We start from the raw sequence: 45,692 nt of genomic DNA, 5'->3' as shown, positions 1-45,692 counted from the left end.
AAGCACGGCCAAGGGCACCGGCGCGGCTGGGCCGGGTCGGGCTGGGCGTGCCGGCAAGGCCACGGGAGCGGGCTCGCGAGCGAGGGCCAGCGCGACCGGCGACACAGGGGGACGGAGGGGCCCGGTCATCACCGCCGGGCGGCCTACGTGGTCGAGCGCGCCGGCCGCCGTCCGGCTAGCCGCGGCGGCCACGCCGGCGCCGTCGGGCCCCCGGGGGGCAAGCTCGCAGCCGGCCAGCACCGCGGCCTCGTCTACCCGCAAGATCGGGACCGATGGTACGAAGTTGGCCTCTACCGTCCGTTCTGGTTTCAGCCGGCCCACCCCGCCGGCCCGCCGTCCTTCTCCCGCGTCCTCGGGGGCGACGCCCACGTCTGGCCCGCGCCGGCCGCCGCCATCCACGGGTGGGCCCGGGGTGCAGGCCCCCGGGCGCCGGGCACCGGGCCAGAGCGGGCCCCGGCCGCCGGTCGCACCCCGTGGTGCTCCCGCCCGTCCGGCCCCCCCGGCCTCCCGTCCAGCGCCCCCTCGCCCCGCACCCTCGCCAGCGCGGTCCGGGGCCGACCGTCCTGAGCCTTCCCCCGAAAGGCCCCCGATCGCCCTCGGTCCTGACCACGGGCCATCCCGAACCTCGTCGGCGTCCGGCGTGCCCCGGCGCCAGACTCCCCGGCCCGTCAGCCGGCCCGCCCGCCCGCAACCGCCGGCGGTGGAAGAGCTGTCGGCGGCCGACCGGGTATTCGGTGTAGAGCCGGATATCGAGCCTCCCCAGGCCAGGTCAGCCCGGCCGCCCGAGCCCGAGCCCGAGCCCGAGTTCGAGCCCGAGCGCGCGCCGCGGGCGGCGGCCGAGCCCGACGCCGCGCCCAAGGTGGGCGGGGGGCGCCGCTTCGGGCTGATCGCCGACCGGTTGGCGGGCGGGCGCGGGGCCCGTTCGCAGGCCGCGGACGTCGAGGCACCGGGCGGCCCGCCCCCCCGGTGGGACGAGCCCCCTGACGACGACTGGGACGACCGTCCGCCGGTACACGTAGAGCCGCCCTTTGGCCCGGTGGACGTGTCCGATGACCGACCGGCGACCGAAGGGGACGCCTTCGTCATCCGGCCCCGCATATCGGCCCGTCAGGCGTCAGAACTGGCCGATGGTGCCGACCGTCCCGCCCGGTTCCGGCCGCTGTTCGGGTCGGGCCCGTCATTGCCGCCCGTGTCCCCGGCCGGTCCGTAGTTGGCCGGTACCCTCGGCCCCCGACGTCGCCCGACCGGACAGGTGGCGCGGACCTCCGGAGAGCGGCTCCGGCGGGCGCGGCTGGCGTCGGGGGGCACCGCGCCACTGGTGCCGGGCCCCACTGCCTAGCGGGCGGGGGACGGCCCTGGCCCACCTTCTCGTCACCAACGACTTCCCCCCCAAGGTGGGCGGGATCCAGTCCTATCTGTGGGAGCTGTGGCGCCGGCTCCCCGCGGGCCGGGCCGCGGTCCTCACCACGCCTTACGCCGGGGACGCCGAGTTCGACCGGGGCCAGCCCTTCGCAGTGGAACGGTCCCGCACGCCCGTACTGCTCCCGGTGCCCGAGTTGCTGCGAACGGTCCGGCGGGCGGCCCGAGAGGCCGGGGCCGACTTCGTCGTCCTCGACCCCGCCCTGCCCCTGGGCTTGATCGGCCCCCGGCTCGGGCTGCCGTACGCGGTCGTGGTCCACGGGGCCGAGATCTCGGTCCCGGGGCGCCTGCCGGGGGGGCGGGCCGCATTGGCACACGTCCTGCGGGGGGCGAGCCTGGTGATCGCCGCCGGTGAGTTCGTCCTGGCCGAGGCGGTGAGGGCGGCCGGCCGTGACCTCCCGGCGGTGGTCGTGCCGCCCGGGGTCGACGTCGAGCGGTTCCGGCCCCTAGGCACTGCCGAGCGGGCCGAGGCCCGGCACGCCTTCGGACTGCCGCCGTCAGGCCCGCTGGTCGTGGCCGTCACCCGCCTGGTGCCCCGCAAGGGCATCGACGTCCTGGTGGCGGCCGCCTCCCTGCTGGCCCCCTCGTTACCCGACCTTACGGTGGCCGTGGGCGGGGGCGGGCGGGACCGCGACCGCCTCCACCGGTTGGTGGCCTCAACGAACGCCCCCGTGCGCCTCCTGGGCCGGGTGAGCGACGCCGACCTGCCTCGCCTGGTCGGTTGTGGCGACGTGTTCGCCATGCCCTGCCGGAACCGCTGGGCGGGACTGGAGCAGGAGGGCTTCGGCATCGTGTTCGTCGAGGCGGCCGCCTGCGGCGTCCCTCAGGTGGCGGGGGCCAGCGGAGGAGCGGGCGAGGCCGTGGCCCACGGCGTGACGGGGTACGTGGTGCGCCAGCCGAGCGACCCCGTGGGGGTGGCCGGCGCCCTGGACGCGCTGGTGGCGTCGGAGAGCCTACGGGCGACGATGGCGCAGGCCTCACGTCGCCGGGCCGTCGAGCAGTTCTCCTATGACCGGCTGGCCACCCGCCTCGACGACGCCCTGCAGGCCGTCCGGTGACGGCCGCGGCCACGAAGGGGTGGGGCCTCATCAGGGCGTCGTGGACGGGAACGGCCGTCTTCTCGGCCACCTCGGCGACCGCCGCCCTGGCCCCGGCGGACGGGGTCGATGCCGTTGCGTTCGGGGTGGCGGTGGTGATGTTCGGCGCCGGTTGCGTAGCCTTCGCCCTGGCCTACAGCCGGGTGTTGAGCCGCAGCCGCACCGAGCTGATCGGCGTGGCCCAGGTATACCTCCTCACCGCCGGCGTGGCTCCCGGGCCGGTCCGTCGTCATCTCCTGGGTGCCCTGACCGTCCAGGTGGTGGTGGCCATCGCAGCCGCCGCCATGCGTCCTTACAGCAGCTTGGCCGCAGGCACGTTGGCGCCCATGTTCGGGCTGGGCCTGTGCGGGATGTGGGCCGCTCGCTACGGGACGTTCCCGCCCCGGGCTGGCCCGCCCCGCAGACCGGGGCCGCGCCAAAGCGGTCCATAGGCGGCCGCCCGGCCGGTGACGGGGTGAGCGGGCTGGCTTAGCGGGCCCAGTCGGGCGGGGGCGGGAACGCCACCGACCCCACGAGACCCTTGAGCTCGTCGGGGAGGGCATCGAGGGGCAACTCGTAGCCGCCCGCCGAGTTCGTGACCGAACGGATGAGGCTGTTGTCGTCGATGAGGATCTTCTCGCCGAAGAACTCCTCGAAGACCGACTTCTTGGCCCCGATCGAGAACTGGCCGGTGAACGGGGCGTGGACCTCGAAGCCGGCCGTGGTCAGGCGGGACTTGGCCAGGCCGATGGCCCTCAGGTCCTCGGACAGGGGTATCCCGCTCTCGGGGGTGTCGGTCGTGCGCTGGTCCTTGGGCAGGATCGTCACCACGGCCGAGAGCGTCGGGTCTTCAGGGTCTTCCTCGGGCACGGCCTCAGACTAGTTCCTGCACCAGCGTTAGCTGGTCGGCCGCCGGCCGTGGTCCCCGATCACCCACGCGGTACCGAGGAGGTGGGGGTGCTGGCTACCATCGACTACCAATGGTCGACGGCTACGCGGTCCGCAGCCCGTTCCCGCCGATCGCCGACTACGCGTTCCTGTCCGACTGCGAGGTCTTCGCCTTGGTGTCGCCCGCGGGCAACGTCGAGTGGCTGTGCCTGCCCCGGCCTGACAGCCCCAGTGTCTTCGGGGCGGTGCTCGACCGAGGGGCGGGATCGTTCCGGCTGGGGCCCACGGAGGTCACGGTGCCGGTGGCCCGGCGCTACGTGCCCGGCACCCTGGTGCTGGAGACGACCTGGCAGACGAGCACGGGGTGGCTGATCGTGCGCGACGCGCTGTGCATCGGCGAGTGGTACCACGTCGACCGGCGGTCGGAGACCCACCGGCGGTCGCCGGACGACACCGAGCCCCGCCGTTGCCTGCTGCGCACCGTCCGGTGTGTGAGCGGCTCGGTCGAGGTGCAATTGCGGTGCGGGCCGGTGTTCGACTACGGCCGGAGCGAAGGACGGTGGGAGTACACGGGGCCGGGATACGGCCAGGCCCGGGTGGCACCTGAGGGCGGCGACCCTTCGATGCGCCTCGACACGAACCTGCGCATCGGTTTCGAGGGCAGGGAGGCCCAGGCCCGGAGCCGGCTGGTCGAGGGGGACGAAGTGTTCGTCGCCCTGTCGTGGTCGGACATCGACCCGCCGTCCACGTGGGAGGAGGCCAACCAGTGGATGTGGGGGACGGGGGAGCGCTGGCGCCAATGGCTCAGCCATGGCGCCTTCCCCGACCACCCGTGGCGCGCCCACCTCCAGCGCAGCGCCCTGACCCTTAAGGGCCTCAGCTACCAGCCCACCGGCGCCCTGACGGCGGCGGCCACCACGTCGTTGCCCGAGACGCCCGGAGGCGAGCGCAACTGGGACTACCGCTACTCCTGGGTCCGCGACTCGGCCTTCGCCCTGTGGGGCCTGTACACCCTGGGGTTCGAGTCCGAGGCCGACGACTTCTTCGCTTTCGTGGCCGACGTGTGCGAGGGCGCCGAGCTCCAGGTGCTCTACGGCGTCGGCGGCGAGCGCGACCTCACCGAAGCAGAGCTTGACCACCTCACCGGCTACGAGGGGGCCCGGCCGGTGCGCACCGGCAACGGGGCGTACGACCAGGACCAGCACGACATCTGGGGCGCCTTCTTGGACTCGGTGTACCTGCACACCCGGTCGCGCGACCACCTGCCCGAGCGGGTGTGGCCCCTGGTCGAACGATATGTGGCCAAGGCCATCGCCCACTGGCCCGAGCGGGACCGGGGTATCTGGGAGGTACGGGGCGAGCCCAAGCACTTCACCTCGTCGAAGCTGATGTGCTGGGTGGCCTGTGACCGGGGGGCCCGGCTGGCCCGCCTCCACAGCGACCCCGAACTGGCGGCGGAGTGGGCCAAGGCAGCCGACGAGATCCACGCCGACATCTGTGCCCGGGGCCTGGACGAGCGTGGGGTCTTCACCCAGCACTACGAGACCACGGCCCTCGACGCCTCGTTGTTGCTGATGCCGCTGGTGAGGTTCCTGCCTCCCGACGACGCCCGCCTACGGGCCACGGTCCTGGCCATCGCCGACGAGCTGACCGACGACGGCCTCGTGCTTCGTTACCGTGTCGACCAGACCGACGACGGCCTGCGGGGCGAGGAGTACACGTTCACGATCTGCTCGTTCTGGCTCGTCTCGGCCCTCTCCGAGATCGGCGAGCACGCCCGGGCACGAGCGTTGTGCGAGCGCCTGCTGGGCTACGCCAGCGACCTGCAGCTCTACGCCGAGGAGCTCGACCCCCGCACGGGGCGCCACTGGGGCAACTTTCCGCAGGCCTTCACCCACCTGGCCCTCATCAATGCCGTGATGCACGTGATCTCCACCGACGAGCAGCGCGAGGCCCGCTTCACCCCGGCCCGCGTGGCGACCCACTGAGCTATGTACGATCGGGACGAGTGACCACGATCAGCGAAGGCTCGGTCCGCGAGCTGGCGGGGTTCACCGCCGGCGCGGCTCCCGTAACGTCCCTGTACCTCGATGTCGACGGCCGGCGGTTCGTCCGGTCCCAGGACCTCTTGCCCCACCTCGACGCCCTCGTCCGGGCGGCCAAGGCCAAGGCGGGCGACAACGGCCTGTCGCGTGCCGCCCAGCAGTCGGTCGAGGCCGACCTGGCCCGCATGGCCGAGCACGTCAGGGGTGGGCTGCGCCGGTCCCACACCCGGGGGCTGGCCCTGTTCTCGTGCACGGCCGAGGGCCTCTGGAAGGTGTTCGAGCTGCCCAACCCGGTCCGCAACCGGGTGGTGGTCAACCACACGCCCTACGTGCGGGAGCTGGAAGGGGCGTTGGCCCGGGGCCAGCGGTTCGCCGTGCTCCTGGCCGACCGCCAGCGGGCCCGCCTCTTCCTGTTCGAGCTGGGCGCCTTGGTCGAGAAGACGGAGATGGAAGACCCGCTGCCCCGCCACGACGACGACGGCGGCGAGCTGACCCGCGACCAGCTGGCCGGGCAGGCAGCGGCCGCCGCCCACCGCCATCTGCGCCGGGCCGCGGGAGTGGCCTTCTCCGTCTTCCGCAGCCAGGGGTTCGACCACATGGTGATCGGCGCGCCCGACGAGATCGCCAACGCCCTCGAGCGCGAGCTGCACCCCTACCTGCAAGAGCGGATCGCGGCCCGGCTGTCGATCGCCGTGGGCGCGTCCGACGAGGAGATCTGCGACGCTGCGTTGGCGGTGGAAGCCGATGTCGAGCGGGGCCGCGAAGCCGCCCTCGTGGCCCGCTTGCGCGACGCCGTGGGCCGCGGCCGGAGCGGGGCCGCGGGCATCGAGGGCGTGCTGGAGGCCGTCGTGGCCCGCCGGGTCGACACCCTGCTCGTATCGGACACCTTCGAGGCCCCGGGCTGGAGGTGCCGTTCGTGCTCGTTCCTGGCCGGCCGGGGCCCGAAGTGCCCGGTGTGCGAGTCCACCATGGACAAGGTCGAGGACGTGGTCGAGGAGGCAGTCGAGGACGCGCTGGCCCAGTCCTGCCGGGTCGTCGTCTGCACGGCCAATGCCGACCTCGACGTGCTGGGCGGCATCGGCGCCCTTCTCCGCTACTAGGCGGTTCGGGAGTGGCCGCCTATGCCGCCGAGGAGGCTGGCACCGGTACGCGGTCGGTCACCGTCGGGCTCGACGTGGGGGGCACCAAGGTGCTGGGCGTGGCCATGGCCGGGGGCGAGGTGGTGGCCGAGGAGCGGGTGGCGACGCCGGCGCGGGGCGACGACCTGCTCGACGCGCTGGTTTCCCTCGTGGGCTCGCTGGGCCGAGCGGCCGCCGGGCGGGGCCCGGTGGGGGCCGTGGGGGTAGGAGTGCCCGGCCTCGTCGACCGTCGCGGGGTGCTGCGCTTCGCCCCCAACCTGCGAGGGGCGAGCGGGCTGGCTGTGGCCGAAGGGCTGGCGGCGCGGACCGCGGTGGCCGTCGAGGTCGACAACGACGCCACCTGCGCGGCGTGGGGGGAGCACGAGCTGGGGGCGGCCCGGGGGCTCGACGAGGTGGTGGTCGTGACGCTGGGCACCGGGATCGGCGGGGGGATCGTGACCGGCGGGCGGCTGTGGCGGGGGGCCAACGGGTTCGCGGGCGAGGTCGGCCACATGGTCGTCGACCCGGCCGGGCCGGCGTGCCCGTGCGGCCGCCGGGGCTGCTGGGAGCGGCTGGCCTCGGGCTCGGGCCTGGGCCGGCTGGCCCGGGAGGCGGCCGAGGCCGGGGTGGCCACCCGCATCGTCGAGCTGGCCGGGGGCAGCCCCGACGACGTGCGGGGCGAGCACGTGTCGGCCGCCCTGGCCGAGGACGACGCCGAAGCCGCCGAGGTCATGGGTGCCTTCGCCCGGTGGGTGGCCGTCGGGCTGGGCAACCTGGCCAACCTGCTCGACCCCCAGGCGTTCGTGATCGGCGGCGGGCTGGTCGGTTCGGGCGAGGCCCTGCTGGGGCCGGTGCGCAAGGCGTTCGCTGCCGAGGTGGAGGCGGCCGGCGTGCGGCCCGAGATCGACATCGTTGCCGCCACTTTGGGCGAGCGGGCCGGGGCCATCGGGGCCGCCTGCCTGGCCACCGGCAGCGGCCGGGGCTGAAGGGGAGGGCGGCTCGCCGTGCGGCTCGGGCTTACCCTTCCTCAGTTTCGCCACGAGGCCGGGCCGGCGCTGGCCGTGGCCCGGCAGGCCGAGCAGGCCGGGCTCGACGGCGTGTTCGTCTTCGACCACATGTGGCCCCTGGGCCAGCCCGAGCGCCCGGCCCTGCACGGGCCCACGCTGGCCGCCGCCTTGGCCGCCGCCACCAGCCGGGTCGTCGTCGGGACGCTGGTGGCCCGGGTAGGGCTCATACCCGACGCCGTGCTGGTCAAGTCCCTGGCCACGACGGCCAGCGTGGCCGGCCCGGGGCGGTTCATCGCCGGGCTGGGCACCGGGGACCGGGCCAACCGCGAGGAGAACCTGGCCTACGGCGTGCCCTTCGCGCCGGCGGCCGAGAGGCTGGCGTCGCTGGCCTGGTGCCTGCGAGCGCTGCGCGACCAGGGGGTGACCACGTGGGCCGGCGGCCTGTCATCGGCGCTGGTAGAGGTGGCCGCCCGGGAGGCCGACGCTTGGAACGGGTGGGGCATCGGCCTCGACAGGTTCACGGCGCTGGCCCGGGGGCTGCCGGCCGGCGTCGAGGCCACGTGGGCCGGCCAGGTGCTGGTGGGGAGGGACCGGGCCGAAGCCGAGGCCAAGCGGGAGCGCCTCGGCGACCGTCCCGGCCTGGTGTGGGGGACGCCCTCGGACCTGGCCGACCACTTGGCCGCGCTGGCCGCCGCCGGGGCCACGTGGGCGGTGTGCGCACCCCTCGACGTCGGGGCCGACGAGGCCGCTCCCGACCTGGTAGCGCAGGCTCTGGAGCTGTCCCAGGGCCGGTAGCCTGACGCCATGGAGTTCCGCCGGATCAACGCCCTGCCGCCTTATGTCTTCACGATCATCGACTCGTTGAAGGTCCAGGCTCGGCGAGCCGGCGAAGACGTGATCGACCTCGGGTTCGGCAACCCCGACATCCCCTCGCCCGACGTGGCCGTCGACAAGCTGGCCGAGGCGGCCCGTAACGCCCGCAACCACCGCTACTCGTCCAGCCGGGGCATCCCCAAGCTGCGGGCCGCGGCCGCATCGCTCTACGAGCGGCGCTTCGGGGTGCACCTCGACCCTGAGACCGAGGTGCTCAACGTCATCGGGGCCAAAGAGGGCCTGTCCCACCTGATGTGGGTGCTGCTCGACTCGGGCGACACCGCCCTGGTGCCCACGCCGTCCTACCCCATCCACCTCTACGCGCCCCTGTTCGCGGGGGCTGACGTGCGCCAGGTGCGCCTGGGCGACGGCGACGGCAACGGCGACGACGGCGACTTCCTCGACCGCATCACCGAGGCGTGGGAGAACGCCTGGCCCCGGCCCCGGGTCATCGTGCTGTCGTTCCCCCACAACCCCACCACGACGTGCGTCGACCTCGACTGGCTGGCCCGGATCGTGGAGTTCGCCCGGGAGCGCTCGGTCGTGCTGGTGCACGACTTCGCCTACTCCGACACGGCCTTCGACGGCTACTCGCCGCCTTCGATCCTCCAGGTCCCGGGGGCCAAGGACGTGGCCGTCGAGCTGTACACCCTGACCAAGTCGTTCTCGATGGCGGGCTGGCGGGTGGGCTTTCTGGTGGGCAACCCCCAGATCGTGGCCGCCCTGGCCAAGTTGAAGTCCTACCTCGACTACGGCACGTTCCAGCCCATCCAGATCGCGGCCATCGTGGCCATGAACGAGGCCTCCGACTACCCCAAGGAGGTCAACGAGATCTACTGGAGCCGGCGCGACGCCCTGTGCGACGGCCTGGAGCGCATCGGCTGGCACATCGAGCGGCCCAAGGCGACCATGTTCGCCTGGGCGCCCATCCCCGAGCCCTACCGGGCCATGGGGTCCATCGAGTTCGCGTCGTTCCTGGTCAAAGAGGCCAAGGTGGCCGTCGCCCCCGGTGTCGGCTTCGGCCCGAGTGGCGACGGCTTCGTGCGTTTCGCCCTCATCGAGAACGAGATGCGCATCGGCCAGGCGGTCCGCAACCTGCGCCGGGCGCTCGACAAGCTGTAGGGGCGTGGACGGGCCCGACGCAGCGCAGGAGCCCCAGGGCCAGACGCTCATGGTCATCTTCTCGCTGGGCGGGGTGCACATGGCGGGCCACGTCCGGCCCCGGGCCGTGCGCTGCCAGCCCGCGTTCGTCCCCCTCCAAGGCGAACCCCAGGTCGTGCTCGACCCCTTCCCGGAGAAGGGCCACAGGGGCACAGTCGAAGGGGGCCAGGTCCGCATCGGCCTCGGGGACGCCAGGCCGCTGGCCGCGGCCGCTCGGGGCGGGCGCTGGGATGACCTCGACCTGGCGGCCTTCGCCGCCCGCCAGCTCTGGGCGTGGGTCGCCCTACCCCTCGTGCTCGCCCGCCCCGAGGTGAGTGTGCGGGCCGCCGGCCACCGGCGCCTGGAGGTCACCGTGCCCGCCCAGTGGCCGGCCCCGCCCGGGCCCCACGTGCTCCATCTCGACGGCGACGACCTGGTCGTCCGCCACGAGGAGGCCGGAGGCCTCGTGCACGAGCTGATCGAGCACTGCGAGTTCTCGGGAGTACCGGTGGCCACTCGCCGCCGGACCCGAGGCCGGGGCGGGGTCACCGTGCTGTGGGCCGACGTGGTGGCGGCCGCCGTCCACCCGTCAGTCGCCCAGAAACCCCTCAACTGAGGGGCACCGGCGGCCGACAACCTTTCCATGGGCGTCAGACGCAAGCGCAAGGACGACGACGGCGGCACCGACCCGCTGCTGGCCCAGCTCGGTGAGTTCCGGTGCGGTGCCTGCAGCCGGCCCCTCCAGCTCGAACTGCTGGTATGCGCCGAGGTCGAGCGACGGGACGGGGCGGCCACCGGGTTCGTGGGGTTCGTCCACTACTGCGCCTGCTCGCCCGACGTGATGGTCGAGAGCCGGGCACTGGGGTCGTCCTATGCCTTCACCGCCCTGTTCGGCGGCCATCCCAAGCTGCCCTACCTGACCCCGTTCTGCCCCCAGACCGTGCCCGAGAACGACCCCGAGATGGCCCGCTGGGGCTGGGAGCTGGCCCAGGTGGCCGACGTCGGCGAGTTCCTGCTGTTCGCCGAGGACGCCGCCGCCCGGCGGCCCCGGGCCTGAAACGCCTCTTTCCCCCGCCCGAAACCCGCCGTTCATGGCCGGGCCGTAGCCTCAGGCCCGTGGAGACGTTCATCGTGCGGTTGTGGTTGCCCGACCGGCCCGGGGCCCTGGGGGCGGTGGCCAGCCGCATCGGAGCGGTGCGCGGCGACGTGGTGGGCATCGACATCCTCGAACGGGGCGCGGGCACGGCCATCGACGAGCTCGTCGTCCAGCTGCCCGATGCCTCGGTCGTGGGGTTGCTGGTGGCCGAGATCGGTGAGGTCGACGGCGTCGACGTGGAGCACGTGCGGCCTGCCCCAGACCGTCTCGACGCCCGCCTCGACGCCCTCGACGCGGCCGCCGTGCTGGTCGAGGCCACGACCACGACCGGTCTCGTCCACGAACTGGTGGCCCGGGCCTGCAGGGTCTTCGAGACCGAGTGGGCGGCCGCCGTGAACGTCGATGACCGGCTGCTGATGGCCGCCGAGGGGTCCCCCCCGCCCCCCGCCTGGCTGGCCGCCTTCGTGGCCGGCAGCCGGTCGTCGGCCCCCGTGGTGGCCGGGGACTGCGGCCCCGACGACGCCGCATGGGCCCAGCTCGACGGCACGCCCTACGCCCTGGTGCTGGGACGCAAAGGCCGTCCCTTCCGGGCCCGGGAGCGGCGCCAGGTCAACGCCCTGGCCCGCATCGCCGGCCTGCGGGCGCGCGAGATGGAGGGCCTGCGGCTGGCGGCACCCGCCTGAGCACCCGGCCCCACGGTCTGCGGGCGGCACACGGCTGGCTACGGTGGCACCCATGAGAGTCGGGATGCTGACCGGGGGAGGGGACTGCCCGGGGCTCAACGCCGTGATCCGGGCGGCCGTACGCAAGGGGGAGCGCCATTACGGCGATGACCTTGTCGGGTTCCTCGACGGCTGGAAGGGCGTCGTCGAGGGCCACACCATGGGGTTGGACGTGGAACGCTGCCGGGGGATCCTGCCCAAGGGGGGGACCATCTTGGGCACGTCGCGGACCAACCCCTACAAGATCGACGGTGCGGTGGAGCGAGCCCTCAAGACGCTGCGGTCCGAACGCATCGACGCCCTCATCGCCATCGGCGGCGAGGACACCCTGGGGGTGGCCGACAAGCTGGCGGGCGAGGGTGTGAGCGTGGTCGGGGTACCGAAGACCATCGACAACGACCTCTCCGCCACCGAGGTCACCTTCGGGTTCGATACCGCCGTGCAGATCGCGTCGGACGCCATCGACCGCCTGCACACGACGGCCGAGTCCCACGACCGGGTCATGGTCGTCGAGGTCATGGGCCGCCACGCCGGGTGGATCGCCACCCACGCGGGCGTGGCCGGCGGGGCCGCCGAGGTCCTGGTGCCCGAGGAGCCCTTCGACCTGGACGAGATCGCCGCCCGCCTCCGGCAACGCCACGACCGGGGCCGGTACGCGTCGATCGTGGTGGTGGCCGAGGGCGCCTCACCCCGGGCCGCCACGGCCGACGGGGCCGACGGGGCCAATGGCCAGGCCGCCGGGCTGGCCACCGTCGAGCCTGGGGTCGACCAGTTCGGCCACGTGCGCCTGGGCGGCATCGCCTACCACGTGGCCGCCGGCATCGAGGAGCGCACCGGGTTCGAGACCAGGGTGACCGTGCTGGGCCACATCCAGCGGGGCGGCACCCCCACGGCCTTCGACCGCATCCTGGCCACCCGGTTCGGGATCGCCGCCATAGACGCCGCCCACGAGGGGGCGTTCGGCCAGATGGTGGCCCTGCAGGCCGGCCAGATCGTGCGGGTGCCGCTGGCCGAGGCCGTCGGCACCATCAAGACGGTCGACGCCGGCCTCTATCACGGGGTGGCCAGGGTGTTCTCCGGGTGACCGGTGGCCCGGAGGGGCCCGACGAGAACTGGGGACACCCGGCGCGTGGAGGCGGGGGGCGACCGCGGGACGGTCGCCGCCCCGGGGGCGGGGGAGACCCTGACCTGCTGGCCACCGTAGGCCAGCGGGTGGTGGGGTTCGCCGCCGATGTCGCCCTGGCCGGGACCGTCCTGGTCACCCCGGGCATGCTGCTGGCGGGGACGTTGCGTCCCGGGGACATCGGCCCGGGCCCGGGCCGGGTGTTCGCCATCGCCGGCTTCCTGTTCCTGGCCGTCTACGAGGTCGTGCCCGTGGCCCTGTGGGGCCGGACCCCCGGCAAGGCCATCGTCGGCACCAAGATCGTGCGGGCCGCCGACGGGGGGCCGCCGGGGTGGCTGGCGGCGGTGCTGCGCTGGGCCCTGCCGGCCATCGCCTTCCAGTTGAGCGTGGTGGGCTGGGTCGTCGCCTTCGGCCTTCGGGCCTACCTGGCCCTCGACCCTTTGCACCGGGGGGCACACGACCACCTGGCGGGCACCTTGGTGGTCAAGGTCCCGGCCGAGGATCGGTAAGTTCTCTGCCGGGCTGGACAGGAGGAGCCGAGCGTGGGTGAAGCCGACAAGAGGTGGGCCGAGCAACTGGCCGAGTGGGAGATCCCCGCCGAGATCCGTGCCCAGGCGACATCCGACCCGTGGAAGCTGACGCCTCGCGTGCTGTCGGGGCCGGCGCCCGCCGGGGAGGCGCCACCTGACACGCCCGCCCGCCGCCTGGCCCTGGAGGCCCTGGGCGAGGGCGGCACCGTGCTCGACGTTGGCTGCGGCAGCGGTGGGGCCAGCCTCCACCTCGTCCCCCCGGCCACGTCGGTCACCGGGGTGGACGAGGGCGAGGACATGCTGGAGGCGTTCGCCGCCCAGGCCAAGGAGCGGGGGGCCCGCTACCGGCTGTACCCGGGGCGGTGGCCCGACGTGGCCCGGGCCGTACCGGTGGCCGACGTGGTCGTGTCCAACCACGTCCTCTACAACGTGCCCGACCTGGCCCCCTTCGTCATCGCTCTGACCAGCCACGCCCGCCGCACGGTCGTCGTCGAGATCTCGGCCCTCCACCCGGTGGCCGGCACCAACCCGCTGTGGAAGCACTTCTGGGGTGTGGACCGGCCCGAGGGCCCGACGGCCGAGGACGCCGTGGCCGTGCTGGAGGAGGCCGGCCTGCACCCTGTGGTCCAGCGCGACCGCCGCCCCGGTTGGCAGATGGCCGAGTCGCCCGAACGGGCCGCTTTCCTGACCCGGCGCCTGTGCCTGCCCCCCGACCGCCAAGGCGAGGTCGAGCAGTTCGTGGCCCAGATGGGCCCCCCTCCCGAGCGCGAAGTCGTCACCCTCTCCTGGGCCGGTGGGGCCCCCTCGGGCTGAAGGTCAGACGGGGCGAACGTACGGACGGCCGACCGGCGGGAGGGGGAGCGTAGGAGGGCGAGCATGGGGGCGGACGACCAGCCGGGTGCAGATCTCAGGAAGTGGCTCAAGCAGTGGCGGCACACGAACCGCCTGTCGCAGGCGGCCCTCGGCGAGGCCCTCGGCTATGACGCCAACTACATAGCCAAGATCGAGGGCGGTAGCCGCCCACCGACCCGGCAGTTCGTTGCCCGGCTCGCGCAGGTCGCCGGTAAGCCTGCCGATGCCCTGCTGCACGCCACCAGCAGCGACGTCGCCCGGCCGCCCCTTCCCGTCCCGCCCGACACCCTCGTCGGGCGGGGGGCCGAGCTCGGCTCCCTGGTCTCGGCGATGGAGGGCGCCGCCCGGCTGGTCACACTCGTCGGTCCGCCCGGGATCGGCAAGACCCGGCTGGCGTCGGAGGTCGCGAACCGTCTCGATCCCGCACTCGTCAACGGGGCCTGGTGGGTCTCGCTGCTCGACGTTGGCGAGGCGGGCGGTGTCGTCGGCCGGGTTTGTCGGGAGCTGGCCGTGTCCGCCACTGGCGGTTCGGACCAGGAGGATGCTCTGGTCCAGCGGCTCCGAGGCCAGCAGTCGCTCCTCGTGCTCGACAACTTCGAGCACGTGATCGAGGCCCGCTCGCTGGTCAGCCGGTTGTGCGCCACCGCCCCCGGCCTTCGGGTGCTGGTCACCAGCAGGGAGGCACTCGGCCTCGTGAACGAGCACGTCTTCCCTGTTCCGCTTCTCACGGTGCCCGACCTGAGCACCCATCGGTCCCTGGCTGAGATCGCCACCTCTACGGCGGTGGAGTTGTTCGTCTCCCGGGCGAAGATGGCCGACCCTCGGTTCGACCTGAACGAACGGAACTGCCTAGCCGTCGCCCAGATGTGCACGCTCGTCGACGGGCTACCGCTCGCCATCGTCCTGGCCGCGGGACGAGCTCCGTTCCACGGAGCGGCCACCCTTGCCCACCAGGCTGCCTCCCCGCTGAGGCTGGGCGAGGGTGCGCCCGCGGACTTGCCCGACCACCACCAGTCCCTGGCCAGTGCGATCGCGGCCAGCTGGGCCCTCCTCGACGAGGACGAGGCCCGGCTGCTGGACCGCCTGTCCGTCTTTGCCGGTGGCTTCGATGCCGAGGGCGCGTCGGCCGTCGGGGGCGGGGACGGCGTCCGCACCCTCGGGCTTCTGGCATCGCTTGCCGGCAAGAGCCTGATCGAGCACTGGCCTGACGATCGTGACCTGCCCCGCTTCGACATGCTGGCCAGCATCCGCTCCTATGCCGCCAACCGCCTGGCGATCGCGGGCGATGAACAGGTGGTCCGCGGCGCCCATGCCCGCTACTTCGCGGCGTTGGCGGGCCGGTGCGGGGCCGGGCTTACGGGTGTCAAGCAATCCGACTGCGTCGCGGAGCTGGCCCTCGAGGTGGCCAACATCCGGACGGCGTTCGACTGGGCGATCGAGCACGACCCGGCGATGGCACTCGACATCGCGGCCAGCACCTGGCGCTTCATGCTCATGCGGGACATCCCCACTGGCCGGCAATGGCTGGCCAAGGCCCTTGCGGGCTCAACGGGGCCAAGCCGGGCCAGAGCGGTGGCGTTGGCCGCAGCCGGGGCCCTCGCCTGGGTGACGGGCCACTACGACGAGGCCGAACAGGTGCTGGCGGCTGCGGCCGCGATGGCCGAACGCCTCGGGCTCCCCGATGTCGTGGCCTTGGCCCTGCTCAACCAGGGGGCGCTGGCCGAGCAACGCTCGCTGCTCGACGAGGCCGACCGCTGCTTCGCCGCGGCCGTGGCGCTGTACCACTCGATCGGGGACGACCGGGGCCGGGCGCAGGCCCTCATCGGCCGCGGCATGATCAGCCGCCATCGCGGCGAGGTCGACCAGGCGTGCCTCCACTGGACGGACGCGGCGCGGCTCCTGCGCGATGTCGGCGACCGGTTCAACCAGACCCTCGCGCTCAGCAACCTGGCGTGGGCCGCCGAGAAGGAAGGCCAGTACGAGGAGGCCCAGGAGTGGCTGGCGGGTTGCAGGCGGGCCCAGATCGCCCTCGGCGACGCCCGGGGCCTGGCGACGACGACGACCATGCTTGCCCGCCTGGCCTACAAGCGAGGGGCCACCGAGTCGGCCGAGGTCCTCGCCCTGGACGCGCTGGTTGCCTTCCAGCAACTCGGTGACCGCCCGTGGTCCGCCGCGACCCTGGTGATCCTGGCCGCGGCCTTCACTCGGGAGAAGAGGTGGCGGACTGCGCTGAAGCTCGTCGGCACAGCCGACGGGCTGTGGGAGGAGATGAGGGCGTCTCCCCGTCCTGACCAGGACGCCATGCGGTCCGACGTGCTGAGCGGCTGCGGCCGGCATGTGACCCCGGGGGAAGCCAGCCGTTCGTTGAACGCCGGCCGGGCGATGGACCTCACCGACGCCATCGACCTGGTCAGGCGAGAAGGTGCGGGCGGCGAGGCATAGCCCCGCGGCCCGCACCATCCGCTCGTCCTTCCCTAAGGGATACCCCTAGGGGCTATCAACCACAGGCACACCCTTCTGCCCAGGCCACACCGGTGACCACCACCGGGGCCAGGACCGAGACGATGAAGCCGGTGAGGAACTTCCGGCTCCGGCCGGGCTGTGCCATTCCCCTCTCGGGGATCTCCGTGGGGCTGTCGTGCCGCGGCTCGACCAACACGCTCTGGTTCATGGGCGCTCGCTTTCGCTGGGCGAGGAAGCAGGGCCAGGGCGCGCGATAGGCTCAGGAGTGCGAATCCGGGAGCCCACGCGCCGTGGGTCTTCCTCACGTACCGGTTGTCAAGTGCCGGTACGGGCGTGTGGACCACTTCCAGGTGAGCCACACGCGCCTAGCCGGCACCCCAGATGCTGACGGACGGCCAAGGCGCGGCCCAGGGGAGTACCCGCGGCTTACCGCCGAGGTCTTTGGTGCGTCGGTACGGGCCGATGCCCGGCTTCGGCGGAGTTCGTTCGCGGGGGCGGCAGGCGGCTAACGCGGGCCCCAACGCGCTGTCCCGCGTGGCCAGCCGAGACTTGCCGGGTGCCCGGTAGGGCTACTGCCCGGTTCTCACCGCGTGATCCTCTGGGCCCAGGAAGTCCGCGATCAGCCTGGCCACCTGCTGGTGGCGCTCGATCATCGGCCAGTGGGCTGCCCCGGCGACGAGCTCGAGCCGGCCGTCATCGAACAGGCCGGAGAGCCGCAGGGCATCGGAGGGGGGCGACAAGCGGTCGCCGTCGCCGTTGATCACCAGTACGGGGCCGGCCACCTGGTGGGCCGCTCCCGCGAGGTCGAAGCGGCCCGCGTTCCTGGCGGCGGCGAGGACCGCCGGGCGGCCGACACCCTCCAGGCAGTCCCGCAGAGGTTCGGACGCCAAGCGCCCCGGCCAGCGCAGGTACGGCCGGAGCGTGAGGTAGCGGAGGGCTCTCCAGCGGGCCACCTCGTCGAGCAGCCAGCCCGGTGCCGGGAACGCTCCCTGCACCACGACCGACACCAGTCGGAGGGCCCTCAATGGATGGCGTACGACGTGGCGGGCGCTGGCGTAGAGGTCGAGGACTCCGAGCAACGCCCCTCCGACGACGACCACCCGCACGACGCGCTCTGGCCGGGCCGTCGCCATTGCCAAGGCGACGAGGGCCCCCATCGAGTGGCCGACGACCGACAGGTGCCCGATGCCGAGGGCGTCGCAAGCCTCGATCACGGCGCTGGCCGCGGCGGGGGCGGTCAGGTCCCCGTCGAGGGGGTCGGAGCCGCCGAAACCCGGCAGGTCGAGCGCGACCACCCGGCGCCCCGCGGCCAGGGCCGGGGCCACCGCTGTCCAGAACCGCCACGTGTTGGCGATCCCGTGGAGCAGGATGCACGCTGGTTCCCCCGTGCCGCATTCGACATAGGTGATTCGCCGCCCGTCGAGAACGAGCTCCGTCGGGGCCAGGGCGTCGCGACCCTCCCGCCACGCCTCAGCCAGCCCCGTGCCGTAGCCGTCAGCCCCCAGAGGAGCCCCCCAGGGCCCCACCCTCGTTGGGGTTGCGGGCCTCCGCCCGGGCGACCTTCTCCCTGCGGGTCAGGGGCCAGTCGAGGTAGCGCTGGTGGGCCCACTCCCACAGAACGCTGTCGGGGAGCAGGTTGTCGCTCTTCGCCCCGGCCACAGGCGTCGACCGCAATAGCGGGCTCCGGCGCGTCGTCAGCTCCTTGACGACCTTCAGCTTGGTCTTGTCACGTCGCTCGTAGTAGGCCCCCGACTTGATCCCCAGCCGGTCCATGGCGTCCCTGGGCCTGCCCCCCGGGTTCTGGGCGAAGTCGCGCAGCCACTCGTCCTCGGCTTGGGTCAGGTCGAGGACGGCCGAGTAACTCCGCGGTGGGCGGAGACGGGGGTCGACCCAGAGGTAGACGCTTGGCATCGTGCATACCGTGTTGATGGCCTCCATGAGGTCGAGCAGGGAGTGTTCTTTCGAAACGATGGCGTCGACCAGGAAGCGGTCACCGAAGGGCTGGGAGGCCCGTCGCAGCAGGTCGCCCTCGACGCTCATCCACGCGCTCCAGAGCACGATCCGGACATCGGGGCGCTGGTTATGGACCAACTCGGCCAGCTCGAACCCGTGGGGGTAGTGGTCGGGATGGCTGAGGGCGAGATCGAGCACGGCCACCGAGAAGTCGACATCGTGGTTGACGATCAGTGAAGTCGCCTCCTCGGCAGTCTCAGCCTGGGCAACGACCGTGTACCGGTGGCGACCGTTGCCGTCGGTATAGGCCTCGAGGTGATCCACGACCATCTCGCGAGTCGTCTTCTGGTCCTCCACGACGAGCAGGCCGATCCGGTCGGCGCTCACTCGGGCTGCCTGGTCCACCAACCGCTCACCTCTGCTCCTCCAGTTGGGGCGTTCCCGACGCTGACATCGCCGCCCATGCTCCGGAACATCGCCTGAGCTATGGCCAGGCCATGACCGTTGACCAGCCCGGGCTCGCCGATGAAGCCTCTGCCGTTGTCCGAGACCGTTAGCCGGGCCACGTTGCCGGCACACGTGTACGTCACCTGGGCCTCGGTCGCATGGCCTCGCCGAACGGCGTTGTCGAAAGCGTTCTTCAGGAAGATGGGCACGGCGACCGCCTCGTGGGCCGCCAGGGACGCCTCCTGCGGGCTCGTGACCCGCACCGCTAGCGGGAACGGCTCGGCGGTGGCCGCGGCCAGGTCGGCTAGGCCCACGGCCCGCAGGGGTGGGACCTCGGCGGCCAGGGTCTCGGCCTTGGCGTCCACCAGGCGCCGGACCCCACTCGCTAGTTCAGGTGAGCCTGCGAAGTGCCGGCTGGCGACCGCCGCCAGCGAGTCGAGCAACGCGGTGTCCTCCTCGCGCCCGGACCGGACCATCCTGCGGTACTCCTCGTCCTGGTAGACCCGCCCGAACTCCTCCTTCTCCTTCTCGATCGTCTCAGAGGCGTCGTTGAGAAGCCGCACGATGATGTGGACGACGAGCCCGACCATGGCCGAGGACACCGAGTAGTTGAGGACCCTCTGGCCGGCGACCACACCGAGCCGGGTGAGCCGCTCCCCGTTGAGGCGTGCCCCGGCCAGGTAGAGGGTGGCACCCACCGCGAAGCCGGAGGCCATTGCTCGCGGTGCCGTGGCCACGGCCGGGCTGCCCGCGGCCCCCAGCAGCACCACCGGGGCCCACGCCTGCATGAAGAAGGCGGAATCGTCGGCATTCGACCGCCAGTAGGTCCGGCGGTCAGCGATGGCCGGGTACACCAGGTAGCGAGCGGCGGTCAGCACGCCATGGCGGGCCAACCAGGACCGGTCGGCGGCGAGCTCGGGCCGTCGCCGTAGCCGCCAGTAGACCCAGCCCGAGTGGGCGGAGTGGAGCGCCGCGGTGGCGAGCAGTTGGCGCTTGCGATGGTTGGGCCGGGCCACCAGCCCGACGACCGACCACGCCCAAGGTTCGAGGGCCATCATGAGCATCGGGCTCTGAACGGCCTGGTGGTAGATGCCGAGCGGTGCCCTGCTCCTAGGGCCGTTGGCCTTCACCGCACGCCCGCCTGAAGCGCAAGGCGCGCCGCCAGGACGGTTCGGCCAGCTTCGGCCGAACATGCCACAGCCGGCGGCCGGCCGGTCAGGTCGGAGAACGAGGTGGCGGCGAGGTTCAAGTCGAGGCTGCCCTGGCTGACCGACAACTCGACGGACAGAGGGCTCCCCGCTGACCTGGCCGCGGCCGTGAGCCACGAGACGGTGGCGTGGTCAGCCCCGCGGGTGAAGAGCAGGCCGTCAGCCGGGTCGAGGTTGGCGGACTGGGCCACGGTGCCCGGGCCCGGTTGGGGGGCACAGACGATCCGTAGCCGGAGGCAGTTGACGGTCACCGCACCGGCTTCTGGGCAGTGACGCCACCCGTCGGCCTCGGCTCGGGCCAGGTCGGCGACCAGGGGGGCCAGCCCGGCTTTCATCGCCATGGTCTCGGCCCAGCCCGCGAAGTCCACCAGGGCCCGGTTGACCAGGTGGTCATGCGTGTCCTGGCGGGCCTGCAGGGTCGCCCGGGCCTGGTTCTCGGCGGCCGCCAGGGCGTTGAGCTTCACAGCTGCGGCGTAGCCGTCGTCGACCGCCTGGCGCATCAGGGCGCTCAGCTGGGCGATGCACGAGAGGGCGATGACCGACCACGCCGCCTCGCGGAGGACGTAAGCCGCCCGCCTTCGTCCCCGCAGGCCCCACAACGACGAGAGGGCGACCTGCATGGCCACCGGGGCGGCGTAGGCGGCCAGGCGCTCACCTGGGCCCCGGGAGGAACCCAGTTGGACGGCCCACCCGAAGCTCAGCCCGAACTGGCTCATGGCTCGGTCAGCCTCGAATGCAGTCGCCGGGATGTGCTGGCGAAGGGCGTGTGCGGCCACCAGGTCGGTGGCCGCCGCCATTGAGATGAGCGCCTTGGTGACCGCCTGAGAGCCGCCCTTGTCGCAGTAGACCGATGCGAAGGCCACGACGTCGCGGAGGAGCAGGCAGCCGAACGGGCCTGCGGACCTCGGGTCTCTACGGAAGTGCTCGATGGCGGAGAAGGCATCAAGACCGAGGTGGTAGAGCCAGGCTGAGGCCGACGCGCTGCAGTTGCGGCTCCGCCAACTGTCGAGCAACGCGTCGCCGCCGGCGGGCGCCACTGTTTCGCGGGTTAGAGCCACCGGCAGAAGGTAGTGGTCGGAGGCGGGTTCACCCAGGCCCAATCGGCCGGCAAGCTGCCGCGCGTTCACGCGGGCGGCTGTGCCGGCCGGGGACCACCGTCGGTGAGCCCGGCGCGTCCGACGAGGACTTCGCGCCCCACGAGGGCGGACTGGTCGACCGTGAGGCCCAGGCCCGGCGCCCGGCGGTACGGGGCGGCGCCTACGTGCAGCTCCCCCCGGCGGCCGAACATCACGACCGGGGATACGAGGTCGCGGTGCAGCAGCTTCGTGCCGAACGCTCCCTCCTGGCCGACCAGGCCGTCACCGGCGTGGGCGGCGACGGTCAGGGCGGCCCGGCTGAGGATGCTCGTCTCGCCCACGTGGGCACCCACGATGACACCCATGCCGATCGCACGGGCCGCTTCCACGGCGGCCAGTGAACGCAGCAGGCCCCCCATCTTGGAGACGCGGCAGTTGAGCGCCCAGCTCCCGGCGGGCCCGGGTAGGCGGGCGAGCTGGTCACCCCGCAAGGCGCTCTCGTCGATCACCACCGGGGCCCCGAGGGCGGCGGCCACGGCCGCGAACCCGGCGAGGTCGTTGGCCGCCAGGGGCTCCTCGATGGCGGTGAAGGGAAAGTCGAGGCGCTGCAAGTGTTCGATGCACTCGCGGGCGTCGCCCCACAGGTTGTTGGCGTCGACCCTCACGCGCACAACCGGGCCCCGGCGCCGGAGCCGAGCCAGCTTCCGCCGGTCCCGGGCCAGCGAGCCCGACAGCTTGAGCTTGAAGTCCGACAACCCCATGGCCAGGTAGCGCTGGAGCAGCACGGCGAACACCCAGCGGCCGCTGTCGCCGATGACGGCCGTGTAGCGTGCCACCCCCTCCAGTTCGGGCAGGCCGAGGAGGTCTTCCACGGGCACACCCTGGTCATGGCCCAGCGCGTCGAGCAGGGCCAGCTCGAGGGCGCAGAAGGCGGCGGGATTGGCGTCGATGCTCTCGCGGTGGTCCGCCATCCATGAGCGCAGGCCGTCCACTGTCGTGGCCGCGGCGGCCGCTCCTGGGGCCACGTCCCCCAGAAAGGCGCGGGCGGACTGCACGGTCTCACCGGTGACATAGCGGCGGGGGCAGCCCTCTCCGACGCCCGTCGCGCCGCTCGCCGTGCGGACCTGGACGATGACGTTCTCGGTGGCCGCCCGGACGGCGGACGCGTGCCGCACGGTGACCCGGAAGCGGGCCGGGAAGCTCGACAGCTCGACCCGGTCGATGCGCGTCCCGGTCATCGTTCAGGCCACGACCGCGGGGGCGAGGTCGAAGGTGAAGTCCTCGGACCGCTGCAGGGGCATTACCTTGAACTGGGCGTCGCGTTGCCCGTTGGCCACGCAGTGGGACCGGTAGGCCTCGCCCGTCCCGGTTCGCAGCTCCCGGGCGACGACCGGTTGGAGCCGGCCGCTGGCCCGCTTGGAGCGGTACTCGACGTTGAGCCGGGCCAGCGCCTCGTCGACGGCCCGGGCGACGCCGTCGAGGTCGTGGCCGTGGACCGGTCCCTCCACGTACAGCCGGTAGGTGGCCGTGGCTGTGTCGGCCAGCATGAGGAAGAAGCCTCCACCCGGGGCCCGGCCCTGGCCGGCGGCTACCACGGCCTCGATGACTTGGCTCTCGTGGAGCTTCTCGCCGGTGATGTTGGTGAAGCCCTTGCCCTTCTGGACGAAGGCCAGGCACGGCGCCCGGCCGAACCAACCAGTGACTTCGACGACGTCGTTCATGTCGTAGCGGTACAACCCGTCGAAGGTGGTGACGTACACGTAGTACTGGCGGCCCTGTTCCAGCTCGGCGAGGGTGAGGAACGGGCCGTGGCCGACGTGGCCGCCCTCGCCCTCGCCGTCGCGGGCCCCCCGGTCGACGAACTCGAAGAAGTTGTCGCCCAGGGTCGGCACGCAGTTCCCGCTGGTCGTGTCCACCGCCACCGTCCCCCGCACCTCGGTCGCCAGGTAGCCCAGCTCGACCACGGCTGTGGTGGGGGCCAGCAGGTCCCGCAACCCGGCCACGGCCAGCCCGCAACTGCCGCCCGTCCAAGTGGTGACGGCTGCCAACCGGGGCCAGAGCTCGCCGAAGGTGAGGTCCGCCGGGGCGCCAAGAGCACGGAGCTGGGCGGCCCGCCGGCTCCCGGGGCGGAGGGCGGCCGTGACCTCCCGGGGCCATTGCGGCCCGATGTCCCCGGCACCCCGCAGCCGGCCCGCGCCGAGGTCGTCGAGGAGGTCGGACCAGCGCTCGACGATCACCTGGCGCACCCGCAGCAGAGTCGACGGGTTGGCGGTGGCCATCACGGTGAGGTCGCCTTCGGCGAGGGCTAGGGCGGCGGTGACGTAGTAGCGCGCGGCGTGGTCGGCGATGTGCAGTACCGCGGGCGGGATCACGTAGCGGCGGCGGATGAGGGCCGGCAGGCTCTCGAGGATCAGGCCGCTGGCCGAGCCGTAGGGCGTTCCCCCCGGGCGGTAGCCCTCGACCGCAGGCCCGGCAAGGCCGAGGATGCGGCCCGACAGCGCCCCGGTGGAGGCGTGGAGCATGGAAGAGAACAGGCCCTGCGCCTTGGCCTGGCGGCGAAGCCCGGTCGGGGTCACGGGCAGGAACTTGGGTGTACCCGTGGTGCCGCTGGTCGTGGCGTAGAGCAGCGGCCGCTCGGCCGTGAGGGCGGGCTCGCCGGTGGACTCCTGGCGTTCGACGTAGGGCCGCAACGACTCGTAGTCGTTCACGGGCACGGCCTTGGCGAAGTCGGCCGGCGACCGGACCGAGCCCAAGCCGTGCTCACGCCCGAACGTGGTGCCCGCGTTGAGGGCCAGGATCTCGGCCAGGGTCTCGGCCTGGGCCTGGGCCGGGTCGGCCGCTTGCGCCCTCAGTTCGCCCCACAACCGCCGCCGTCGCCGGCCCAGCCCCACGTCCAGCGCCTTCCCCCCGACGGCCCCCGTCAGCCCGTTCAGCAGGCCGGCCATCACGCACCGGCCGTACGACGGAACGGCGCCGCCACCTGGCCGGCGAAGGTCTTCGGGTAGGACGGCTCCCCGTTGCCGAGCTCGCCCACCTCGCGGTCCGCGGGCAGGAACCGGGTGCCGAAGAGGGTGTCCCAGATGATGAGCTTGTTCCCGTAGTTGTGGTTGGACTCGCCCACGTCCGCCGCGTGGTGCCAGCGGTGCAGTTCGGGCCCGGCGATCAGCAGGTTGACGGGGCCGAGCCGCACGTCGCAGTTCGAGTGCTGGAAGAAGCCGTTGACGGCGTAGAAGACGTAGTAGCCGGCCATCACCCGCCCGTCGACGCCCAGGATGACGAAGGGGAGCGTCTCGACCAGCGACTGGACGATCTCCTCCAGCGGGTGGAAGCGGCCGACGTTGAACCAGTACAGCCGGTCCGGGGAGTGGTGGACGGCGTGGAGCCGCCACAGCGCCGGGCTGCGGTGCATGGCCCGGTGCTGCCAGTACCGCAGGAAGTCGGCCACGAACAGCATCAGCGCGACCTGGGCGACCCCGGGGAGGTGGTCGGGCCACAGGCGGTCGGCGGCCAGCCCCGACCCGACGACCGCACTGGCGGACAGCGCGAAGGCGATCGCCGCGAAGGCCGGGACCACCATCTGCACGACGGCCATGAAGGCCAGGTCGGTCCTCACCGTCTGGCGGTCGGGCGACCAGGCGGAGCGGTAGGGGAAGCGCACCTCGGCCGCGGTGATCAGCACGGCGGCCACCAGAATGGGGGCGTAGGCGGCCACCGTGGTGGGGGCGCCGCTGCTGTCCAGCACGTAGAAGCAGACGCAGGCGCCGACTACGACCACCGGGTAGAAGAGCGCCCGCATGGCCCACGGCGTGACCACCGGCCGGCCAGAGGGGACATCGGCCCGCTCGGCCCCGGCTTCGTGGTCGGTCCAGATCAGCAGGAAGGCGGCCAACCCAAGGTGGAAGAGCGTGGGCAGGCGAGCGTCAAGCCACCCGCCGCCGGCCGCGAACGTGAGCCCAGCCACCAGCCGCAGGGCCATCACCACGCCGTAGGCGAGCGCGAAGGTGTGGACCGCCGTTCGCCACGGGCGGCCCAGCAGGCGATGGCCCCGGCCGACGGCGCGGATCACTCGGAGCTGGCCGGCGATGATGGCCAGTTGCGCGCCGACCAGGGCGGCGTAGGGGAGGGCGCCGCTCTGCCAGTCCTCGAAGGGGGGCAGGAAGCCGACAGGGTGGACGTACTGGACGAGCTGGGCAACCACCCGACCGACGAACAGAGCGGCCAGAAGTCCCAGCAGCCCGACGTGGGGGGGCCGGCCCCCGGTCCGACCTGAGGGCTCGACGACCGGGGCCCGCTCGCTGACGATCTCGACCTGTGACGACATGGCGTGATCGTAAGAACGGGCTTGTCCCGGTTGAACCCGGGGTTGCCCTCATTGCCGGCTGGGGGCTCCCTAAACGTCGGGGCCCGGCCTGGCTGGCCGTCAGCGGGAGGAGATGGCTTCCCTTAGGAGGTGGACGAGGGCGGGGGCCACGCCGGGCGCGGCCGCCAGCAGGGACGAGCTGGCCGGGGGGCCGCCGTCGAGGCTGCTGATGGTGGCCCCGGCCTCGGTGGCGATGAGGGCGCCGGCGGCCACGTCCCAGGGCTGCAGGCCGGTCTCGTAGTAGCCGTCCAGGCGCCCGTTGGCCACCCAGCACAGGTCGAGGGAGGCCACGCCGTGGCGGCGGATGTCCCGGGCCCGGGGGACCACGTGCACCAGGACCTCGGCCTGGCGGGCGCGGCGCTCGGGCTGGTAGGAGAACCCCGTGGCCAGCAGGGCGGTGGCCAGGTCGTTCTTGTCCGAACAGGCTATGGGCTGGCCGTTGAGGTGGGCGCCGCCTCCCCGCACGGCGGTGAAGACCTCGTCGAGGGAGGGGTCGGCCACCACCCCGGCCACCACCTCGCCCCCCACCTCGGCCGCGATCGAGACCGACCAGCGGGGATGGCCGTAGAGGTAGTTGGTCGTGCCGTCGAGGGGGTCGATCACCCAGCGGACCTCGCTCGTCCCCGTGCGGGCGCCACCTTCCTCGGCCAGGACCGAGTCCTCGGGCCGGGCCCCCAGCAACCGGTCGAGGATCAGGGCCTCGGCCGCCCGGTCCATCTCCGAGACCATGTCGGTCGAGGTCGACTTGGTCGTGACCGACCGCCGCGCGTGGCGGAGCCGGCCCAACAGCAGGTCACCGGCCTCCCGGGCGGCCGTCTCGGCCAGTTCGAGCAGGGCGCACGGGTCCACAGGCACGCCCGGGACCCTACTAACCCGCCACCACCGGCCCACACCGGGCCCCACCGACGAAACCCGCGCGGGAATCGTGGGCGTTTCGCCCACGATTCCCGCGCAGGTTTGCGCGGGGTTTGCGCAGGTTTGCGCGGGTCGGTGTTCGGGGCGTTGGCCAGGGGCGCCGGGGGCTGGTAAGCACCAGCGGTGGCCGACCGTCCGCTCGCCATGTTGCTCGACAAGGTGCCCGGGCGGGCACTGGCCGTGTACGCCCATCCCGACGACCCCGAGATCTCCTGCGGAGGCACCCTCGCCCGGTGGGCGGCCGAGGGCGCCGAGGTCCACCTGCTGCTGCTGGCGAGGGGGGAGAAGGGCTCGGCCGACCCGGCCGCCGACCCCGACGAGCTGGCCCTGAGGCGGGCGGCCGAGGTCGAGGCGGCGGCCGCCGTGCTGGGCCTGGCCGGTTGGACGCGGCTCGACCACGGCGACGGTGAACTGTCGAACACGGCCGAGCTGCGGGCCGAGATCGTGGCCGCGGTGCGCCGGGCCCGTCCTGACGTGGTCGTGTGCCCCGACCCGACGGCCGTGTTCTTCGGCGAGACATACTTCAACCACCGTGACCACCGGGAGGCGGGGTGGGCCACGCTCGACGCCGTCTCACCGGCAGCCGGCAGCCCCCACTACTTCCCCGAGGCCGGGCCCGCCCATGCCGTCGGCCAGGTGCTGTTGTCGGGGACCTTGGAACCCAACGCCTGGGTCGACGTGAGCCGGACCCTGGAGACCAAGATCAAGGCCCTGCTGTGCCACGAGAGCCAGCTCCAAGCAGCCGCCTTCGGCCACGAGGGCGGTACCGCGGAGTGGCTGGCTTCGCTGCTGCGCCAGCGGGCCGAGGACAGCGGCCGTCTGGCCGGCACCCTCCACGCCGAAGGCTTCCGCCGCCTGCTGCTGGCCTAGCCCTCGTCGCCGGCGAGCTGCTGGGAGAGGTAGAGGGCCTCGCCCAGGCTGGTCACCAGCCCGAGCTGGGTCTCCAGCCAGTCGGCGTGCTCCTCCTCGCCGGTCAGGATCGACTCCAGCAGTTGCCGGGTGCCGTTGTCGCCCTTCTCGACGCAGAGGGCGACCCCGGCGTTGAGGCGGGCGACGGCCGCCTTCTCGACGTCGAGGGCCAGCGCCAGCTTCTCGGGGACGGTCTCGCCTACCCGCACGGGGCCCAGGCGCTGGAGGTTGGGTACGCCCTCGAGGTAGAGGATGCGGCCGATCAGCATCTCGGCGTCCTTCATCTCGTCGATCGAGTCCTCGCGGAACTTGGCGGCCAGGCGCCCGTAACCCCAGTTCTCGCACATCTTGTGGTCCGCGAAGTACTGGTTGACGGCTGTCAGCTCGGCGGTGAGGACGTCGTTGAGCAACTCGATGATGGCGGGGTCGCTCTGCATCAGGCGGCGCAGGCGTCGTCGGAGGCTTGGTGGTCGAGCATCGTGTGGGGCGAGAGACCGGCGTCGGCGAGCATACGGGCGAGGACGATATGGCAACCGCCGCAGCGCGAGCCAGCCCCGCACTCTGAAGCCAGGTCACCGAGAGTGCCGGCCCCCCTCTCGATCGTCCGGCGGACGGTCCGGTCGGTGACCGCCCGGCAGTGGCAAACGAACATCGATCGCGCTCAGGTCTCGGCCAGTTGGCGCCGATGTAGAGGGCGATGACGTACGACCGACGGCACACCCCGAGCCATGAGGGCCGTGGCCACCGCGAGGGGGACGGGGCAGGTGGCCACCCGGCGCCGGTGCGTGCCCACGACGTGGCACACGGGCCCGCCGTCACCGACCTCGACCCTCACCCAGCACACCCGGGTCATCTCGGAGATAGGAACCCCATAGCTCCCCACTTGGGAAAGCCTAACACCAGTTGTTGGGGATGTCAGGAGCGGGTGGCGCCCTTGGCCTTCCATTCACCCATGGCTCGCAGGACCAGCACGGCCACGATGGCCACCCCGCCGGCGGCCATGACGCCCCCGACCAGGGCGCCGAGGCCGGCGGCCACCGTGCAGTCACCGGTGCACTGCACGTCGACCAGGGCCTTCCCGATGAGCAGGCCGCACAGGCCGGCTACCAGGATGGCCACGAACGCCACCGCCCGCGCCTTGACCGAGGGCAGGGCGGAGGGGCCCGGAGGCGGCGGGTTCGGGTCATCGACCACGAGGAGATCGTAGGCTGTGAGAGTGCGAACGCTGGTGGTGCTGCCGACCTACCAAGAGGCGGACAACATCGCCGAGGTGCTGCGCCGCCTACGGGCCGCCGTACCCGACGCCGACGTGTTGGTGGTGGACGATTCGAGCCCCGACGGCACGGCCGACATCGCCAAGGCCGCGGCCCACGAGCTGGGGAGCGTGGACGTGCGCATCCGTCCCGCCAAGTCGGGCCTGGGCAGCGCCTACCGGGATGGGTTCCGTGAGGGCCTCGAGCTGGGCTACGAGGTGCTGGTGGAGATGGACTCCGACCTTTCCCACGACCCCTCGGCCCTCCCGTCGCTCCTCCAGGCCGTGGAGGACGGTGCCGACCTGGCCATCGGGTCGCGTTACGTCCCCGGCGGCTCCATCCCCCACTGGCCCATCCACCGGCGCTCGCTGTCGCGCTGGGGCAACCGCTACGCCGCCTGGGCCCTCAAGCTACGGGTCAAGGACTCGACGTCGGGGTTCCGGGCCTACCGGGCCGACCTGCTGCGGCGCGTCGACCTCGACCAGGTCAGGGCGGACGGCTACGGCTTCCAGATCGAGATGGCCTACCGCGTGGCCCGCCTGGGGGGCACCATCGCCGAGCGCCCCATCGAGTTCCGCGACCGGGAGCGCGGGAACTCGAAGATGTCGAGCCGCATCATCGGCGAGGCCCTCACGCTCGTGACGTGGTGGGGCCTGCGAGACCGGGTGTCGCGCCGCCGCCCGCGCTAACTGCGGCCTCCCTCATCAGCGCCGGCGCCGGCGTCGCCGCGAGCTCTGGGGGGCGGTGACGGCCGCGGCCCGGGCCTGGGCCGGGCCCGGTTCGTCGTCGCGGTCTTCGGCCTCGTCGCGGTCGGGAAGGTCGTAGTCGGGGCCCGCGTTCTCGGTCTCGCCGGCCTGGGCGGCCATCGGGCCTGCTCCGTCGTCGGTGCTGTCCCCCCACCGGGCCTCGTCGTCGCGCGATCCCCATAAGGCGGCGCTCTCGGCCGCGGCGGCGTCTTCGTCCGACGCGGTCTCGGAAGCTGCGACATCCTCCGCGGGTGCGAGGTCCTCGCCCACCGCGGTTAGCTCGCCGGCCTCCTCCACGCCGGCCTCCTCCACGCCGGCCTCGTCCTCGCCGGCTTCTTCGTCGCCGGCCGGCGGGACGAGGGTGAGAGCCGCGGATGGCCCGTCCCCGGCGTCCCCGGTCCCGGGGTCCTCAGCCATGGCGGTGGCCCCGGCGGCGGCCGTCGCGGCGGCCGCCGCCGCCTGTGCGGCTTCGGGCTGGGCGGTCGGCTGGGTGCGGGCGATGGGGCCATGGCGCTCGCAGATGAGGTGGGCCAGCGCGAAACCGAGCACGAAGGTGTCGAGCTCGGCCTCAGTGGCGGCCCGGATCATCTCCTGGGGCCCCGTCGAGAGCACCCACTCGCCGTTCTCCTGGCGGCGCGATAGCGCGCCACCGATGGTGTCGATGTAGCCCGCGGCTGCCTCGGTAGAGGTCACCTCGGGGTAGGGGAGAGTCCACCACTCCGGAAGAGTGCCCATTTCCTTACCTCCTGGCCAGATCGCAGATGGTCCCCCCGGTAGCCCTCAACAGGGCGTTGGGGGTTATCGGGAAGTTGACGTGGGGCGTGCCTGCGGCAGCCCACAGTTCGTCATAGTCCAGCAGATCCTGGTCGACGAACACGCGCAATGGCTCACGGTGGCCGAACGGGGGTACGCCGCCGACCGGGTAACCGGTCGTCTCCCGCACGGTGTCAGCGTCCTCGCGCCATGCCTCGTCGGCCCCCGCCGCGGCCGCCAGCTTGTGCTCGTCGAGCAGGTTCTCGCCGCTGACCAGGGCTACGACGATCTCGTCGGCTCCTCCGATGTCGCCCGCCCCGCTCCCGACGCCGAAGACCAGCGACTTGATGATCTGGCCCAGTTCGACGCCGATGGCCTCGGCCGCGTCCGACGCCGTCCTGGTGGTGGACGAGAACTCGCGCGCGTGCACGTCCACGCCCAGCGCCTTGCCTGCTTCGACGACCTGCCGCACGTTCCGGTGCATGTCCCCCGACCCTCTACGCCGCCCCCCGCCATGCTGGCACACTGGGCTGGCACACTGGGGGCCGTGGCTCCGGGGTTGGGCCCTGCCGGCATCCTCCATGTCGACCTCGACGCCTTCTACGCGGCCGTGGAGGTGCTGGTCGACCCCGCCTTGGCCGGCCGCCCGCTGATCGTGGGCGGGGCCGGGCCCCGAGGCGTGGTGGCGGCCGCCTCCTACGAGGCCCGGGCCTACGGCGTCAGCTCGGCCATGCCGTCGGCCCAGGCCCGGCGCCTGTGCCCCCACGCCGTGTTCGTGGCCGGCCGCTACGCCCTCTACGCCGACTACAGCAGGCGTCTCCACGAGATCTTCCAGTCGGTGACACCGCTGGTGGAGGGGATAGCCCTCGACGAGGCCTTCCTCGACGTCTCGGGCGCCCGCCGCCTGCTGGGCGAGCCCGAGGAGATTGCCCGTGACCTGCGCCGCCGGGTGCACGACGAGCTCGGGCTGTGGGCGTCGGTGGGGGTTGCCCCGGTCAAGATGTTGGCCAAGTTGGCTTCGGAGGCGGCCAAGCCGGTCGCCGACCGGCGGGGCACCCGTGCGGGACCGGGGGTGGTGGTCGTGGCCCGGGGCGAGGAGTTGGGCTTCCTGCACCCCCTCCCGGTGAGGTCCCTGTGGGGCGTGGGCCCGGCCACACTGCGCCGGCTGGCTCGGTTCGGCGTCGAGACGGTGGGCGACCTGGCCGCCCTGCCCCTCGAGACGGTGGTGGGGGCCCTGGGCCAGGCCCACGGCCGTCATCTCCACGACCTGGCCTGGGCCCGTGACCCACGGCCGGTGGTGCCCGGCCGGGAGGCCAAGTCGGTCGGCCACGAGGAGACCTACGCCACCGACCACCACGACCGCCCGCCCCTCGAGCGGGAGCTCGTGCGCCTGAGCGACGCGGTCGCGGCCCGGCTGCGGGCTGGGGGCGTGGCCGGGCGGACGGTGACGCTGAAGGTGCGGTTCGCCGACTTTCGGACCATCACCCGGTCCAAGACCGTTCCCCAGGCCGTGGCCACCGGCCAGGAACTGGCCGCCCTGGCCCGGGGGCTGCTGGGCGGGGTCGACCCTTCGCCGGGCGTGCGCCTGCTCGGGGTGAGCGCCTCCAACTTGGAGCCGCGGCCGGCCGTCCAGCTTGACCTGGCCCCGGTGCCCGGCGAAGGCGCCACTACCTGGGAGGGAGTGGGCCGGGCGGTCGACGAGGTGAGGAAGCGCTTCGGGGAGGCGGCCGTGGGCCCGGCCGCCCTGCTCGACGGCTCCGAACTGCGCCTGCGGCGCCTCGGTGACCAGCAGTGGGGACCGGGATGAGACCCGCTCGGAGCCCGGCCCACGGCCGCCCGCCGGGAAGTATTGGCCCCGCGCGTTGTTGACCCTTGCGTGCTGTGCGAAGATTGCCCTAGAGAGTCTGGAGCCGAGCCAGCGAGCAGGACCATGAGGGGCTAGAAGTGCCGCTTTCCGAGGACGAGCAGCGGATCCTCCACGAAATCGAGCAGTCGTTCTACGAGAGCGACCCCGCTTTCGCACGCGAGGTAGCGAAGACCACCGTCTACCGCCACGCCGGGCGCAACCTCAAGTGGGCTGCCCTGGGCTTCATAGCCGGGTTCGCCCTGCTCATCAGCTCGTTCGCCTACAACCTGCTCCTCGGGTTCGCCGGGTTCCTGGTCATGCTGGGCTGTGCCTTCGTCTTCGAGCGCAACCTGCGCCGCATGGGCAAAGCAGGCTGGAAGCAGGTGTCCGAGAGCGTGAAGGCCTCCAACTTCCGCGACACGCTGGGCGACACCGGCAACAAGCTGCGCAAGCGGTTCAAGAAAGAGGATTAGCCGCCCACAACCTCGGGTGGTAGGGGTGAGCGGGTTAGACCCCTACGTGCCGGTGTGGGCTCTGGCGGTCTTTGATTGTCTTCCGTAGGGCCTTGACCAGGGGCCGGGGGTCGAGCTCCCAGCGAGCCCGGCGCAGGATGCCCGCCTGGGACCGCAGTTCGGTGCTCACGGCCACGGCCGCCGCCCGTGCCTCGCTCACCGAGCCCTCGTCGGGGCCCCGGACCGAGAACCCGGCGACCGTCGTCTCCTCGGCCAGGCGGGCCAGCCGGGCGCCGGCATCGCGTACGACGGGGGCCGAGCGGCGGGCGAACTCGGGCGGCGTCTCGCTCGCCCTCCGGGGATGGCCGGCCAAGGCGAGGGACTCCTCGGCCTCCTGCCATGCGGCCATGACCTGCTCGCTGGGCCCCGAGGCCCGCCGCCGGCGGCCGGCCCGCACGGCCCGCCGAGCGGCGGGGATGCCCACGGCGTAGGCGGCCAGGGCCAGGGCCAAGGCCAAGGCCAGGGCCAGGCGCCGCAGCCCGCTGGTCCCCTCGTTGCCCTCGGGCGCTGCTCCCGACTCGGCGTCGACCTCCTGTTCGTCCTCGGGCACGTCAGCCGGCCCGCCGGCAACGGTGGTCGGGGTGGTCGTGGTCGTGGCCGTCCCGCTCTCCTGAGGACCGGCGGGGGTCTCGCCGATGCCCGTGTAAGCCTCGGTGCCGGGGGCGTTGCGTCCCGGGCCGGGGGTGGGCTCGAAGGCCACCCAGCCGAACCCGCCCAGGTACACCTCGGGCCAGGCGTGGGCATCGCGCCCGGCCACCAGGAAGCTGCCGTCGGGCAGGCGGGTGCCAGGCACGAAGCCGACCGCCACCCGGGCGGGCAGCCCCACGGCCCGGGCCATGGCTGCGAACGTCCCCGCGAACTGTTCGCAGTAGCCGCTGCGGGTGTCGAACAGGAAGCGTTCGATGGCCTGGGCGCCGTGGCCCGGCTCGACGTCGAGGCTGTACGTGAACCCGCCCGTCTCCCGGAAGAAGTCCTGCAGGCGCCTGGCCTTCTCGTAGGGGTTGGCCGTGCCCCCGGTGACCCGTTCGGCCTCCCGGGCGACGCTGGGCGGGAAGTTGTCGGGCAGGCCGAGGTAGTCGTCGCGCACCGACGACGGGATGTCCGACGACGCCCCCGCCAGTTGGGCGGCCGTCAGGTCGGGGACGGTGGAGATGACCTCGTAGACGGCGTTGTCGGCCGCCGCGCCGTCGGCCAGCAGGCTGCCCGAGTCCCGGTCGAACCGAGGCCCCGCCACCCCCGTCACCCGGGCCGGGCGGTAGGCGGCCGGCAGCCAGATGGTCCCCAGGGAGGCGATCGTGTACTGCTGGGTGACGCTGCGGCCGGGGCCGGCCCCAGGAAGGCTGCCGCGGGCCGGCTGGTACGTGCCGAGCGACGACCAGATCGTGCCGTCGAAGCGCTCCAGCGACGTGAGCCGCCAGTAGTGCGCGCTGGCGGCGGCGACCGTGAACATCTCGTCGTCCCGCTGGTCGACGAGCCGTCCCCGGATGTCGACCAGGGGGCTCACGGTGGTGCGCGACCGCGCCCCCCCGTCGCCGCCGTCACCCAGGTTGACGAGCCCCGCGCTGCCCACACCCGGCAGGTGGGGCCCGACCAGCACGCCCACGGCCACGGCCATCGTCCCCAGTACCGCTCCCCGCCGCAGCAGGGCCCGGTCCCCCTCCCGGCTGCGGCCTGCGAACCACGCCGCCGCCCGGGACTGGCGGCTGGTCTCGCTGAGCAGGACGAACGCCAGCAGGGCGGCCAGGTAGGCGCCCGTGGCCGGGACCCGCCACCCGCCAGCCCCCAAGATGGAACCGAACACGAACAGCGTGAAGGCGGGGGCCATGGCCTCGAACCGGGCCCGCATACGGAAGGCGAAGAAGTCGCTGGTGGCGGCGGCGGCCCACGCCCCGGCTACCGCCGCCAGCACGAACCCGGGCAGGGCCTGGGTGGGCGCCTTCACCTCCCCGAACCGTTCCCAGGCGATCGACAAGTCGTCGAGGGCGGCTCTCCACGTCTCCCACGTGGGCAGCAGCCAGCGGGTCGTCTGGGGCTCGACCAGCCACGTGACGGCCAGCACGAGGCCGGCCAGCGAAGCTCCGGCCGAGGCCAGCAGGCCCAGCCCCTGGCGCCGGCACATCCAGGCCACGGCATGGCTGCCCACCACCGCCACCAGCACCGGCCCGGCGAACGACCACCCGGCGAACAGCCGGGCCAGGCCCAGGGCGGCCGCCGCGGTCACGCACACCAGGGCGATCTCCGCGGCCAGAGATGTGCCCACCGGGCCCGCCGGGGGAGCACCCGGCCGGCCGCTGCCGCCGCCGGGGGTTGGGCCCGGGGGGCGGGCCCGGTCGGGGAGGGGGTAGTCCTCGGCCTCGGCCGCAGGCGGGCGGGCAACCGCGGCCGTGTCGCCCCACGACGGCCTCCGGGTGGCCGTCACCGGCCCGGCCCTCCTGGGCCTGGGCCGGCGGCGGCGGCCGAGGGGATGGCCACGGCCCGTGACCAGGCGTCCGCGAACGACCGGCCGGGGTCGACCCGTACGGCCACGGCCCCGGGGGGCGGGGGCCGGCGTTCGCCCGGGGCGCGGGCGATGACGACCAGGGCGCGCCACCCGAAACCGGGGGTGGCGGTCAGCCTCTCGACGGCGGCCGCGGCCGGGGCCGAGGTCGTCACCGCCACCAGGGCCCCAGTAGGCCGCCGGCGCATGGCCGCCACCAGCGACCCGAGCTGGTCGGGGCCGGGCCCGACGACGGCCAGGTGCTCCATGGCCGCCTGGAGGTGGTGGGGCCCGGCGCCGAAGCCCGAGTCGAGGCCGTCGGTGGTGAGCAGGCGGACCTGGCTGTCGCGCTGCCAGCAGGCCGTGAGCACGCTGGCGGCGACCGACACGGCCGTCTCGAACGACTCCGGGGTGTGGGCCCCCGCCCGTACGTCGAGCAGGATGGTGGAACGTCCCTGCCAGGGAAGTTCCTGCTGGCGGATCATCAGGTCGTCCTGGCGGGCCGTCGAGGGCCAGTGCACCTGGCGCAGGTCGTCGCCCACCTCGTAGGCCCGCAGGCCGTAGAACTCGTCGCCCGACCCCAGGTGGCTGGCGTGCCCGCCCCCGGATCGGGGGTCGTGGCCCGTGGTCCGGGGCGGGGGCGGCACCACCTCCACGCGCGGGTAAACCGTGAGCTCGGTCGTGGGCGCCGCTTGCGAACGTACCGAGACCAGCCCGAAGGGGTCGCTGACCACCGCCTCCAGGGGCCCCACGAGGAAGACCCCCCGGCGTTCGGCGCCCAGCCGGTAGGCCGCCCGGTTGCTCTCCCCGGGGGCCAGGGGCGCGACGTGGAAGCGGGCCTGGCGGGCGGGGGCCGTCCCGCCGCCCCGCTCGGGGACGACCTGGTCGCGCAGGGTCACGACCGGTGTCGGCCGGCCCCCCTCGTTGCGGACCTCGAGCTCGACCCTGGCCTCCCCGCCGGCGTGCGCCCGGGCGGGGACGAGGCGGCGGGCCCCGTCGAGGGAGACCCGGCCTTGCAGGAGCACCGAGACCACGGCCACCACCAACAGGCCGATGCCGCCGGCGGCCAGCACGAACAGTTCCAGCACGCCCAGCGTCCGGCCGGCGGCGGCCAGGGCCACCGAGCCCGTGACCAGCGCCCAGCCCCGGCGGGTCAGCAAACCAGCCGCCTGGTCAGGCCGATCGGGTGGGGACGGCGACGGTGGCCAGCACCTCGGCCAGGACTTCCTCGCGTCCCGCCCCCCGCAGGTGGGCCTCGGGTGTCAGGGCCAGGCGGTGCTCGAGGACGGGCCCGGCCAGGGCCTTGATGTCGTCGGGGACGACATACTCCCGGCCCAGGGCCGCGGCCCGGGCCCGGGCGGCCCGCAGAAGCCCCAGGGCGGCCCGGGGCGAGACCCCGAGGGCCAGCTCGCTGCGGCGCCGGGTGGCCTCGGCCACGTCGACGATGTAGCCCTTGAGGCTGGGGGCCACGTGCACGGCCTGGGCGGTGGCGATCATGGCCTGGACGTCGGCCTCGTTGGCCACCGGCGGCGGGGTGTGGACGGCGGTAGAGCCGCCCGCATGGGTGTCGAGGATGGCGATCTCCGCGGCCCGCCCGGGGTAACCCATGGCGATGCGCATGAGGAACCGGTCGAGCTGGCTCTCGGGCAGGGGGTAGGTGCCCTCGTGCTCCACGGGGTTCTGGGTGGCGATGACCATGAACGGCGAGGCCAGCGGGTAGGTCGTGCGGTCGACTGTGACCTGGCGTTCCTCCATGGCCTCCAGCAGCGCCGACTGGGTCTTGGGGGAGGCCCGGTTGATCTCGTCGCCCAGCACGATGTTGGCGAAGATGCCCCCCGGGCGGAACTCGAACGTTCCCGAGTGGCGGTTGTAGACCGTCACCCCCGTCACGTCCGAGGGGAGCAGGTCGGGCGTGAACTGCACCCGTCCCCACGAGCACCCCAGGCTGGCGGCCAGCGCCTTGGCCAGGCTCGTCTTGCCCACGCCGGGGACGTCCTCGATCAGCAGATGTCCTTCGGCCAGCAGGCACACCAGGGCGAGGCGGATGGGCTCGTCCTTGCCCTGGATGACCGTGGCCACGTTGCGGGCGATGGCCTCGAACCCGTCAGCGAACGACTCGACGGGGGGTGCGGCGGAGCGGGGGCGAGGCGCGGTGATGCCCGCAAGGGTAGCGATCGCGTCCCCCCGTTAGGGTCACAGCCATAGACGTGGCCCTGGCGATCGACGTGGGAGGCACCAAGCTGGCCGCCGGCCTGGTGACCGCCGAGGGGGAACTGGTCGCCAGGGCGACGGCGCCCACTGCCTCGGGCGGGGACAGCCCCGAGCGCCTGTTCTCGGTCCTCATGGCCGTGGTGGAGGCCGTGGGGGGCGACGGCGAGGTCGTCGTGTGCGGCGTGGGCTGCGGCGGGCCGATGGGCCCGGGGGGCGAAGAGGTCTCACCGCTCAACATCGCCGCGTGGCGCGGGTTCCCACTGCGCCGACGGCTGGCCGAGGCCACCGGGCTGCCCACGTTCGTCGACAACGACGCCAAGGCGCTGGCCTTGGGGGAGGGGTGGCGGGGGGCGGCCGCTGGCCACCGCAACTTCATCGCCATGGTGGTCTCCACGGGGGTAGGCGGCGGGGTGGTCCTCGACGGGCGGCTGCTCGACGGCCGGGCGGGCAACGCCGGCCACATCGGCCATGTGGTCGTCGAACCCGACGGGCGCCCGTGCGCCTGCGGGGGCCGCGGGTGCCTGGAGGCCGAGGCTTCGGGCCCGTCGATCGCGGCGTCCACCGGGCGCCCGCCCGAGGACGCCGGCCCCGACGTGGTGGCCCGCACCGGCCGCCTGGTGGGCCGGGCCGTGGCCTCGGTGGCCAACCTGCTCGACCTGCAACTGGCTGTCGTGGGTGGGTCGGTGGCCCTCGGCTTCGGCGGCCCCTTCTTCGTGGCCGCCCAGCGGGAGTTGGAGCAACGGTCCCGACTGGATTTCTCCCGCCACACCCGCATCGTCCCCGTGGGCCTCGGCTCCGACGGCCCCCTGGTCGGGGCCGGAGCCGTCGGCTGGCGAGGACTGGGCCGGCTGTGACCGGCCCGAGGCCGGTTGCTCCGAAGGGCGGGCGGGAGCCGTGGGGGGCCTGGGCCCGGGTGGTGGTGGCCGTGGCCGTGCGGCCCCGGCTGTGGCCTACGGCTGCCGTGCAAGTGGGCCGGCTGGCCCCTCCCGGGTGGTGGCGGCGGTGGCCTCCGGTGCCGAGGCCCGGGCCAGAATGGCTGCAGTTCCGGATGAAGACGGCCTATGGCGACGGGGGGGCCGTCCCCACGGCGTCCGACGTGGTCGGGTGGCTGCAATGGTGCCGCGAACAGGACCTCCTGCGCTACCCTCGGGCTCGATGAACGTTCCACCAGCAGGGGCCTGAGGGCGGGAGAAGGTGTCCAAGGCACTGGTGCTCAACGCCTCCTACGAGCCCCTCTGCGTGGTGTCCGTCCGGCGGGCGGTCGTGCTGGTCCTGAAGGAGAAGGCCGAGGTGCTGCACACGGCTGACCGGGTGCTCCACTCCGAGCGCCAGGAGTTCGCGGTGCCCTCGGTCATCCGCCTGACGTACTTCGTCAAGGTGCCGTTCCGGGCCCGGGCTGCCCTCAACCGCCGGGCCGTGTTCGCCCGCGACGGGGGCCGCTGCCAGTACTGCGGGGTGCCGGCCGAGAACATCGACCACGTCATCCCCCGCAGCCGGGGCGGCCAGCACGTGTGGGAGAACGTGGTCGCCGCCTGCCGGCCGTGCAACACCCGCAAGGAGGACCGCTACCTCCACGAGGTCGGGTTCGCCCTGCGGCGGCGGCCGACCGCGCCCAAGGAGCTGACGTGGATCATCGTGGCCGTCGGGACCGTCCACCCCCACTGGGAGCCGTACCTCCAAGGGGCCGACGCCCTGTCGGCGTGAGCCGACCGGGGAGGAGTTCGGCCCGGCCCCGCCGAACTCTTTGGTAGTTCGGCCGGGCGAGGGCCCAGGGGGGCGGCCCTCGCCGGTCGGCTACTCCTGGTTGGCGGGTCGGGCCGGTCGGTGGGCCGTCCGGCGGCTGGGGGGGACGGCCCACGAGCTGCTCCACCGACCGTGGCCCCCGGCCGGTACCGGACCAGCCGTGTGGTTCCTCGAGGTGACGCAGTCCGCCCTGGTGCTGGGCAGCACCCAGGCCGTGCCCGCGGGGCCGGGCTCGTGCTCGGGGGACCTGGACGTCGTGCGGCGCCGCAGCGGGGGAGGGGCCGTGCTGCTCCGTCCCGGCGCGGTGGTGTGGGCCGACGTGTTCGTGCCCGCCGGGGACGTGCGGTGGGACCGCGACGTGGGCCGGGCCTTCGGTTGGCTGGGCCACGTGTGGGCCGGCGCCCTGGGGGCGCTGGGGGTCGGGGAGGTGGCGGTTCACACCGGCCCCCTGGTGCGTACCCCGTGGTCGGCGGCCGTGTGCTTCGCGGGTCTCGGCCCCGGCGAGGTGACGGCCGGCGGCCGCAAGGTGGTCGGCATCAGCCAACGGCGCGCCCGCTCCGGCGCCCTGTTCCAGTGCGCCGCCCTGCTCCACTGGGACGCGCTCGCTACGGCCGACGCCGTGGGGGTCCCGCCCGAAGCCCTGGCCGACGTCGCCCGCGGCCTGGGCCCTGTCGGCCCCGCCCTGGAGACCGCCTTCCTCGACGCCCTCTCGACGAGGTGAGGTGCCCCGGCCCCCCGACTCCCGCGCGGGTTTGGTCATGAGGTCCTCCGGGCCACCGGCGAGGGCCCATGGCGACCGGGACGGGGCCGGGTACGGCGACCGGGGCCGGGGCCGGGGCCGGGAAGGCGACCGGGGCCGGGGGCGATCGGTAGACGGCGCGGGGCTGGGTTTCGCAGCGGCCGTGGGCGGGGCAGCCGGGGCCTGCCTGGCCGGCCACCGGGGCCGGGGGGCGGGCCTCGTCGGGGCGGCGGTCGGTGCCGCCCTGCTGTCGGCCTCCGAGGTGGCCGCCCGGCGGCGCCAGCGGCCCGGCGAGATCCCTGCCTTGTGGCACCGCATTGCGTACAGCGGGGCCCTGGCCGCGCCCGTGGGCTGGCTCGCGGGCCGGGCCGGCGCCGGGGCCCGGGCCGTGGCCATCGGGGCGGGGGCGGTGGCCGGGGCCGCGGGCCTGCGTCCTCAGAAGGTCGTGCTTGGGCCGCTGTTCGGGTGGGCCATGGGCCGGGCGTTGCCCGACAGCCCGCCTCCGGTGGCGGCGGCCGTCACGGTGGTCGCCTACCGGGCGCTGTCGGCGGCCATGTTCCGCGACGCCCAGGTCGCCCTGCTGGCCGAGAAGGTCAGTCCGACCGACTTGCCCTTCGTCGTGCCCCTCGAAGCGCGGTCGGGTTTCGTCGGCACCGACTACGTGCGGGACCTGGCAGCGGTCCTCGGCGGCGATTACCGCCGGGACGTCGAAGACGTGGGGATCGTGGCTTCCCTCGACGACCTGGCCGGGCCCGGGTTCGACCCAACGGAGGTCGACCCGAGAGTGCGGGAGTTCTACGAGCACACCACCCGGTTCACCCTCGACGTGGTCCCCCGTTGGAGAGCGTGGGCCCGGCCCGGCTACCTGCTCTACCGAACGCTGGTCGCCCGGCCGCTGGGTCAGGCCAACGTACCGATGAACCAGCGGGAGGCCCAGCGGGGGGTCCACAGCCGTATCGACACCATCGACACCGACGGCGACGGCGTGCCCGACGTACGAGGCTGGGTGCGCTCGTACGCAGGGACTGGCGAGCCCATCTACGTCGGCATCTACACGACCTACCGCCACGAGGGCCGGGGCTACGTGAGCGTGGGCTTCCCACTGCCCCATGCCGCCTTCACGGCCACGTTGGTGCCTTCGGCCCGGCGCGGGGGCGGGCTGGTGCTGTCGAGCCGCAGCTCCCTCGACCATCCCGGCCACTACCTGACGGCGACCAGCCCAGGCCCAGGGCCCGGCCCCGGCCCCGGCGAACTGACGGCGCTGGCGGTGCAAGGCTTCGCCGAGCGGCTTGACGTGTTCGTAGGCCGCGACGGCGGGCTGCGGGCCGAGCACGCCTTCTCGCTGTTCGGGCTGCCGTTCCTGGTTCTCGACTACCGGATGGCCCGCAGGACGGCGACCGCCTGAGACTGAGAGGCTGGCGTCATACGTACCCGGCACTCCGTTCTATAGCGGCCGACCCTTGCAGCCGCTATAGAACGGCGCGATCGGCCCGCCCCCGTCGGCTCCGTGCCCGCCCCGTGCCGCCCGTTGCCTGGCGCCCGCAACCCTGGCCAGTGGGCCCGGGCCAACCGAACCCGGGGCGAGGAACGAGCCCAACCTTGACCGTGGAGGCACTACACGCGGGCGCGGCGGGCGGCGATCGGGTGGCTGCGGCGGGCGGTGGTGATGCGTTCGTCGCGGAGGGCGTCGACCTCGGGCTCGTCGAGGGGGTCGAGGGGCCCGGCCACCCATGACAGGAGCAGGTCGGCGAACGCCGGGTTGCGGGCCAGCACCGGCCCGTGGAGGTACGTGCCGACCACCCGGCCGGCGATGGCACCCTCGCTGCCGTCGCCGTGGTCGTTGCCCCGGCCGACGACCACGTGGCCCAGGGGCTGGACGCCGGGGCCCAGGCGGGTCACTCCCGCGTGGTTCTCGTACCCCGTGAGCGTGGGCAGGCCGAGATCGGCGGCCGGTTCGACGACCAGTTCGCCCACCCGCCGGGCCCCGGGCCCCCGGTCGGTCGAGCAGTCCAGCAGGCCGAGGCCAGTGTGGGGCCGCCCGTCGGGGCCGATGAACTGGCGGCCCAGCAGCTGGTAGCCGGCGCACACGGCCAGCACGGCGGCGCCCCCCTCGACGGCCCGGGCCAGCGCCCGCCCAGCCCTGAGCTCGCGCACGGCCAGGGCTTGGGGCCCGTCCTCCCCGCCCCCCATGAGGTAGATGTCACAGGATGTCGGCACGGGTTCGCCGGCGGTCACGTCGACCACCTCGGCCTCGATGGCCCGCCACCGCAGCCGCTGGGCCAGCACCACCGCGTTGCCGCCGTCCCCGTAGGTGCCGAGCAGCTCGGGGTAGAGCAGAGCGATCGACACCGCCTGTGCCGTCATAGCAGGACGCTACCCGGGGCCCCGGCGTCTCACGCCGCCCGCAGCTCCGCACGGGCGTCCTGGAACGACGTGTAGTTGGCCACGAGGTCGACGTCGGGCGAGCCGTTGGCCGCCTTCACGGCCCGCCGGTAGCCCATGACCACCGTGTGCTCGACCTCGGCGTAGCGCAGGCGGACGGCCAGGTCGAGGGCGCGCTCGCCGGTGGCCACGACCAGGCGGCCCCGGAGCCGCTCGAAGGGGACGTCCCACAGCCACGACGGGTCGTGGCCGTCGGCCACCCGGGCGTTGATCCCCACGACCACGGGTACCGGGGACGGGCGGATCATGTCGAGGGTCTCGGCCCAGCCCGCCGGGTTCTTGGCCAGCAGCAGGCGGACCTTGGCATCGTCGAGGGCAACCGTCTCGTAGCGGCCGGCGATGGTCTGCACGGCCGTCATGGCGGGCAGGGCCCGGTCGAGGCGGACGCCCAGGCCCAGGGCCGCAGCCGCGGCCATGGCGGCGTTGGCCCGGTTGCACCAGCCGGGCAGTTCCAGGTGGAGCCGGTGGCGTTCGCCGGAGGCCGTCACCAGGTCGTCGCCGTCGAGCCACAGTTCGGGCGGGCAGCGGGAGAACCCGCAGGCCACGCACGCCCAGTGGTCGCCCTCGCCGTCCCAGCTCACCCGGTTGCCGCACGCCGGGCACGTCCCGGCGTCGGCCCGCCACCGGTGGCCGGTCCCGACCCAGGTGACCATGCGGGCGGCCTGGGCGGCCCAGGCCACCAGGGGGTCGTCGGCATTGGCCACCACCCGGGTGGCGGGCACGCCGTCGATGGCCCGCCGCCAGGCCTCGGCGTGCAGGCGTACCTCTCCGACGCGGTCGAGCTGGTCGCGGCTGAGGTTGAGCAGCACGACGACGGCCGGCTCCACGGCCGATACGGCCCGGGCCAGCAGCCCCTCGTCCACCTCCAGGGCGGCGAACTTGGTCTGGCTGCCCCCGGCCAGGGAGGCCACCAGGCCCGAGAGCAGGTTGGACCCCGACGAGTTGGTCGTCACCGACCCGTGGCCGGTGAGGGCAGCCACCAGCAGCCGGGTGGTAGTCGTCTTGCCGTTGGTGCCCGAGACCAGGGCCACCTCCCGGCCGGCAGCCATCAGTTCCAGGGCGTGGGGGTCGATGGCCAAGGTGACCCGTCCCCCGATGTTGGACCCCGCGCCCGTCCCCACCCGCCGGGACAGCTCGGACGCGAGCCGTCCTGACAAGGCGGCCAGCCGGGTTCTCAGCGGCAGCTCCACGAGGACGCCCATTGTCGCGGACCGGCCCGACCCCACGAAACCCGCGCGGGGATCGTGGGCGAAACGCCCCCGATTCCCGCGCGGGTTTCGCGAAAGCCACGCCGGCTCCACCGACCGGCGTTGAATTACGATCCTGGCCATGGCGGGGGGGCAGCGGGGAGGGCCAGTGGCGATGGCCCGGGGACGGCGGGGACTGGCGACCAGCCCCCCACACGACGCGCCCGTCGAGGTCGCGACGGGGCCGCCCGAACCGCGGTCGGCGGTGGGGTGGACGCGGGTGGTGGCCGTCGTGGTCGTGCTGGCCACGCTGGCCGTGCCGGTCGTCATGCGGGCCGTGGCCCGGGTGGGCGACCCCTCCGACGGCGCCCTGACCGCTCCCAACTCGCCGGCGTGGACCGAGGCGGGCGTGATGCTGGCCCGGGTGGAGGGCGCCGGTAGCGGGCTGCGCGAGGGCGACATCGTGACGGCCGTCGACGGCGTGGCCCTCGAACGGTGGGCCGGCGGCGACCACCCCCGCAGCCGGGACTGGCCCCAGCCCGGCGACCGGCTCACCTACACGGTGGAGCGCGCCGGCCAGACGGTCGACGTCGAGGTGGTGGTGCGGGACTACTCGCTGTGGGAGGCCATCGCCGGCAACCCACCCAGCGTCCCGCTGGTGCTGGTCATCATGGCCATCGCCGGGTTCGTGTTCGTGATGCGCCCACGAGACCACGCCGCTCGGGTGCTGCTGGGCGTGTCCGCCTTGATCGCCTTCGGGGCGGGGGCCGCGTCCTACGTGCAGGTAGCCGACCTGCTGCGGCCCCGGGGCCTGGCCCCCTTCCTGGCCGAACGCATCGTGGTGGCCGTCATGTGGGGGGCCATCTGCCACTTCCTGCTCGTGTTCCCGTCACGCTGGCTCTCGCCCCGGGCGCACCGCCGGGCTGTGGCCGCCGCCTACATCGGCCCTTTCGCCCTCTACGGCCTTTACCTGCTCGCCCTGCTGCCGGCCGCCGAGGGTGACCTGGCCCGCCTGGGACGGCTGGTGTCGGTGTCCTACACGGCCAGCCGGGTCTTCCCGGTGGCCCTGGCCCTGGTGGTCGTGCTGTCGTTCCGCCGGGCCCGCAGCGGGGTACACCGTGCCCGGATGCGGTGGGTGGCGGTGACGTTCGTGGCCTGCACCTTCGTGTACATGGCGGCTGGGCAGGTCCCGTCGGTGGTGGTGGGCCGGCCCTTCATCCCCGAGCGCTGGCTGGCCATGGTCTACCTGCCGTTCCCGATAGTGGTCGGGGGCGCAATACTGCGCTACCGCCTGTTCGACGTCGAGGTCGCGCTCAAGCGGTCGTTGATCTACACCGTGCTGACGGTGGGCATCTTCGGCGTGTACTTCCTGGTGCTCCTGACCGCCAGCCGCCAGGTGACGGGGCCGGTGGCCACCTCGGCCCTGGTGGCCAGCGGGCTGGTGGCCGTCTTCGTCTCCTTGGTGCGCGATGCCCTGGGCCGCCGGGTCACCAGGCTCGTCTACGGCGCCCGCGACGACCCCTACGAGGTCGTGTCGCGGCTGGGAGAACGCCTGGAGGCCACCGGAGCGGCCGACGAGGTGTTGCCGGCCGTCGCCGAGACCCTCGCCCACGCCCTGCGCCTGCCCTACGTGGCCATCGAGCTGGACAGCACCGAAGGGGTGGTGGGGGCGTCGGCCCGCTACGGCCAGCCCATCGGCCAGCCCACCGTGCTGGTCCTGGAGCACCGGGGTGAGCGGGTGGGGCGGCTGGCCTTGGCCGTCGGTCCCGGCACCGAACCCTTCGGGCCGGCCGACCGGCGCCTTCTCGACGAGGTGTGCCGCACGGTGGCCGTCAACGCCCACGTCGTGGTGTTGCGGGCCCGGCTCCAGCGCACCCTCGAAGACGTGGTCACGGCCCGGGAGGAGGAGCGCCGGGCCCTTCACCGCGACCTGCACGACGGGCTGTGCCCCACCCTGGTGGGAGGGGCCATGACCCTGGCCGCGGCCAGCGCCCGGGTGGCGGCCGACCCCGAACGGGCGGCCGACGACATCGACCGCGTGGGGGACATGCTGCGGGGGGCGGTGGCCGACGTGCGTCGCCTGGTCGACGGGCTGCGGCCGGCCACCCTCGACGAGCTGGGCCTGGAGGGTGCCATCCGCCGCCAGGCGGCCGCCTTCACGGTGCCAGCCGGGCCGGGCCAGGGGGCGGCGTGCACTGTGTCTGTGGCCGTGGACGGCGACCTGGGCCAGCTCAGCGCGGCCGCTGAGGTGGCCGCCTTCCACATCGTGATGGAGGCCCTGAGCAACGCCTGCCGCCACGGCCGGGCATCGCGCTGCCACGTGACGCTGGCGGTGGCCGCCGAGGCCGGTCTCGACTTGGGGGTGGCCGACGACGGGTGCGGCCTGCCGGCGGTCTACGCCCCGGGGGTGGGGCTGGCGTCGATGCGCCGCCGGGCCGCCGAGCTCGGCGGGACCTTCACCATCGAGCGCCTGCCCGAGGGCGGCACCGCCGTGCAGGCACGGGTCCCCCTCGGGCCCCCCATCCCTCCGGCCCCGCCCGCCCCGGCCCCGGCCACCGCCCCGG

The 45,692-nt window shown here is 73.6% G+C and carries 47 protein-coding genes; 25 read left to right on the top strand and 22 right to left on the bottom strand.

Features of this window, described 5'->3' with window-relative positions; all coding sequences use genetic code 11:
• Positions 1-261: hypothetical protein (locus AB1673_12280; GenBank protein MEW6154752.1), on the bottom strand; the 261-nt coding region annotated here is incomplete at its 3' end.
• A 439-nt stretch (positions 262-700) separates the two neighbouring features.
• Between AB1673_12280 and AB1673_12275 the strand changes: the two genes are divergently transcribed.
• From AB1673_12275 to AB1673_12265, 3 genes are all read left to right on the top strand, one after another.
• On the top strand, positions 701-1,210 hold the full coding sequence (locus AB1673_12275; GenBank protein MEW6154751.1) for a hypothetical protein: 510 nt from the start codon (positions 701-703) through the stop codon (positions 1,208-1,210).
• 184 nt (positions 1,211-1,394) lie between these two features.
• Positions 1,395-2,477, top strand: coding sequence for a glycosyltransferase family 4 protein (locus AB1673_12270; protein MEW6154750.1), 1,083 nt, complete (start codon positions 1,395-1,397; stop codon positions 2,475-2,477).
• Complete coding sequence (locus AB1673_12265) at positions 2,474-2,947, top strand: hypothetical protein (GenBank protein ID MEW6154749.1); 474 nt, start codon at positions 2,474-2,476, stop codon at positions 2,945-2,947. The genes AB1673_12270 and AB1673_12265 overlap by 4 nt, the downstream gene beginning before the upstream one ends.
• A 37-nt stretch (positions 2,948-2,984) precedes the next feature.
• Here the strand turns inward: AB1673_12265 and AB1673_12260 are convergent, their stop codons facing one another.
• A complete protein-coding gene (locus tag AB1673_12260; protein ID MEW6154748.1) occupies positions 2,985-3,365 on the bottom strand; it encodes a hypothetical protein in 381 nt (126 codons plus the stop codon).
• A gap of 110 nt (positions 3,366-3,475) precedes the next feature.
• Between AB1673_12260 and AB1673_12255 the strand changes: the two genes are divergently transcribed.
• The 12 genes from AB1673_12255 (at position 3,476) to AB1673_12200 (ending at position 16,331) form a co-directional block, all read left to right on the top strand.
• Positions 3,476-5,371: a glycoside hydrolase family 15 protein gene (locus AB1673_12255; GenBank protein ID MEW6154747.1), complete on the top strand. Its 1,896-nt coding sequence runs from the start codon at positions 3,476-3,478 to the stop codon at positions 5,369-5,371.
• Between the two features lie 20 nt (positions 5,372-5,391).
• Entirely contained in the window at positions 5,392-6,528 is a 1,137-nt protein-coding gene (locus AB1673_12250) for a hypothetical protein (GenBank protein MEW6154746.1), read from the top strand.
• Between the two features lie 11 nt (positions 6,529-6,539).
• Positions 6,540-7,532: an ROK family protein gene (locus AB1673_12245; GenBank protein ID MEW6154745.1), complete on the top strand. Its 993-nt coding sequence runs from the start codon at positions 6,540-6,542 to the stop codon at positions 7,530-7,532.
• 18 nt (positions 7,533-7,550) lie between these two features.
• Complete coding sequence (locus AB1673_12240) at positions 7,551-8,348, top strand: LLM class flavin-dependent oxidoreductase (protein MEW6154744.1); 798 nt, start codon at positions 7,551-7,553, stop codon at positions 8,346-8,348.
• Positions 8,349-8,357: 9 nt separating this feature from the next.
• Positions 8,358-9,548: an aminotransferase class I/II-fold pyridoxal phosphate-dependent enzyme gene (locus tag AB1673_12235; GenBank protein MEW6154743.1), complete on the top strand. Its 1,191-nt coding sequence runs from the start codon at positions 8,358-8,360 to the stop codon at positions 9,546-9,548.
• A 4-nt stretch (positions 9,549-9,552) separates the two neighbouring features.
• Positions 9,553-10,182: a hypothetical protein gene (locus AB1673_12230; protein ID MEW6154742.1), complete on the top strand. Its 630-nt coding sequence runs from the start codon at positions 9,553-9,555 to the stop codon at positions 10,180-10,182.
• A 27-nt stretch (positions 10,183-10,209) separates the two neighbouring features.
• A complete protein-coding gene (locus tag AB1673_12225) occupies positions 10,210-10,623 on the top strand; it encodes a hypothetical protein (protein MEW6154741.1) in 414 nt (137 codons plus the stop codon).
• 59 nt (positions 10,624-10,682) lie between these two features.
• Positions 10,683-11,345, top strand: a complete 663-nt coding sequence (locus AB1673_12220; GenBank protein MEW6154740.1) for a hypothetical protein — start codon at positions 10,683-10,685, stop codon at positions 11,343-11,345.
• Between the two features lie 52 nt (positions 11,346-11,397).
• Positions 11,398-12,468 (top strand): ATP-dependent 6-phosphofructokinase, encoded by a 1,071-nt coding sequence (locus AB1673_12215; protein ID MEW6154739.1) that lies wholly within the window; start codon positions 11,398-11,400, stop codon positions 12,466-12,468.
• Positions 12,465-13,016 (top strand): RDD family protein, encoded by a 552-nt coding sequence (locus AB1673_12210; GenBank protein ID MEW6154738.1) that lies wholly within the window; start codon positions 12,465-12,467, stop codon positions 13,014-13,016. Before AB1673_12215 ends, AB1673_12210 begins: the two co-directional genes overlap by 4 nt.
• 33 nt (positions 13,017-13,049) lie before the next feature.
• Entirely contained in the window at positions 13,050-13,850 is an 801-nt protein-coding gene (locus AB1673_12205) for a methyltransferase domain-containing protein (GenBank protein ID MEW6154737.1), read from the top strand.
• Positions 13,851-13,913: 63 nt separating this feature from the next.
• Complete coding sequence (locus tag AB1673_12200; protein ID MEW6154736.1) at positions 13,914-16,331, top strand: helix-turn-helix domain-containing protein; 2,418 nt, start codon at positions 13,914-13,916, stop codon at positions 16,329-16,331.
• 55 nt (positions 16,332-16,386) lie between these two features.
• On the opposite strand, the gene AB1673_12195 is transcribed toward AB1673_12200, so the two are convergent.
• From AB1673_12195 to AB1673_12155, 9 genes are all read right to left on the bottom strand, one after another.
• A complete protein-coding gene (locus tag AB1673_12195; protein MEW6154735.1) occupies positions 16,387-16,560 on the bottom strand; it encodes a hypothetical protein in 174 nt (57 codons plus the stop codon).
• 361 nt (positions 16,561-16,921) lie between these two features.
• Positions 16,922-17,878 (bottom strand): alpha/beta fold hydrolase, encoded by a 957-nt coding sequence (locus AB1673_12190; GenBank protein MEW6154734.1) that lies wholly within the window; start codon positions 17,876-17,878, stop codon positions 16,922-16,924.
• Entirely contained in the window at positions 17,847-18,692 is an 846-nt protein-coding gene (locus AB1673_12185) for a hypothetical protein (protein ID MEW6154733.1), read from the bottom strand. The genes AB1673_12190 and AB1673_12185 overlap by 32 nt, the downstream gene beginning before the upstream one ends.
• On the bottom strand, positions 18,689-19,810 hold the full coding sequence (locus AB1673_12180; protein MEW6154732.1) for an ATP-binding protein: 1,122 nt from the start codon (positions 19,808-19,810) through the stop codon (positions 18,689-18,691). The genes AB1673_12185 and AB1673_12180 overlap by 4 nt, the downstream gene beginning before the upstream one ends.
• Positions 19,811-19,878: 68 nt before the next feature.
• Positions 19,879-21,018: a hypothetical protein gene (locus tag AB1673_12175; GenBank protein MEW6154731.1), complete on the bottom strand. Its 1,140-nt coding sequence runs from the start codon at positions 21,016-21,018 to the stop codon at positions 19,879-19,881.
• Positions 21,019-21,083: 65 nt separating this feature from the next.
• Positions 21,084-22,274, bottom strand: a complete 1,191-nt coding sequence (locus tag AB1673_12170; GenBank protein ID MEW6154730.1) for an enolase C-terminal domain-like protein — start codon at positions 22,272-22,274, stop codon at positions 21,084-21,086.
• Positions 22,275-22,277: 3 nt separating this feature from the next.
• Positions 22,278-23,981 carry a GH3 auxin-responsive promoter family protein gene (locus AB1673_12165; protein ID MEW6154729.1) on the bottom strand — a complete coding sequence of 568 codons (1,704 nt, stop codon included), beginning with the start codon at positions 23,979-23,981 and terminating at the stop codon, positions 22,278-22,280.
• A complete protein-coding gene (locus tag AB1673_12160; protein MEW6154728.1) occupies positions 23,981-25,357 on the bottom strand; it encodes a sterol desaturase family protein in 1,377 nt (458 codons plus the stop codon). The genes AB1673_12165 and AB1673_12160 overlap by 1 nt, the downstream gene beginning before the upstream one ends.
• A 99-nt stretch (positions 25,358-25,456) precedes the next feature.
• Positions 25,457-26,251 (bottom strand): inositol monophosphatase family protein, encoded by a 795-nt coding sequence (locus AB1673_12155; GenBank protein ID MEW6154727.1) that lies wholly within the window; start codon positions 26,249-26,251, stop codon positions 25,457-25,459.
• 183 nt (positions 26,252-26,434) lie between these two features.
• Between AB1673_12155 and AB1673_12150 the strand changes: the two genes are divergently transcribed.
• A complete protein-coding gene (locus tag AB1673_12150) occupies positions 26,435-27,181 on the top strand; it encodes a PIG-L family deacetylase (protein MEW6154726.1) in 747 nt (248 codons plus the stop codon).
• Here AB1673_12150 and bfr read toward each other — a convergent pair.
• Genes bfr through AB1673_12130 form a run of 4 tightly spaced genes read right to left on the bottom strand, consistent with a single transcriptional unit; the run spans position 27,178 to position 28,414 of the window.
• A complete protein-coding gene (gene bfr / locus AB1673_12145) occupies positions 27,178-27,657 on the bottom strand; it encodes a bacterioferritin (GenBank protein MEW6154725.1) in 480 nt (159 codons plus the stop codon). The genes AB1673_12150 and bfr overlap by 4 nt on opposite strands.
• A complete protein-coding gene (locus tag AB1673_12140) occupies positions 27,657-27,872 on the bottom strand; it encodes a (2Fe-2S)-binding protein (GenBank protein ID MEW6154724.1) in 216 nt (71 codons plus the stop codon). Before AB1673_12140 ends, bfr begins: the two co-directional genes overlap by 1 nt.
• Before the next feature lie 9 nt (positions 27,873-27,881).
• On the bottom strand, positions 27,882-28,103 hold the full coding sequence (locus tag AB1673_12135) for a hypothetical protein (GenBank protein ID MEW6154723.1): 222 nt from the start codon (positions 28,101-28,103) through the stop codon (positions 27,882-27,884).
• Between the two features lie 32 nt (positions 28,104-28,135).
• Positions 28,136-28,414, bottom strand: coding sequence for a hypothetical protein (locus AB1673_12130; protein MEW6154722.1), 279 nt, complete (start codon positions 28,412-28,414; stop codon positions 28,136-28,138).
• A gap of 22 nt (positions 28,415-28,436) precedes the next feature.
• Here AB1673_12130 and AB1673_12125 point away from each other — a divergent pair, with 22 nt between their 5' ends.
• A complete protein-coding gene (locus AB1673_12125; GenBank protein MEW6154721.1) occupies positions 28,437-29,162 on the top strand; it encodes a polyprenol monophosphomannose synthase in 726 nt (241 codons plus the stop codon).
• 15 nt (positions 29,163-29,177) lie between these two features.
• Here AB1673_12125 and AB1673_12120 read toward each other — a convergent pair whose 3' ends face one another.
• Together AB1673_12120 and AB1673_12115 are read right to left on the bottom strand one after the other, a co-directional pair.
• Positions 29,178-29,954, bottom strand: a complete 777-nt coding sequence (locus AB1673_12120; GenBank protein ID MEW6154720.1) for a hypothetical protein — start codon at positions 29,952-29,954, stop codon at positions 29,178-29,180.
• A 4-nt stretch (positions 29,955-29,958) separates the two neighbouring features.
• Complete coding sequence (locus AB1673_12115) at positions 29,959-30,456, bottom strand: YbaK/EbsC family protein (protein MEW6154719.1); 498 nt, start codon at positions 30,454-30,456, stop codon at positions 29,959-29,961.
• Between the two features lie 63 nt (positions 30,457-30,519).
• On the opposite strand from AB1673_12115, the gene AB1673_12110 reads away from it, so the two are divergent.
• Together AB1673_12110 and AB1673_12105 are read left to right on the top strand one after the other, a co-directional pair.
• Positions 30,520-31,779 (top strand): DNA polymerase IV, encoded by a 1,260-nt coding sequence (locus tag AB1673_12110; GenBank protein MEW6154718.1) that lies wholly within the window; start codon positions 30,520-30,522, stop codon positions 31,777-31,779.
• A gap of 137 nt (positions 31,780-31,916) precedes the next feature.
• Positions 31,917-32,291, top strand: coding sequence for a DUF3040 domain-containing protein (locus AB1673_12105; protein MEW6154717.1), 375 nt, complete (start codon positions 31,917-31,919; stop codon positions 32,289-32,291).
• 34 nt (positions 32,292-32,325) lie between these two features.
• Here AB1673_12105 and AB1673_12100 read toward each other — a convergent pair whose 3' ends face one another.
• The 3 genes from AB1673_12100 to AB1673_12090 are packed head-to-tail and all read right to left on the bottom strand — an operon-like array spanning position 32,326 to position 36,897.
• Positions 32,326-34,749, bottom strand: a complete 2,424-nt coding sequence (locus tag AB1673_12100) for a DUF3488 and transglutaminase-like domain-containing protein (GenBank protein MEW6154716.1) — start codon at positions 34,747-34,749, stop codon at positions 32,326-32,328.
• A complete protein-coding gene (locus tag AB1673_12095; protein ID MEW6154715.1) occupies positions 34,746-35,966 on the bottom strand; it encodes a DUF58 domain-containing protein in 1,221 nt (406 codons plus the stop codon). The genes AB1673_12100 and AB1673_12095 overlap by 4 nt, the downstream gene beginning before the upstream one ends.
• A gap of 13 nt (positions 35,967-35,979) precedes the next feature.
• Positions 35,980-36,897, bottom strand: coding sequence for an AAA family ATPase (locus AB1673_12090; GenBank protein MEW6154714.1), 918 nt, complete (start codon positions 36,895-36,897; stop codon positions 35,980-35,982).
• 116 nt (positions 36,898-37,013) lie between these two features.
• On the opposite strand from AB1673_12090, the gene AB1673_12085 reads away from it, so the two are divergent.
• From AB1673_12085 to AB1673_12065, 5 genes are all read left to right on the top strand, one after another.
• Positions 37,014-37,871 carry an ROK family protein gene (locus AB1673_12085; GenBank protein ID MEW6154713.1) on the top strand — a complete coding sequence of 286 codons (858 nt, stop codon included), beginning with the start codon at positions 37,014-37,016 and terminating at the stop codon, positions 37,869-37,871.
• Positions 37,868-38,176: a hypothetical protein gene (locus AB1673_12080; protein MEW6154712.1), complete on the top strand. Its 309-nt coding sequence runs from the start codon at positions 37,868-37,870 to the stop codon at positions 38,174-38,176. The genes AB1673_12085 and AB1673_12080 overlap by 4 nt, the downstream gene beginning before the upstream one ends.
• Before the next feature lie 35 nt (positions 38,177-38,211).
• Entirely contained in the window at positions 38,212-38,721 is a 510-nt protein-coding gene (locus AB1673_12075; GenBank protein MEW6154711.1) for an HNH endonuclease, read from the top strand.
• Between the two features lie 199 nt (positions 38,722-38,920).
• On the top strand, positions 38,921-39,481 hold the full coding sequence (locus AB1673_12070; GenBank protein MEW6154710.1) for a hypothetical protein: 561 nt from the start codon (positions 38,921-38,923) through the stop codon (positions 39,479-39,481).
• A gap of 37 nt (positions 39,482-39,518) precedes the next feature.
• Positions 39,519-40,904 (top strand): hypothetical protein, encoded by a 1,386-nt coding sequence (locus AB1673_12065; GenBank protein ID MEW6154709.1) that lies wholly within the window; start codon positions 39,519-39,521, stop codon positions 40,902-40,904.
• 209 nt (positions 40,905-41,113) lie between these two features.
• Here the strand turns inward: AB1673_12065 and AB1673_12060 are convergent, their stop codons facing one another.
• Positions 41,114-41,863 (bottom strand): glutamine amidotransferase, encoded by a 750-nt coding sequence (locus AB1673_12060; GenBank protein ID MEW6154708.1) that lies wholly within the window; start codon positions 41,861-41,863, stop codon positions 41,114-41,116.
• Positions 41,864-41,892: 29 nt separating this feature from the next.
• A complete protein-coding gene (locus AB1673_12055) occupies positions 41,893-43,143 on the bottom strand; it encodes a MurT ligase domain-containing protein (GenBank protein MEW6154707.1) in 1,251 nt (416 codons plus the stop codon).
• Between the two features lie 160 nt (positions 43,144-43,303).
• Here AB1673_12055 and AB1673_12050 point away from each other — a divergent pair.
• Positions 43,304-45,692 (top strand): histidine kinase (locus AB1673_12050; protein MEW6154706.1); only part of this gene is annotated, 2,389 nt, incomplete at its 3' end.

Source organism: Actinomycetota bacterium, from assembly GCA_040754375.1.
Lineage (GTDB): Bacteria > Actinomycetota > Acidimicrobiia > Acidimicrobiales > AC-14 > JBFMCT01.
The sequence above is the reverse complement of the archived record's forward strand: the minus strand, read 5'-3'. Positions and strand labels throughout refer to the sequence as shown.

Excerpts from the sequence above, each read along its gene's own strand:
- AB1673_12255 (MEW6154747.1), top strand. The coding sequence starts at position 3,476 with ATGGTCGACGGCTACGCGGTCCGCAGCCCGTTCCCGCCGATCGCCGAC.
- AB1673_12235 (MEW6154743.1), top strand. The coding sequence starts at position 8,358 with ATGGAGTTCCGCCGGATCAACGCCCTGCCGCCTTATGTCTTCACGATC.
- AB1673_12225 (MEW6154741.1), top strand. The coding sequence starts at position 10,210 with ATGGGCGTCAGACGCAAGCGCAAGGACGACGACGGCGGCACCGACCCG.
- AB1673_12215 (MEW6154739.1), top strand. The coding sequence starts at position 11,398 with ATGAGAGTCGGGATGCTGACCGGGGGAGGGGACTGCCCGGGGCTCAAC.
- AB1673_12200 (MEW6154736.1), top strand. The coding sequence starts at position 13,914 with ATGGGGGCGGACGACCAGCCGGGTGCAGATCTCAGGAAGTGGCTCAAG.
- AB1673_12195 (MEW6154735.1), bottom strand. The coding sequence starts at position 16,560 with ATGAACCAGAGCGTGTTGGTCGAGCCGCGGCACGACAGCCCCACGGAG.
- AB1673_12180 (MEW6154732.1), bottom strand. The coding sequence starts at position 19,810 with ATGATGGCCCTCGAACCTTGGGCGTGGTCGGTCGTCGGGCTGGTGGCC.
- AB1673_12170 (MEW6154730.1), bottom strand. The coding sequence starts at position 22,274 with ATGACCGGGACGCGCATCGACCGGGTCGAGCTGTCGAGCTTCCCGGCC.
- AB1673_12165 (MEW6154729.1), bottom strand. The coding sequence starts at position 23,981 with ATGGCCGGCCTGCTGAACGGGCTGACGGGGGCCGTCGGGGGGAAGGCG.
- AB1673_12160 (MEW6154728.1), bottom strand. The coding sequence starts at position 25,357 with ATGTCGTCACAGGTCGAGATCGTCAGCGAGCGGGCCCCGGTCGTCGAG.
- bfr (MEW6154725.1), bottom strand. The coding sequence starts at position 27,657 with ATGCAGAGCGACCCCGCCATCATCGAGTTGCTCAACGACGTCCTCACC.
- AB1673_12140 (MEW6154724.1), bottom strand. The coding sequence starts at position 27,872 with ATGTTCGTTTGCCACTGCCGGGCGGTCACCGACCGGACCGTCCGCCGG.
- AB1673_12120 (MEW6154720.1), bottom strand. The coding sequence starts at position 29,954 with ATGGGCACTCTTCCGGAGTGGTGGACTCTCCCCTACCCCGAGGTGACC.
- AB1673_12115 (MEW6154719.1), bottom strand. The coding sequence starts at position 30,456 with ATGCACCGGAACGTGCGGCAGGTCGTCGAAGCAGGCAAGGCGCTGGGC.
- AB1673_12065 (MEW6154709.1), top strand. The coding sequence starts at position 39,519 with ATGAGGTCCTCCGGGCCACCGGCGAGGGCCCATGGCGACCGGGACGGG.
- AB1673_12060 (MEW6154708.1), bottom strand. The coding sequence starts at position 41,863 with ATGACGGCACAGGCGGTGTCGATCGCTCTGCTCTACCCCGAGCTGCTC.
- AB1673_12055 (MEW6154707.1), bottom strand. The coding sequence starts at position 43,143 with ATGGGCGTCCTCGTGGAGCTGCCGCTGAGAACCCGGCTGGCCGCCTTG.